Annotated in this window: 52 protein-coding genes, 1 tRNA gene and 1 pseudogene; 24 read left to right on the forward strand and 30 right to left on the reverse strand. The window is 46.5% G+C overall.

Features of this window, described 5'->3' with window-relative positions:
- Positions 1 to 200 precede the first annotated feature (200 nt).
- The 9 genes from QUA99_RS19770 (at position 201) to QUA99_RS19810 (ending at position 8,932) form a co-directional block, all read left to right on the forward strand.
- Entirely contained in the window at positions 201 to 1,439 is a 1,239-nt protein-coding gene (locus tag QUA99_RS19770; RefSeq protein ID WP_333240092.1) for a tyrosine-type recombinase/integrase, read from the forward strand.
- Between the two features lie 191 nt (positions 1,440 to 1,630).
- Positions 1,631 to 2,041, forward strand: a complete 411-nt coding sequence (locus QUA99_RS19775; RefSeq protein WP_333240090.1) for a hypothetical protein — start codon at positions 1,631 to 1,633, stop codon at positions 2,039 to 2,041.
- On the forward strand, positions 2,034 to 2,471 hold the full coding sequence (locus QUA99_RS19780; protein WP_333240088.1) for a hypothetical protein: 438 nt from the start codon (positions 2,034 to 2,036) through the stop codon (positions 2,469 to 2,471). The genes QUA99_RS19775 and QUA99_RS19780 overlap by 8 nt, the downstream gene beginning before the upstream one ends.
- A complete protein-coding gene (locus QUA99_RS19785; protein ID WP_333240086.1) occupies positions 2,468 to 2,977 on the forward strand; it encodes a hypothetical protein in 510 nt (169 codons plus the stop codon). Before QUA99_RS19780 ends, QUA99_RS19785 begins: the two co-directional genes overlap by 4 nt.
- Positions 2,978 to 3,241, forward strand: coding sequence for a hypothetical protein (locus tag QUA99_RS19790; protein ID WP_333240084.1), 264 nt, complete (start codon positions 2,978 to 2,980; stop codon positions 3,239 to 3,241).
- Positions 3,232 to 3,819 (forward strand): hypothetical protein, encoded by a 588-nt coding sequence (locus QUA99_RS19795; RefSeq protein WP_333240083.1) that lies wholly within the window; start codon positions 3,232 to 3,234, stop codon positions 3,817 to 3,819. The genes QUA99_RS19790 and QUA99_RS19795 overlap by 10 nt, the downstream gene beginning before the upstream one ends.
- Positions 3,812 to 4,096, forward strand: coding sequence for a hypothetical protein (locus tag QUA99_RS19800; protein ID WP_333240081.1), 285 nt, complete (start codon positions 3,812 to 3,814; stop codon positions 4,094 to 4,096). Before QUA99_RS19795 ends, QUA99_RS19800 begins: the two co-directional genes overlap by 8 nt.
- Before the next feature lie 792 nt (positions 4,097 to 4,888).
- The gene (locus tag QUA99_RS19805; RefSeq protein WP_333240079.1) at positions 4,889 to 7,807 is read left to right on the forward strand and encodes a DUF3987 domain-containing protein; all 2,919 of its coding nucleotides are present in this window, start codon (positions 4,889 to 4,891) and stop codon (positions 7,805 to 7,807) included.
- 144 nt (positions 7,808 to 7,951) lie between these two features.
- The gene (locus QUA99_RS19810) at positions 7,952 to 8,932 is read left to right on the forward strand and encodes a hypothetical protein (RefSeq protein ID WP_333460399.1); all 981 of its coding nucleotides are present in this window, start codon (positions 7,952 to 7,954) and stop codon (positions 8,930 to 8,932) included.
- 155 nt (positions 8,933 to 9,087) lie between these two features.
- Here the strand turns inward: QUA99_RS19810 and QUA99_RS19815 are convergent.
- The 14 genes from QUA99_RS19815 to QUA99_RS19880 all read right to left on the reverse strand — a co-directional run bounded on the left by QUA99_RS19815 (position 9,088) and on the right by QUA99_RS19880 (position 25,625).
- A tRNA-Gly gene (locus QUA99_RS19815) sits at positions 9,088 to 9,158 on the reverse strand.
- 151 nt (positions 9,159 to 9,309) lie between these two features.
- Positions 9,310 to 11,349 carry an excinuclease ABC subunit UvrC gene (gene uvrC, locus QUA99_RS19820; protein WP_333240074.1) on the reverse strand — a complete coding sequence of 680 codons (2,040 nt, stop codon included), beginning with the start codon at positions 11,347 to 11,349 and terminating at the stop codon, positions 9,310 to 9,312.
- 116 nt (positions 11,350 to 11,465) lie between these two features.
- Positions 11,466 to 12,218, reverse strand: a complete 753-nt coding sequence (locus tag QUA99_RS19825) for an amino acid ABC transporter ATP-binding protein (protein WP_333240072.1) — start codon at positions 12,216 to 12,218, stop codon at positions 11,466 to 11,468.
- A gap of 64 nt (positions 12,219 to 12,282) precedes the next feature.
- Entirely contained in the window at positions 12,283 to 13,482 is a 1,200-nt protein-coding gene (locus QUA99_RS19830) for an amino acid ABC transporter permease (protein ID WP_333240071.1), read from the reverse strand.
- Between the two features lie 10 nt (positions 13,483 to 13,492).
- Positions 13,493 to 14,101, reverse strand: a complete 609-nt coding sequence (locus QUA99_RS19835; protein ID WP_333240069.1) for a hypothetical protein — start codon at positions 14,099 to 14,101, stop codon at positions 13,493 to 13,495.
- 64 nt (positions 14,102 to 14,165) lie between these two features.
- Positions 14,166 to 15,380 carry an ABC transporter permease subunit gene (locus QUA99_RS19840; protein ID WP_333240067.1) on the reverse strand — a complete coding sequence of 405 codons (1,215 nt, stop codon included), beginning with the start codon at positions 15,378 to 15,380 and terminating at the stop codon, positions 14,166 to 14,168.
- A gap of 139 nt (positions 15,381 to 15,519) precedes the next feature.
- A complete protein-coding gene (locus QUA99_RS19845) occupies positions 15,520 to 16,605 on the reverse strand; it encodes an amino acid ABC transporter substrate-binding protein (protein WP_333240065.1) in 1,086 nt (361 codons plus the stop codon).
- 307 nt (positions 16,606 to 16,912) lie between these two features.
- Positions 16,913 to 17,140 (reverse strand): hypothetical protein, encoded by a 228-nt coding sequence (locus QUA99_RS19850; RefSeq protein ID WP_015178453.1) that lies wholly within the window; start codon positions 17,138 to 17,140, stop codon positions 16,913 to 16,915.
- Positions 17,141 to 17,451: 311 nt separating this feature from the next.
- Positions 17,452 to 22,554, reverse strand: coding sequence for a PAS domain S-box protein (locus tag QUA99_RS19855; RefSeq protein WP_333240063.1), 5,103 nt, complete (start codon positions 22,552 to 22,554; stop codon positions 17,452 to 17,454).
- Between the two features lie 340 nt (positions 22,555 to 22,894).
- On the reverse strand, positions 22,895 to 23,296 hold the full coding sequence (locus tag QUA99_RS19860) for a fasciclin domain-containing protein (RefSeq protein WP_006634220.1): 402 nt from the start codon (positions 23,294 to 23,296) through the stop codon (positions 22,895 to 22,897).
- Between the two features lie 306 nt (positions 23,297 to 23,602).
- Entirely contained in the window at positions 23,603 to 24,034 is a 432-nt protein-coding gene (locus QUA99_RS19865) for a hypothetical protein (RefSeq protein ID WP_333240061.1), read from the reverse strand.
- 1 nt (position 24,035) lies between these two features.
- A complete protein-coding gene (locus tag QUA99_RS19870) occupies positions 24,036 to 24,398 on the reverse strand; it encodes a hypothetical protein (protein WP_333240059.1) in 363 nt (120 codons plus the stop codon).
- A 246-nt stretch (positions 24,399 to 24,644) separates the two neighbouring features.
- Positions 24,645 to 25,085, reverse strand: a complete 441-nt coding sequence (locus QUA99_RS19875) for an Hsp20/alpha crystallin family protein (protein ID WP_333240057.1) — start codon at positions 25,083 to 25,085, stop codon at positions 24,645 to 24,647.
- Between the two features lie 252 nt (positions 25,086 to 25,337).
- Positions 25,338 to 25,625, reverse strand: coding sequence for a hypothetical protein (locus QUA99_RS19880; protein WP_333240055.1), 288 nt, complete (start codon positions 25,623 to 25,625; stop codon positions 25,338 to 25,340).
- A gap of 186 nt (positions 25,626 to 25,811) precedes the next feature.
- On the opposite strand from QUA99_RS19880, the gene QUA99_RS19885 reads away from it, so the two are divergent.
- From QUA99_RS19885 to plsY, 4 genes are all read left to right on the forward strand, one after another.
- A complete protein-coding gene (locus tag QUA99_RS19885; RefSeq protein ID WP_333240053.1) occupies positions 25,812 to 26,606 on the forward strand; it encodes an MlaE family lipid ABC transporter permease subunit in 795 nt (264 codons plus the stop codon).
- A 63-nt stretch (positions 26,607 to 26,669) separates the two neighbouring features.
- Positions 26,670 to 27,062, forward strand: a complete 393-nt coding sequence (locus tag QUA99_RS19890; RefSeq protein ID WP_333240051.1) for a DUF3119 family protein — start codon at positions 26,670 to 26,672, stop codon at positions 27,060 to 27,062.
- A gap of 59 nt (positions 27,063 to 27,121) precedes the next feature.
- Positions 27,122 to 28,453: a DUF3086 domain-containing protein gene (locus QUA99_RS19895; protein ID WP_333240049.1), complete on the forward strand. Its 1,332-nt coding sequence runs from the start codon at positions 27,122 to 27,124 to the stop codon at positions 28,451 to 28,453.
- Positions 28,454 to 28,619: 166 nt separating this feature from the next.
- Entirely contained in the window at positions 28,620 to 29,303 is a 684-nt protein-coding gene (plsY, locus tag QUA99_RS19900) for a glycerol-3-phosphate 1-O-acyltransferase PlsY (RefSeq protein WP_333240095.1), read from the forward strand.
- Between the two features lie 103 nt (positions 29,304 to 29,406).
- Here plsY and QUA99_RS19905 read toward each other — a convergent pair whose 3' ends face one another.
- A complete protein-coding gene (locus tag QUA99_RS19905; protein WP_333240047.1) occupies positions 29,407 to 30,210 on the reverse strand; it encodes a calcium-binding protein in 804 nt (267 codons plus the stop codon).
- Positions 30,211 to 30,376: 166 nt separating this feature from the next.
- Between QUA99_RS19905 and QUA99_RS19910 the strand changes: the two genes are divergently transcribed.
- Complete coding sequence (locus QUA99_RS19910) at positions 30,377 to 32,830, forward strand: bifunctional serine/threonine-protein kinase/ABC transporter substrate-binding protein (protein WP_333240045.1); 2,454 nt, start codon at positions 30,377 to 30,379, stop codon at positions 32,828 to 32,830.
- 36 nt (positions 32,831 to 32,866) lie between these two features.
- On the opposite strand, the gene proC is transcribed toward QUA99_RS19910, so the two are convergent.
- The 8 genes from proC to der form a co-directional block, all read right to left on the reverse strand.
- Complete coding sequence (proC, locus tag QUA99_RS19915) at positions 32,867 to 33,712, reverse strand: pyrroline-5-carboxylate reductase (RefSeq protein ID WP_333240043.1); 846 nt, start codon at positions 33,710 to 33,712, stop codon at positions 32,867 to 32,869.
- Positions 33,713 to 34,017: 305 nt separating this feature from the next.
- The gene (locus QUA99_RS19920; protein ID WP_333240041.1) at positions 34,018 to 34,638 is read right to left on the reverse strand and encodes a cell division protein SepF; all 621 of its coding nucleotides are present in this window, start codon (positions 34,636 to 34,638) and stop codon (positions 34,018 to 34,020) included.
- 67 nt (positions 34,639 to 34,705) lie between these two features.
- On the reverse strand, positions 34,706 to 35,392 hold the full coding sequence (locus tag QUA99_RS19925) for a YggS family pyridoxal phosphate-dependent enzyme (protein WP_333240039.1): 687 nt from the start codon (positions 35,390 to 35,392) through the stop codon (positions 34,706 to 34,708).
- A gap of 93 nt (positions 35,393 to 35,485) precedes the next feature.
- Complete coding sequence (pipX, locus tag QUA99_RS19930) at positions 35,486 to 35,755, reverse strand: transcriptional coactivator PipX (protein ID WP_333240037.1); 270 nt, start codon at positions 35,753 to 35,755, stop codon at positions 35,486 to 35,488.
- 42 nt (positions 35,756 to 35,797) lie between these two features.
- Positions 35,798 to 36,256 carry a holo-ACP synthase gene (gene acpS / locus QUA99_RS19935; RefSeq protein WP_333240035.1) on the reverse strand — a complete coding sequence of 153 codons (459 nt, stop codon included), beginning with the start codon at positions 36,254 to 36,256 and terminating at the stop codon, positions 35,798 to 35,800.
- A 165-nt stretch (positions 36,257 to 36,421) separates the two neighbouring features.
- Positions 36,422 to 37,417 carry an energy-coupling factor transporter transmembrane protein EcfT gene (locus tag QUA99_RS19940; protein WP_333240033.1) on the reverse strand — a complete coding sequence of 332 codons (996 nt, stop codon included), beginning with the start codon at positions 37,415 to 37,417 and terminating at the stop codon, positions 36,422 to 36,424.
- 390 nt (positions 37,418 to 37,807) lie between these two features.
- The gene (locus QUA99_RS19945) at positions 37,808 to 38,179 is read right to left on the reverse strand and encodes a four helix bundle protein (RefSeq protein WP_333211850.1); all 372 of its coding nucleotides are present in this window, start codon (positions 38,177 to 38,179) and stop codon (positions 37,808 to 37,810) included.
- A gap of 164 nt (positions 38,180 to 38,343) precedes the next feature.
- Positions 38,344 to 39,705 (reverse strand): ribosome biogenesis GTPase Der, encoded by a 1,362-nt coding sequence (gene der, locus QUA99_RS19950; RefSeq protein ID WP_333240032.1) that lies wholly within the window; start codon positions 39,703 to 39,705, stop codon positions 38,344 to 38,346.
- 168 nt (positions 39,706 to 39,873) lie between these two features.
- Between der and QUA99_RS19955 the strand changes: the two genes are divergently transcribed.
- Positions 39,874 to 39,987, forward strand: coding sequence for a Na+ dependent nucleoside transporter N-terminal domain-containing protein (locus QUA99_RS19955; protein WP_333240094.1), 114 nt, complete (start codon positions 39,874 to 39,876; stop codon positions 39,985 to 39,987).
- Between the two features lie 220 nt (positions 39,988 to 40,207).
- The gene (locus QUA99_RS19960) at positions 40,208 to 40,750 is read left to right on the forward strand and encodes an acireductone dioxygenase (protein WP_333240030.1); all 543 of its coding nucleotides are present in this window, start codon (positions 40,208 to 40,210) and stop codon (positions 40,748 to 40,750) included.
- Between the two features lie 112 nt (positions 40,751 to 40,862).
- Here QUA99_RS19960 and QUA99_RS19965 read toward each other — a convergent pair whose 3' ends face one another.
- From QUA99_RS19965 to QUA99_RS19980, 4 genes are all read right to left on the reverse strand, one after another.
- Complete coding sequence (locus QUA99_RS19965) at positions 40,863 to 41,669, reverse strand: hypothetical protein (protein WP_333240028.1); 807 nt, start codon at positions 41,667 to 41,669, stop codon at positions 40,863 to 40,865.
- A 409-nt stretch (positions 41,670 to 42,078) separates the two neighbouring features.
- Positions 42,079 to 42,552 carry a DUF732 domain-containing protein gene (locus QUA99_RS19970; RefSeq protein ID WP_333240026.1) on the reverse strand — a complete coding sequence of 158 codons (474 nt, stop codon included), beginning with the start codon at positions 42,550 to 42,552 and terminating at the stop codon, positions 42,079 to 42,081.
- A gap of 190 nt (positions 42,553 to 42,742) precedes the next feature.
- Complete coding sequence (locus tag QUA99_RS19975; RefSeq protein WP_333240024.1) at positions 42,743 to 43,357, reverse strand: cupin domain-containing protein; 615 nt, start codon at positions 43,355 to 43,357, stop codon at positions 42,743 to 42,745.
- A 150-nt stretch (positions 43,358 to 43,507) separates the two neighbouring features.
- Positions 43,508 to 44,077: a sigma-70 family RNA polymerase sigma factor gene (locus QUA99_RS19980; protein WP_333240022.1), complete on the reverse strand. Its 570-nt coding sequence runs from the start codon at positions 44,075 to 44,077 to the stop codon at positions 43,508 to 43,510.
- Positions 44,078 to 44,850: 773 nt separating this feature from the next.
- On the opposite strand from QUA99_RS19980, the gene QUA99_RS19985 reads away from it, so the two are divergent.
- The 3 genes from QUA99_RS19985 to QUA99_RS19995 all read left to right on the forward strand — a co-directional run bounded on the left by QUA99_RS19985 (position 44,851) and on the right by QUA99_RS19995 (position 49,217).
- Positions 44,851 to 46,065 carry a DUF4331 domain-containing protein gene (locus QUA99_RS19985; RefSeq protein WP_333240020.1) on the forward strand — a complete coding sequence of 405 codons (1,215 nt, stop codon included), beginning with the start codon at positions 44,851 to 44,853 and terminating at the stop codon, positions 46,063 to 46,065.
- Positions 46,066 to 46,211: 146 nt separating this feature from the next.
- Positions 46,212 to 47,618, forward strand: a complete 1,407-nt coding sequence (locus QUA99_RS19990; RefSeq protein ID WP_333240018.1) for a hypothetical protein — start codon at positions 46,212 to 46,214, stop codon at positions 47,616 to 47,618.
- 96 nt (positions 47,619 to 47,714) lie between these two features.
- Complete coding sequence (locus QUA99_RS19995) at positions 47,715 to 49,217, forward strand: HoxN/HupN/NixA family nickel/cobalt transporter (RefSeq protein WP_333240016.1); 1,503 nt, start codon at positions 47,715 to 47,717, stop codon at positions 49,215 to 49,217.
- A 120-nt stretch (positions 49,218 to 49,337) separates the two neighbouring features.
- Here the strand turns inward: QUA99_RS19995 and QUA99_RS20000 are convergent, their stop codons facing one another.
- Together QUA99_RS20000 and QUA99_RS20005 are read right to left on the reverse strand one after the other, a co-directional pair.
- The gene (locus QUA99_RS20000) at positions 49,338 to 49,775 is read right to left on the reverse strand and encodes a DUF6918 family protein (RefSeq protein ID WP_333240014.1); all 438 of its coding nucleotides are present in this window, start codon (positions 49,773 to 49,775) and stop codon (positions 49,338 to 49,340) included.
- A gap of 375 nt (positions 49,776 to 50,150) precedes the next feature.
- Complete coding sequence (locus tag QUA99_RS20005; protein ID WP_333240011.1) at positions 50,151 to 50,333, reverse strand: hypothetical protein; 183 nt, start codon at positions 50,331 to 50,333, stop codon at positions 50,151 to 50,153.
- 372 nt (positions 50,334 to 50,705) lie between these two features.
- Here QUA99_RS20005 and QUA99_RS20010 point away from each other — a divergent pair, with 372 nt between their 5' ends.
- From QUA99_RS20010 to QUA99_RS20020, 3 genes are all read left to right on the forward strand, one after another.
- The gene (locus QUA99_RS20010) at positions 50,706 to 52,301 is read left to right on the forward strand and encodes a Ycf66 family protein (RefSeq protein WP_333240009.1); all 1,596 of its coding nucleotides are present in this window, start codon (positions 50,706 to 50,708) and stop codon (positions 52,299 to 52,301) included.
- A gap of 114 nt (positions 52,302 to 52,415) precedes the next feature.
- On the forward strand, positions 52,416 to 53,882 hold the full coding sequence (cobQ, locus tag QUA99_RS20015) for a cobyric acid synthase CobQ (RefSeq protein ID WP_333240007.1): 1,467 nt from the start codon (positions 52,416 to 52,418) through the stop codon (positions 53,880 to 53,882).
- A gap of 68 nt (positions 53,883 to 53,950) precedes the next feature.
- Positions 53,951 to 54,187 carry a 2Fe-2S iron-sulfur cluster binding domain-containing protein gene (locus tag QUA99_RS20020; protein ID WP_333240005.1) on the forward strand — a complete coding sequence of 79 codons (237 nt, stop codon included), beginning with the start codon at positions 53,951 to 53,953 and terminating at the stop codon, positions 54,185 to 54,187.
- A gap of 81 nt (positions 54,188 to 54,268) precedes the next feature.
- Here the strand turns inward: QUA99_RS20020 and QUA99_RS20025 are convergent, their stop codons facing one another.
- On the reverse strand, positions 54,269 to 55,609 hold the full coding sequence (locus QUA99_RS20025) for a hypothetical protein (protein WP_333240003.1): 1,341 nt from the start codon (positions 55,607 to 55,609) through the stop codon (positions 54,269 to 54,271).
- Positions 55,610 to 55,704: 95 nt separating this feature from the next.
- Between QUA99_RS20025 and QUA99_RS20030 the strand changes: the two genes are divergently transcribed.
- On the forward strand, positions 55,705 to 56,493 hold the full coding sequence (locus QUA99_RS20030; RefSeq protein WP_333240001.1) for an SDR family oxidoreductase: 789 nt from the start codon (positions 55,705 to 55,707) through the stop codon (positions 56,491 to 56,493).
- 400 nt (positions 56,494 to 56,893) lie between these two features.
- Positions 56,894 to 57,367, forward strand: a pseudogene (locus QUA99_RS20035) (hypothetical protein); the annotation flags it as partial.

Here is a 57,367-nt window from a genome sequence, read left to right on the forward strand (position 1 = left end):
TTCGTGGGTTTGAGGTTTTTGTAGGCGCAAGCGGGCAGCGGGAATCGAACCCGCATAATTAGCTTGGAAGGCTAAAGGGCGATAATTCTGAACTGCTTGTCTGCAAACAGTTCTAGGGATTGCGCTATTGGGCTGTTAGAGAATTGTATTCATTCTGTATTCAAATGGGTATTATGGGGGTGTTGAGTTGACAGAAAATTATGGTCAATCTTCCACCTAGCAAAGCTAAAAAAGGTTCCGTAGTCGTTCAAACCAATCAGGGGCGACTACGCTTGCAGATGCCGAGACAGCTTTATGGGGGCAATCAAAAATTCCTGTACCTGAATCTGGCAGATACCCCGGAAAACTGGGAACTGGCAGAAGCTAAAGCACGGGTGATTGAATCTGATATCAAGTTTGAGCGGTTTGACCCCACGCTCAAGAAGTACAAGCCGCAGACTCACTTGACTGTTGTTGAAACTGTCAAGCCTAAGCCGGAACTGACGCTGACTAAGTTGTTTGCTAAATACTTGGAGTTTAAGAAGCCAGCACTCAAGGCCACAACTTTTAACTACTTGGTGACGGGAATTCAGAGCTATGTTGACCGCTGTCCTCACCAGCCCCTATCAGAGGACAGTGCTTTGCAGGTACGCGCTTGGTTGTTGGAGGATACGACTAACAGCATGACTAAGAGGATTTTGACTCACCTAAATGCAGCAGTAAAATGGGGGATTAAGTTCAAGATTGTGAAGGGGTTGACTGCTTCCCCGTTTGAAGGGATGGCGGCGGAATTGCCCAAGCACAATTGGGAAAGTGACCCTGAGCCTAATGCCTTTACGGCTCAAGAGAAAGAGTTGGTGTTAGAGGCTTTTAAGAACCACAGAGGGACGTGGAACGGGAGGGGAGAAACCGGGCAAAAGTTTTGTTTTTACTATCCTATGGTGCAATTCTGGCTGCTGACTGGATGCCGTCCCTCGGAAGCTGTGGGGTTGCGATGGAGCGACATCGCTCCTGACTTTTCTCACATTGTGTTCAACGGGAGTATACAGCACCCAAGCGGTAAGGAGACAAGGGTTGACGGCAGTAAAAACAATAAGCGGCGTAAATTTCCTTGCAATCAAGAACTGATTCAGTTGTTGAAAAGTATCAAGCCACAAAATCTGACTGATAAAGACAGACTGGTTTTTCCGTCACCTATTAAGGGCGGGGCGATTAACTACAACAATTTCACTAAGCAGGTATGGCATAAGTTGGTTGACCCGATTACTGAAAGCACCCGCCAACATCAACAGGATTGCAAGACAACTACGCCTTACTCTTGCCGGGATACTTTTATCAGCGAACAGGTTGGTAAGGGTGTACCGAGTGCGGTGGTTGCTAAATGGTGCGATACGTCGGAGAAAGTGATTAATGCTGTGTATTTAGACGGCAAGATTTTGGAGCATTTACGCCCGCTTTGATGCTGTTAATATGTTGATTCTACGGGCAACTTTTGGAACACAAAACTTTACAGCTACCTATTGACACGGTGGCTGTAAACCTGCACTCTAAAGGTAAGGAAGATTGATGCGCGACTGACAAGCGATTGGACCCGCTAGCCAAGTCACGACTTCCCCGACGATTAAAACACAACCGTTGGAGCTTAATAATTATGCCAATTTCGGCGCGGTTCCCTGATGGGCGATCGCAAGTCTTTACATTTCCCCGGCGCGAACTCTTGCAGAGCTTAGTATCGGTAGCTCTACCATTACTTGTTCCGCGCTCTCAACCAGTCGATTCTTTTTTCGGCGGTCGCCCCCTGCCACAATTCAAGATTGGCGATTTGGTCGCTGAGGATTGGATTAACGACAGTGACGACGAAGACGGCGAGGACGAACACCACACGGAATTTGGCGAAGTTTTGGGTGTCAGGTGGCTCCCTGAAGGACACTCATGTTATCCAGCTAATGTCTGGCTCTACTACATTTGCTGGACGCACAGCACCTGTCCGGGCTACAGCTATCCTTGTTACGGCGGCGAGCCGACTGAGGCTGAACGATTGAGGCTTGTTAGCCATGACTGAGCCTGCCATCAGCTACCGTCGCATTGACCGACTCAAGGCGATCGCCTTTGACCGTGGCTTCACCAACGAAGATGCCAAACAGTTCGGAAAACTCAGCAAAACTGCCACATGGGAAGCGCTGCTAGAACTCTACCTCGTTGACGGCGAAACGCTAGACAGCTTGCTAGACACACCGCTAGACAATGTAGACAGCATTAGTGTAGACACTGTAGACACCCTCGATTGGACTAACGACGGTTCGTACCCCGTGTGCTTTGCCCGCCAGACTTCCACCAGCTTTTTAGACTGGGTTGACCTCTCTCAACTCGTCGCACTCGTACTCGCGTCGGCGGGAGTGTTCGTGCTGGCTATGAGTTTGTGGCGACAAATCAACCCCCTGAATTTATTTCCCCCAGTCCGCGTAAACATTCAAATTGGGACAAAATTATGAGCTTACAACTGCGCCTGTTCGGTGGTAATTCCGATGCCGGAAAACTCACTGCCAGCAACGACGGCGGACACGCTATTGACAAATCAAAAGTTCTGGCAAGCACTGACGCAAGCGTTATCACACCGTTAAATCCCGGCAACTTTTCCAGCATCCGCAGCGTTCCAGTTGTGCCAGCACCGCGCTATTTCACTAAGGAAGAAGCGGACGCCGTGAAGGACTTGGCAAAGGAAAAAACAGACGGGGCAAAACAGTCTAAACGCGCATATGAAGCGCTGGCAAAAGTTGAAGAAGCCGATGCCAAAGTTCACCGCCACCACCGCAAATACGAAGGTGCTGTAGCCGATAACGAACTGAGTAAAAAGCGCTCAGACACTCGACTGGCTAAGCACTTGCACAGCTTGCGTCCCGGTTATGCGCGACTGGGTTTAGGGATTGATAAAGCTGAGAATGATGCTCGTACTCGCATTGACGAAATTAAAGCCAAGCTGACCGGAGGGACTAACTAAATGAAAGCGATGTATCTGGCAAACTACTTCGTTGCCGGATGCGTCGCTTTCTCCCTTTTGGGGTGGATAGCGAGCCTGCATCCGATGGCAACGAAAGCGGTTTTATTCTTGTTAGTAGCAATTGCAATTGCTTGGGGGCTGAGTTGGCTGCTTGACTACTCCCTGAGTAAATGGCTCAAGATTTCAGTCGCTGACTTGCAAGCACTTTTAATCGGCGGTTTAGCGATGCTGCTGATTGGTTTGGGGGTGTTTCTATGCAGCTAAAACTGTTTGTGTTGAGTGCGTCCTCTGTAGTGCTGTGGTTGACTCCACTAGCAGCGCTAGACAAAAAGCTAGACATTCACAAAGCACTGCAAGGGGTGAGTTTGTGCGCTGCGATTGCTTGTGCCGTTACCGCTGGCAACATCGCTCGTCAATTAGCTGACGAGGGAGAAATTGAGGCAATTAAAACCAGGGCAATCACTGCTGATGTGGTGGATGAAATCTCGACAAGCGTATACATTTCTCAGAAACAAAGACAGCAGGAAGCAGAACAAATTCTGGCAACAAACGAACGAACCGACGAACAAGAGGCAGAACTCGATTCGATAAGAGAATCATTAGAACTGCTACTGAATCAGACTTCTGGCGATTCGGGCGAACTGGCAGTAGTGAATTTATCCACCAAGCAGCGCGAACAAATCGAACTGATTCTCCAATGTCACGCCAAAGGCATCACCGGCAAAAATAAAATTCTCAAAGAAGTTTGGGGAGTCAGTGCAGGTAGTAGTCAAGCCTACCGGGACGCGAAGGCTGAATATGAATACTTGATGCCGTTTGTGAAGGGGGAAGGTGATGACTAGACAGCCAAACATCCCAACTACAGCAGCCTTGAGATTGACTGGTACTAAGTCAGAAATAGAGTTAGTATTGGCAGTTTTGCGAGGCAAGGATTTCTTCTGGAAAACTAACGGCAAGTTCTACCCGCAGCGGGGGGACGAGAATCAGTACGCTTACTACCTCAACGACTTGCAGTTACCTCAACTGGGTGCAGCAGTTCCGCCGTCAACACCGGGGGAGCCACAGCCTCGACCTTGGGATGCGGTTTTGGGAGGTCAGGGCGAAAATCATCAACGTTGAGGTTGAGTCCAAGCGCTTAGTAGGTGAGTAATGCGCGTCGGAGGAGCAAACTAGCTCCCCCCGACTGTATCACCTACTCATCAGGCGATCGTAAAACACCATTGACTCCCGCCAAACTCTACGAGCTTGCGTAGCTTGCCACACTCTATAATTTTTCTAAATTTTGATGACACAGCCATTAGGCGATCGTAAAACAGCACTGACACCTCGGAAACTTGTAAAGTTTCCGGTAGCAAACAACACGCTACCTTTTGCCAGTACAGTGACAAGACAGTTGCATAGCCGCTCAAACTCTACAAGTTTAAACTGTCATACCGAACGCTATCCATTTGCAAAGCTGGAATAAAGCGGTTGCATACCCCTCAAAACCCATAGAGTTTCTACTGCCCTAACGACCGCTATCCACGCGCTTATTCAAGAGTTTTAGCTCTTACCTGTCGCCATCCGTGCAAGCCTATATCGGCTGTAGGCTGCATACCAAGCAATCGCTATAATGAAACAACGCGAAGGCCTGAAATGGATACCACGTTCTATCTGCGGTTTGAGAAGGGGAGTAGGGTCGCGCTTATGGCAAGGATGGACAGAGATAACCGCTGATTGCTGACACGCTTCCTGCCTCCAATACTTTCACCTATTCTTAAGTAGTAATCGGGATAGGCGCCTAAAGCCAGTCGCCTACCTATCTCATCCAATGGCTTAAAATCTGTACACACAGCAAAAAACCGCTCTCTCTTTGTTTGGCGACGTAGTGAAGAACGGTTTTGCTGAATTCACCACAAGGTAAATACAATCATGTCTCACCATCATAACTCGACTAACGGGCAAACTTCAAGTACCCGCAATCTTATCCGTGTAACCAAAGATAATCCTTGCGCTCACTGCGGCAAACCTGACTGGTGCTACCTAATCGGCAACTTGTCAGTCTGCAATCGCGACCAGCCGCCCGCTGATGGGTGGGAGGCCACCTCGAAAGCAGACAAGGACGGCAAAATTTTCTATGCCCGCCCTCAAGAGAAAAAAGCAATCCGTCCCCGCCAGACTCGTTACTGGGAATACCCCGCCCGCGACGGTTCACCCTTGGTGCGTGTCGTGCGTTTTGATGACGGGAAAGGTGGCAAAAATGGTAAAGGTGAGGCTGACTGGCATCAAGAACATTGGGGCAAATGCAAAGCTTCCCGGCAGATTGGCTGGGTAGTAGGGACTAAAGATGTACCTCGCGAGAATATCCCTGTTTACCGCTACGCAGAGGTCAGAAAGGCGATCGCAAATAATGAACTTATTTTCATTGTTGAGGGGGAATCCTGCGCTGATACTTTGTGGAATTTAGGTTTGGCTGCTACCTGCAATATTGGCGGTTCTGAAAAGTGGCGAAGCTCTGACACAAGCGATTTAGAAGGTGCAAAGGTTGTTATCGTTCCCGATCGCGATGAACCGGGAATCAAACACGCTGAGGTATTGGCTCAGGAATTCCCTGATGCCCTCTGGCTTTATCCATACCCAAACTCTAAAGCTTGGGGAAACTTGCCCAAGAGTAAAGGGCTAGACATTGCCGACTGGATTGAGCAACACCAGATAACGGCAGAGGATATCCAAGCGGCGATCGGAGAGAAGAAAGTCTTTGAAGCTCCCCGGCAGGCGCAAAAAGCTGTAAGTCATCCAAAATTTGAAGCTCGCGAACTTTCAGAGCTAAAAACCGAAGTCCATCAACTGCTGGAGAAAAATCTCAAACGTTCCGACCTGACTATCGCGATCGGAACCCTGTCACAGAAATACGGGAGGCAGCCACAAGAAATTCGCTCGCTCTACCTTGAACTAGAGGAAGAGTTAGAGCAAGAGGCTCAGAAGGAAGACACCAGGATTGGAGTCGAACAGTTACTCGCTTCAAAAGCAGCGAGCGTTAAGCTTTCCGAGATTTTCCCAGAATCTTTGGCCGCTCCGATCGAGGTAGTGGCAAAGCGGATGAATCTTAAGCCTGAGTGCTATGCGCTAGCACTGATTTGTGGAAGCTCAAGATTCCTGAAAAATGGCAGCAGCACCATGCTGGTAGAGGAATGGAATCGATACCGCTGTCGCACTTTCGGCTACTTCGGGGCGCTGATTGCTGAGAGTTCTCAAATGAAAACCCCAGTATTGAACGCTATGATTTCAGACCCGCTAGCGGCTATGCGGGCAAAGTGTCAAGAGAGGTTTGATGCCGAGAAGAAAGCCCACGCAGAAGAACTCGACAGTTGGAAAAATAGCAACGACAAAGACAAGGGCCCCATGCCTGAGCCACCTGTAGAAAAAATTGTCTACATAACAAAGGCAACGTGGGAGGGGATAGCTGGCATGGTCGGTCGGAATCCCATTCAAGGAATACTTTGGCTCTGCGACGAACTTGCAGGATTTTTCAATTCTGCAGGTCAGTACAAAGGGGGCAGAGGAAGCGACAAAGAGGACTTGCTTGAAGCTTGGAGCGGGAACGGTGCAGTAATAGCTCGCGCTGCTGGCACTACGGTCAATGTGGGGGCGGTGTCGCTATCTATCTACGGAAATATCCAGCCCAAGGTTTTGGAGCCATTCCTTGGGGATGGTACTGACAGTAACGGAACCTTCGCTCGGTTCGACTTTGTGCAGCAGCCCCCGGCACTAACTCAGATAACCCTAGGCTTGCCTTCAATAGACATAAATCCCATGCTGCAAGCGCTCTACGAAAGGATGGATGCTAACCCGGTGATGACGTTCGACTTGGAAGAGGACGCTAAAAAGTTATTCGTTGACTATTACAACCACTGCCAGCGATTGAAGTACGAACATCCCAAACAAGGAATGCGGGCAATGCTTGGCAAGGCTGCTGAGAAGGTTGGCCGCGTCGCTACGATACTGCACTGCATCCATGCCGCTCACTTGGGTATTGAGGTGGCTCGCAAAATTCCTATTCAGCAAATAGCGGCTGCTATTAAGTGGGTGGAATATACAACGCAGCAAGCTTTGAGCATCAATCTAGAAGTTTGCAGTCCTAATGCTCTTGAAAGCAATTTAGCGAGAATCATTTCCTTGGCTGAACGTAAGGGTGGAACAGTTACGGGTCGTGACGTGTTACTCAGCTTCGATTCTAAGTACCGCCCCACGTCGCAAAAAATTCGAGAATGGTTTGGAGAGCTGGAGGCGATGAAGTATGGAGAGGTTACACAAAAAGGAAGCAGTATTCGATTTTCTTTGACTTCAACCTCCACATCCTCCACAGTAGCTCATAACCTATACACAGCAAGCGTCACAAGTGTGGATAACACACTCCACACTGTATCCACACCATCCACACTTATGGAGGAAAAACACGAAATTATAGGCAGAAGTGTGGAGGAATGTGGAGGTACTGTGGAGGTCAACCTCCACACCTTTGAAACTATATCAGGCAAGGATTCAAGCTTTAGTGTGGATGATGTGGAGGTTTTTACACCTTCTTCTGAAACCTCTCAACCCTCAATGATGAGCCGTACTACAGAAGCCCCTAAATCTACAGCAACCTCTGCCAAGAAACCTAGGACTTTTGAGATAGGCGATCGGGTCGTGGTCAAGGATGTTGGCGGCATCTATCAAGGTGCACGAGGTGAGGTTGTGGACAGTATCTACAGCAGCCGTGGTAGCACTAGCTACCTGGTCAGGTTCGATAAGCCCGTCAAAAACCTTCGGCAATCGGAGTTTGAAGCTTCTGACCTGATGAAGCTTTAAGCCTTCGGTTCGAGGGGTTTTGGGAGGATTGAAAATAGGTTTCTGCAACCCTTGACAGTTGCCTAAAAGTTGCTTAAAGTAGTTGCATAAGCAGGTAAGCAACTTTTATACAACCTTATGACAATCCCATCGGTAGTCCAGGGCTTGATAGAGACAGAGGACGGCAAGGTATTTGAGCTAGACTCCCCCAAGGGTTCCGCATGGTTGGAATCGATCGGCTCTTTCAGGTTTGAGCCAAGCGGGGACAGCAAACCCTACACAGTCCGCAAAGAATCAGGTATTTATTGGTACGGTTGCAGAAAAGTTGCCGGCAAAGTACGCAAAAAATACATCGGTAAAAGCTCAGAGGTAAGCATTGCAAAGCTTGAGGAGATTGCAGAAGCTTTAGAGACTCCCCCAGTACCACGGCTTGACAAGGTTGCAGAAGTTGCAGAAAAAGTTGTACAAGTTGCAGAAGTTGCAGAAAAAGTTGTACAAGTTGCAGAAGTTGCAGAAAAAGTTGTACAAGTTGCAGAAGTTGCAGAAACCTCTACCGATAGGCTAACAGCATTAGAATTGCAGGTAGCTAATTTACAGAAAGCGCTTGAAGCCTTACGGGAGACACTGCCGGGAAAGTTAGAGTCGGGTGATTCTTTAGAGTTGCCCAAGGTTGATAATGAGGTTGTAGAACGGTTGCAGAATGAGTTAGGCAACCTACAGGCAGAGAATCGACAATTAAAGCAAGATGTTGATGACTTGATGAAAAGCCACCAAGTGGCTAGAGAAGCCAGCGACAACTCGATCGCGATTCTCAAAGACAACTGCCGACACGCAGAAGAAAAACGAGATGAAGCCCGCGCCAACTATGCCACGCTACTAGAATCCAGCACCGCAGTTACCAATAAGCTAAGAGGGGAAGTGCAGGAATTGCGATCGCAACTTGAGACAGAGCGCGCCGATCGGGAAGAAATCGAGATACAACTCTCCGACCTGAGACAAAAATCAGTCACTGCCAGCGAGTTGCCAGAAGCGGCCGACTTGCTCAATCAGTTAAAAGGGCGGCGTAAAAAGTCGAGGACTGACTTGGCTGATATCGACGCTATTCTGTGGCTTCTAGCGGAAGAGTACGGCTCAAACCCAGTTTAGGTATGGATTGTATTCATTCTGTATTCAAACGAGGCAAATTGTCTCCAATTTGTATTCAATTTCTAGTCAACTTGAGCCATCACAAACCGAAAAAATCAGCAATAAAAAACCTCAAACCGTTGATTTTTCGTGGGTTTGAGGTTTTTGTAGGCGCAAGCGGGCAGCGGGAATCGAACCCGCATAATTAGCTTGGAAGGCTAAAGTTTTACCACTAAACTATGCCCGCGCACAGAAACTAAATATACCACAAGTCTCTGGGGATTGCAATAGGCCTGTGCAAAATTTTTGAATACCTCCCTCACACTGGCTGAATCGGGACTTGCAGCCCGATCGCCCCCTCGCCCCAAAAATCCCCGTCTCCCATGCTGCGTAAGACTTTACGGGTGGAAATAATCGTAAATTTGCTGTGCCAAACGCGGGCCAATCCCAGAAACTTCTGCCAACTGTTCGGGAGTCGCTAAACGCAGGTAGTCGATCGACCGAAAATGTGCCAACAATTGTTTTTGTCGGTGGTGTCCCAATCCGGGAATTTCATCAAGGCGCGATCGCTTCATTCTCTCGCTTCTTCGATCCCGGTGAAAACTCACAGCAAATCTGTGCGCCTCATCCCGCACCCGGCGCAATAATTGTACCCCAGGCTGCTCAGAATTAGTTTGCAGCGGCAAAGATTCCCCCGGCAAAAATATCTCCTCTCGCTGCTTTGCCAAACTGACAACGCGCAACTCTTCTAGCAAATTCATTTCCCGCAAAACAGCCACCACTGCTGACAGTTGACCTTTGCCGCCATCTATCATAATTAAGTCGGGTTTGTCGGAAATAGTATGAGAAACTGAGAATAAATTGCTGATTTCTGCCGGTTCTTCTAAATCGCTAAATCCATCTTCCATCTTGGCCGTTTCTTCTTCCTTCAATCCTCGGAATCGGCGACCGATAACTTCTGCTAAACTCGCAAAATCATCAGAATGACCCGATTTAATTTCAGGATTTTTAATTTTGTAATGGCGGTAGTGTTGATTGGCCGGCAAACCGTCAATAAATACGACTCGGGAAGCTACGGCGTCAGAACCTTGAATGTGAGAAATATCGTAACCTTCAATGCGGCGAGGAACTTCTGGTAAATCGAGAATTTCTGCTAAATCTTGCATTGCTTGAGAATTGCGATCGCTCAATCTTTGCATTCTCGCCAATTCATACTCAGCGTTGCGTTCCACCATCTCAATCAATTCTGCCTTAGTTTGCCGCTGCGGCGTCAAAATCGTAACTTTTCGCCCCTTACGGTTGCTCAACCAATCTGCTAATATTTCCCCTTCTGGCAATTCGTACTGCACTGAAATTTCGCTGGGAATTTCTACAGATTCGACATTTTGATAATGTTCTTCCAACACTCGCTGCAAAATCGCTCCGGCCTCTACCCCCCCTCGTTCCCCCCCTTGCCAAGGGGGAGAGGAAAGAGAAAGTTGAGATAACTCTTCCCCCCCCGATTGTAGGGGCGGTGCCCCCGTGCCCGCCCTGGGTTGGGAGGGTATTTCCGCCATAAATCCCAACCTTCCGACCAATTGACCGGCCCGAATTTGAAACAATTGAACGCAAGCGTGCTGGGTGTCGGCCGCAAGTGCGATCGCATCTCTAGAAACCGTATCGTCGGGCAAAGAAACTTTTTGACCCGCACTCAAAGACTGCAAACCCTTAATTTGATCGCGAATGCGCGCCGCCGTTTCAAAGTTTAAATCTTCGGCTGCCTCTTCCATTTGGGGTTCTAAAATATCGAGCAATTCCTGAGTCCTTCCCTGGAAAATCATCGCTACTTTTTGGATGATTTTTCGGTATTCCTCCGGCGAAGTTAACCCTTGACAAACGCCAACGCAGCGCCCGATGTCGTAGTTCAAACAAGGACGGTCTTTAAATAGCGGTTGAGGGCGCTGCCGCAGGGGGAAAATTCGCTTAATTAAATGTAGCGTACTCCGCAGCGCCCCTGTATCGACGTAGGGGCCGTAATAGCGGTCTTTTGCACTACCTGCGCGGCGTTTGCGGGTGATAAAAATGCGCGGGTATTCCTCCGACCAAGTTATGCACAAATAAGGATATTTTTTGTCATCTTTGAGGAGGACATTAAAGTAAGGTTGGTGCTGTTTTACGAGGTTTGCTTCTAAGGCTAAAGCTTCTGCTTCTGTGTCGGTGGCGATGAATTCAATTTCGCGCACTTGCTGCACCATCATCGCGATGCGGGGACTGAGATTTTGGCTTTCGCGGAAGTAGGAACGGACGCGGTTTCGGAGTTTTTTGGATTTGCCGATGTAAAGGATGCGATCGCTCTCGTCTCGCATTAAATATACACCAGGAACCGCCGGAATTTCTTTGAGGCGACTTTCTAGGCGTTCCGAGTCTTTAACTAACGGCAGAGTTTTTGTGGATGGCATTGCAAGCTATCTCAGCAAAATAGAGACTGATTGTACACTCTTTTATTTTACCTTAATTGTGCTGATTTTGACGGCTTCTACCGTGGTAAAACCCACCGATTAAACTGGAAAATCAGTTACAATATCTGAGATAAAAACTTGCGGGTGCGTTCTTCCTTCGGATTCTGAAAAAATTCTTCTGGCTTCGCTTCTTCAACTAAAACACCGCCATCCATCAACACAATGCGATCGGCAACTTCGCGCGCAAACCCGACTTCGTGAGTCACCACCACCATTGTAATTCCAGTTTGAGCCAAATTTCGCATTACATCTAAAACTTCCCGCACCATCTCCGGGTCTAATGCTGATGTCGGTTCATCAAACAGCATAATTTTAGGCTGCATGGCTAGAGAACGTGCAATAGCGACCCGCTGCTGCTGTCCTCCAGACAACTGTCCGGGATATTTTTTTGCTTGTTCCAAAATCCCCACTCTTTCTAACAGTTGCATTGCCACTTCTTCGGCTTTTTTCTTGGGCCATCGGCGCACCCATACTGGCGCTAGCATGACGTTTTGCAAGACTGATAAGTGGGGAAACAGGTTGAATTGCTGAAACACCATTCCTACTTCGCGGCGAATTGTCTCGATGTTGCGTAAGTCGTGGGAAAGTTCGATTCCGTCGATCGTAATTTTACCTTGTTGGTATTCTTCTAAGGCGTTGAATGTGCGAATAAACGTCGATTTCCCTGAACCGGATGGCCCCATCACGACAACGACTTCACCTCGGTTTACGGTCATGCTAACGCCGCGCAGTACGTGAAATTGTCCGTACCATTTGTGGACTTTTTCTGCTACGATTACTTGTTCTGGGGCTGTTAGTTGAGTTTCCATAATAATTTTTTATTTTTTAACCGCTGATGAACGCTGATGAACGCTGATGAAAGTAGATGAGTTTTTAGCGGTGGCCGACTCCTAAAGTTCGCTCTATTTTGCGGCTGGCTAATGACATTGAGTAGCAAAATATCCAATAAATGATGCCGACGAATATGTAAACTTCGGCGTACCTGCCAATATAGGATGGATTTGCTAAAACTGCGCGGGATATGCCTACTAATTCTAACATTCCGAATAGAGATAGCAGGGATGTATCCATGAATAATCCGATGAATTGACCGCCGATCGCCGGAATGACTGTTCGCAGTGCTTGAGGCAGTACAATGAGAATTGTCAGCAGGGGTGTATTGAGTCCGATCGACCTCGCTGCTTCTATTTGTCCCCTGGGTACGGCTTGCAAGCCACCGCGCACGTTTTCTGCCAAGTATGCCGCACTAAATAACGTTAAGCCAGCAATCGCTCTAATTACTCTATCCAATTTCGGATATTCGGGCGGCAAGAATAGTTGCAGCATCACTTGACCTAAAAATAAAATGCCAATTAATGGTAAACCGCGAATAATTTCAATATATAATGTTGATAACAGTCTTACAACTGGCAAAGAACTTTGTCTTCCGAGTGCTAGCAATACTCCTAAAGGAAAGGAAAGCACAATACTAATAACTGCTAAAAACAGCGTTAATACTAAACCGCCCCAATCATTTGTTGACACTTCTGTCAAACCTAACCCGCCTTTAATTAACCACAAAACTATTGGGAAGGAAAGAACCCAGATTGCAGGCATCCAACTCATTATTTTAGGGTTAATTTGTATCCCCGCCCAATAGCTAGCAGCCGCTACAATAATATTTGCTAGCAGGTAAAAACGAGATGTTAAGTCGATCGGCGAAATGACCGCACCCACAACCGCAGCACCGAGTATAATTAGTAAAGGCGGATTCCAAAGACGTTCTTGCCGCTGAATGTTTCCCCAAGTTAACCCTCCCAACAAGGCAATTATTGCCGTTACTATCCACAGTCGCCAGTAGGATTCCCGGGGAAATCTGCCGGCGAAAAAAAGTGGCAAGTTAGCTTCTAATACGCGCCATTGAGCTTTTGTTGTTGCCCAAACGATAATTCCTTTAATAGTTTGGAAAGCGATAATTAGGCAAACTACCGTCAAAATGCTGTTGTACCAGGTACTAAATAAATTTTTGCGCGCCCAATTCCAAGGGGTAGGCGATTCGGTGGCTGGGGGCGGTAATACAGGGATAGTTTCCATATTTTAGATTTTAGATTGCTTGCTGAATTGCACTTGCTAAAATTCCTAATATTTTATTGACATCTATTAGGTAATATTCGGTCAAGTCAATTTCAATGACTTGTTCTTTGAGTCTTAAAAATCTCCAGGTTTGACCGCTAGTAACAGCCCCATAAATTATTGTGGCATTTTTGTTGCCTTCGCATTCATTAAATATTCTAGCTGCCAACATTTCTGCGATGCATGGCCCCAAGCCTGCATTAATATCTTCGTTTTGTGCTTCTACGATCGCAACTACTGGTGCGGTAAGAATTAATAAGTGTGAAGAACGACTAATCAAAAAATCGCAATTTCCATTTAATCCTTTTTCGGCATCAACTGTAAAATCTATTCCACAAAAAAGACCAATTTGATGGTTGAACAGTTTTCTAAGTTCTATTAAAATCGGTGCGGTAATCATGGACGATCGAGATTTGTCCGTATTGCTGCTTAAGGCTATGGGTACGTTCTCTTTTAGAACTTCTACAAGTAAGGAACTTGGTTCTAATTCGGGCACAGTAGCGAACAGATCGATTCGATAGCCAATCGTCAAACAGAAATTTTTTGTTACTGTTTTTAAGTTAAAATTTTTGTAAGTCATTTCAACTTTAGTTCGAGATATTATAACTTAACTTCTGACCTCGCTATCAACAGTCAACTGTTGTTTACCTCTCCTTGATTTGTACGGTTTTATTGTACCAATTCATGAACAGAGAAACTATCAAACTAATTGTTAGGTATGTTACCATGATAATTAACATTGCTTCGATCGCGCGACCGGTCTGATTCAACGTCGGAGATCCCACCACAAAATAAACGTCGGGATAAGCAACCGCAACCGCTAAACTCGAATTCTTAGCTAAATTCAGATACTGACTGGTTAAAGGCGGCACAATCACCCGCAAAGCTTGCGGTAAAATTACCATCCGCATCATGGTTCCAGACTTTAGCCCTAAAGACTTTCCCGCTTCCCACTGGCCTCTAGAGACTGACTGAATTCCGGCGCGGACAATTTCTGCAATGTAACTGCCAGTATACAAGCTGAGTCCTGTCACCAGGGCTGCGAATTCAGGAGTTAATTTTAATCCTCCTGCGAGTTGCAATTCTGGTGTCAGGCGGGGGAAATCTAGCCGAAAAGGCAGATTTTTGGTAATAATCCAAGCTAAGATTGCACTTAGCCCGATCGCACCTACAGCCCAAAACAACTGTCTTCCCGGCTTAGCTTCTTCCAACATCACCCGCGCCCGCCACATCCACAGCCCCGCCGCCGCCAAAACTCCGACAGTTAGCAAAATCACCCAAATCTCAAAACCCGGCAAAGCCACTGGCCAAGGTACAGCAATGCCGCGATTTGTCAAGTAAATCGGCCCCCTCATCTGCTGATTGTCTTCCAGTTTTGGCAGGGAAATGAAAACTGCAAAATACCAGAAAAATAATTGCAGCAATAACGGCGTATTTCGCAAAATTTCCACATACAAACCAGCCAAACTCCGCAGCAGCAAATTGTCGGAAAGGCGCGCAATTCCTACGGTCAAACCCGCAACAGTTGCGAAAATAATGCCGATACCCATCACGCGCAGCGAGTTGATTAAACCGACAAAATAAGCTTGTCTGTAACTGTTTTCTGGACTGTAGGGAATCACGCTTTCGCCGATATCAAAGGATGCTTGAGAATTGAGAAAATCAAATCCAAATGCAATCCCCAGTTGCGAGTAATTGGCACTGAGATTGTCCCAAAGAATGGCGATAACAACTATTACTAAAATTAGGGCGATCGCCTGTCCGGCAATTTTCCAGAAGCGATCGTCCCGCAGCAGTTTTGATATATCTTTAAAATTGGGCAATTTCTGCGATTTGCCCGGTTGAGGTTCGGGATTCATAACTATTTAATGTAGATCGAACTATACCGGGACTTAGGCACTAATACCAAAGAAACCGGGTTTTTTAATCGGTAAAGGGCTAAACGTGTATTTGCGTAAAAAACCCGGTTTCTCAGATTGCGTGTAAGTCCTGATGAAATTAGCGGAACGGCGGCGAATAAAGCAAACCGCCATCTTTCCAGAGTCGGTTTTGACCCCGTTCTAACTTGAGTGTACTTTTGGGGCCGAGGTTGCGATCGTACATTTCCCCGTAATTCCCCACTTTCTTAACAACGCGGACTGCGTAGTCGTTCGGGAGTCCCAAACCTTTACCTAAATCTCCTTCTGTTCCTAGCAAACGTTTCACATTCGGGTCTGTAGTGCTTGCCACTATTTTGTCTACATTTCCCGAATTAATTCCCAAATCCTCAGCTTCAATCGCCGCGAAAATAATCCATTTCACCGCGTCCGACCATTTAGGATCGCCGCTTTTCACCGCTGGGGCTAACGGTTCTTTTGACATCACGATCGGCAAAACAACATTATTCTCGGAATTCGGCAGAGTTGTGCGCTTCGAGACTAGCTGCGATCGATCGGCAGTAATACCTTGACAGCGACCTTCTTGATAGGTAGCAAAGGTAGTATTCACATCTTCAAACACCACAGGAGTGTATTTAATTCCTAATTTTCGCATCTGGTCGGACAAATTTTGTTCGGTGCTCGTACCTGTCTGCACGCAGATAGATTTGCCCGCAAAATCTTTTAAACTTTTGATGCCGCTGTCTTTTTTGACCATGATGCTTTGAGAGTCATAAAAGATCACCGGGGCAAATTCCAGTCCGGTAGTGCTGTCGCGACTCGCGGTGTAGGTGGTATTTCGGCTGAGAATGTCGATTTCTCCGGCCTGCAAAACTGTAAATCTATCTTTAGCGTTGAGCTTTCGGTACTCGACTTTTTCGGGATCGTCAAATATTGCCGCCGCGACAGCCCTGCACACATCCACATCCAATCCCGAATATTTGCCTTTTTCGTCTACAAAGCTAAAACCCGGCAGTTCGCCGCTGACGCCGCAAATCAGTTTGCCGCGGCTGACAATTGTATCTATCCGGCTGGAACCTTGTTGCGAGTTGCCACCTGCGGCAGTTGTTGCTGTTGTTTGTCCGGTTTGTGCCGATCGATCCCTACAAGACGCCAAAGGTGCCAAAAATAACACACTTGCTAGTAGCAGAAATCCCCATTTACGCATAGATTTTAATAGAACGCTTTCCTGACAATCCTACCTTGTAGCTGTCAGAACTGTGGCGATCGGCAGCGCACAAAAGCTGGCGGCTTCAAATTAGCCATTCTGCATGGTGGCAACGGCCCCGACTACCCGCTTGTTTTTTTTTGAGCAAGCTGGGCGCGGAGAGCTAGAAATCCGGTTTCTGGCTGGAGGCCTCGTCGTCAAACCCAAGATTTATCTTTGAAACCGGGTTTCTTTTCTGTTATTTTTGCCCACCGCGAGCGATCTTCGCCCTTCCCTGGAATATTTATCCGATTTTGATTGAATGCGTTCACAGTAGCTCTGGTGCTAGCCGCTGCTCAGCTAAATCGCGGATTAGGGAAAGCCGAGACTGGATGTATTCGTCCAACAAATCTGCTTCTTTGCCATTCAGCGCAGAGTTGGTCTTTAACTGTTTCAGCAGCCACTGTACCAGGGTGGCATCGTCCAAATTAACTAACAGAGTGGCTTGGGTGGTCTCAATTAAAGACCAGAGTTGGCGTAACATGACTGGAGTCATAAAACCTCGTTGAGCGTAAATACGCACTAATGGGCGGGCCTAGCGAAAAGCTAGTCTTGGTGTTTTAAGCCGATCGACGAAAAGCACACTCATCTCGATCGGCTTAATGATTATTTTATATTTGACCACAATAACTTAATGTAGTAGTGTCATAAGCTACAACACACAAGATGTTATAAGAGTTCCCAATTCCGTCACATTGAGATAAATATCTTGATAAAAGATTAAAAATCTTTACACGCGAGCGATCGCGGGGACTGCCAAGAGCCGTCCGCGATCGGGCCCGATAGCCCGGTTCAAAAGATAATTGATTACTCAGTAGCCACCAACTTTTCAACCCCCGCCAGAATTATTTCTAATTCAGCGATGATTTTTGTAGCCCCATCCAAATCATTTGATTCGGCCAGACTTTGAAGCCGATCTGCCATCTCGGGCATTAACCGCACCGCCGCCGTAGCGCTGACACCTTTAATTTGATGAGCGTGGCGGGCCAGTGTCTCCATATCTCCCGAGGCGATCGCCTCCTTAGCAGCTTCTAAATAACTAGCACTATCCACCACAAAAGCTAGCAGTATTTCCCGCTCAAACTCTAAATCAGCGCCCGAAATTTCGTGCAAACGTGCCATATCGACTACCGATTCGATATCTGGCTCAGAATTTTGAAGTTCCTCGCCATTAAACTTGGGAGTTCCAATTTTTAGCTTGGCAGACCAATTTGCTAGTACCGATTTTAACTTTTCAATCGAAATAGGTTTGCTAATATAATCGTCCATGCCCGCCGCCAGACACTTTTCCCGATCGCCCTTCAAAGCATTCGCCGTCATCGCAATCACCACCGTCTTTTGATGCGGCTTCATCTTGCCAGCAGCATCTGCCGCTTCCCGGCGGCGCAATTCCAGCGTTGCTTCGTAACCGTCCAAAACCGGCATCTGACAGTCCATCAACACAATGTCATACTTTTTCTGAGCAAGCATAGATAGCGCCTCTGCGCCGTTATTCGCAACATCCGCCGCGCATCCCAAAACTCTGAGTTGATTCAGACCAACTTTTTGATTGATTGGAGTATCTTCAACTAACAAAATCTTTAAACTTGCTAACTCCTGGTTGTCAATAGCTGAGGCTCGATTGGAAGTTGAATTTGCCAGAGGCTCATCAATCAGCGTCCTCGGGGCGATCGCATTCGCCAAGCAATCAAATAGCCGGTGAGCTTTAACAGGTTTAGTTAAATAGCCGCTAAAACCGCTATCTACCAAGCGTTTTGCCTCTGCAACCTGAGTTATTGAAGTCAGCACCACCCACTTTGTCTGCTGCATTGCCGGTTCAGAAACCCTCAAGCGTTCGAGACTTCCCGCCACCATTTCCGGCAACTGAATATCAACCAAAACGATATCGTAAGGGGAATTAACGCTAACAGCTTTGTACAGAGATGCGATCGCCATCCAACCGTTCTCAACCTCCTCAACCTCCATTCCCCACAAAACAGCCATTCTCACTAGCACTTTTCGCACTGTCGGCTTGTCGCTGGCAACTAACATTTTTCGCCCCGCCAGCACCGTTTCAAAATTCACTTCGCACGCTGTCCCGACAGCAGTTAAATTTTCCGTAGCTGTCGGCACAGTAAACCAAAAAGTCGAGCCTTTGCCCGGGGTACTTTCCACACCGATTTGCCCCCCCATTAACTCCACCAACTCCTTAGAAATAGCCAGCCCCAAACCTGTGCCACCATATTTTCTTGTCGTAGAGGCATCAACTTGAGTAAAAGACTGAAACAGCTTTTTTTTGTCTTCGGGAGCAATCCCAATTCCTGTATCTGTAACTTTAAACAGCAGGAGCATCGAGTCATTGTTTTCTATTTTCAACGGTTCGATATTCTCTAAAATTTTCTGATTCTCGCTGGCTGCCAACAACCCAGGATTACTAGCATTAGCAACCTCAATTACCACTTCTCCTGCTTCTGTAAACTTAATAGCATTGTTGATCAAATTAGTGAGTATTTGCCGCAACCGCGCTGCATCACCTTTAATTTGCACCGGCACGTCGCTGTCAATCAGTGCCACCACTTCTATACCTTTTTCTTGTGCGGGAGTTGCCAACAAATCCAGCACTTCATTCACACAGATACTGAGATTAAATTCTAGTATTTCTAAGCGCATTTCTCCGGCTTCCAGTTTGGAGAGATCCAGAATATCGTTAATGATGGAGAGTAAATTTTGACCGCTGAGTTTCAGCGTCTGTACAAAGTCAAGCTGTTCGGGAGTAAGATTCGTTTTCAGCAGCAAATCAGTCATCCCCATCACTCCATTCATCGGAGTGCGGATTTCGTGACTCATATTTGCTAAAAATAGCGACTTCATTCGAGACGCTTCTAGGGCTGCTTCTCGGGCCTGCTGCGCTTGTTCAAAAAGAGTAGATTGCTGAATGGCGATCGCCAACTGCACGCTCAACCTTCCCAGCAAATCCATCTCAGAATCAGTCCAAACACGCGGAGCGCTACACTGATGGGCAATCAGCAATCCCCACAACCGATTTTGACTCGTTTCCAAACTCCTTCCCGGCGGGTTCATTTGAGTTTCCGGCGAATATTCTGCGGCCAACCCCTGACTTTCCTCGCCTATAAAAATTGGTACAACTAAATTAGCCCTTACCTGCAAACTAGCGAGTAAATGTCGGTGTTCCTCGCTCAAATTTGCCGTATAAATATCTGCCATTGCTTGAATTGTTTCTGCACTGTACAGCCATACATAACTTTCCCCAAAGGATGTTCTTTGAACTTTTCTACCCAGCAGTGGCATCCAATCATCCCCTACAGATTCCACAACAACAAGCGCTGTTTCCTCGGACTCAAAACGATAAATTACCGTGCGATCAGTTGCCAACAACTGCCGCACTTCTTGTACAGCAGTGCTCAGAGTTTGAGTCAGGTTGAGAGACTGCCGGACTCGCTGGGCGATCGCCGAAACCAGCCGTTCCCGTTCTGCTTGTTCCCGCAGCATTCTCTCAGCTTGCTTGCGTTCGGTGACATCGCGAATTACCGCAGCAAAGCACAGCGGTTCCGTGGTTTGAGGGTGCTTGACCAGAAAAGCATTCATCACAACATCAATGGGTTGTCCGGTTCCCAAGTGCTGCATTTGACCTTCGCCTTGCCACTGGCCATGACTGATGATTGTTGGTAAAATCTCTTGACTGAATTTCTGTTGAAAAGTTGGGCCGATATACTCCCAGATCTCGGCATAAAGCACTGCTGAAAGATTCTCTACACCCACCAGTTTTCGTCCGGCTTCGTTGACAAACAGCGTTTTGCCTTTTAGGGTAGCCATACCGATAAAATCGCTGCTGTTTTCAATCAGCGACACAAATTTTTGCCGTTCTTCTTCTCCTTTTTTGCGTTCGGTAATGTCGCGCTTGACGCAGACATGACAAATTATATCGCCGGCGTTGTTAATCATAGAATATGCGGCAACGTCGATCGCCAGCGTGCGACCTTGTTTAGTGCAGTTAGTAATTTCGCCCCGAAAACTTCCTGTTGTCGCTAAACTTTTGGCAATTGTCGAAAACCGCTCCCCCGCAACCAGCGGCGAAGCTTCTGCTTCTAATTCCGCGTCTGTGTATTCTAGAAGCGTTTGGTGAGCAAGATTTTGTTCGAGGAAGAACCCGTCAGCATCGATAATGACGATCGCATCGTTGGAGTTTAAAAATATTTCTCGGTAAAGTTTGAGTTTTTCCTCAGCTCGCTTGCGTTCGGTGATGTCTCTTTTGACGCTTACGTAACAAACTACATCCCCAGCATCATTGAGAACTGCAAAAGCCGAAAGCTCCACCTCAACTGTTCCCTCTTGCAAAGCCTTAAGACAGGTCATTTCGCCTCGGTAACTCCCAGTTTCTGCCAAGCTTTGCAGTACCGACGCAAATTCCTGTTCTCCCATCCCAGTCGCAGGGGTTTTTCCCCACAATTTCGACGAACTGTAGCCCAGCAAAGCTGTGTGAGCTTGATTTGTTTCTAAGTAATAGCCTTGGGGGTCTAAGATCGCGATCGCATCGTTGGATTTCAAAAATATTTGTTGATAAAGTTGCAGCTTCAATTCAGCTTGTTTCCGGGCGCTAATATCCGTGAACAAGCCGTAGTAAACTATCTTCCCCGATGCTTGCAATTCTGGCTGGGAAGCTCCTTGCACCCATTTAAGTTTTCCCGACGGAGTGACAATTCTTCCTTCCCACCGCCAAGGCTGCAAACTTTCAGCAGAAATCCTCACCGAGTTGAGAAAATCATCTCGATCTTCGGGATGAATCATGTCAACAATTACATTAACATCCTGCTGAGCAGCCTCTGGTTCTATTTCATACAATTCTCGGCAGCCGGCGCTCACAAACGAGAAGGCCATCGAGCCGTCTGGATGCAAGTCAATTTGATATACCGTACCCGGTACGCTAGCAGTAATTTTTTGCAGTTTGGCTTGGCTTTGATTTCTGGCTTCATCTGTGACCTGCAAAGGAGAAATCTCCCGAGAAAAACCCAAAACCGCAAATATATTGCCCTCGGCATCGCGCAGCGGCCGTTTTTGCGTGTCAAATACGTGCTGTTTGCCACCTTCAAAGGCGATCGCCTGGTAGGGATTGCGAACCATCTCCCCCGCCAGCACAGCTCGATCTTCCTCGCGGATGCCCCCAACCCCGCCGTTGCGATCGCCAAATACTAATTCGGCTGAAAACCCTAATTCAATATCATCTTTGCCGATAATTTCTTCAATATTTTTTCCCAAATATTCCGCAAAACTTTGATTTACAAAAATGTATCTAAAATTTCTATCTTTCGCAAAAACTCTGTCCGGTGCACCTTCCATTAAAGCCCGAAACAATAGTTCTTGAATCGCCGCATTACCAGCAAAATTATTTGGCGTTTTCCCTTTGACTGTGGTCGTTTTAGTTGCTAAGTTAATTAACGATTTGGCACAAATTTGAGCTACAGTATGAAGCAAACAAAGGTGTTCCAAATTAAAAGCATTTGTCTGCTCTGCACCAATGAAAAATACTCCCAACAATTCTTCGCTTTCCTCCGGGTTGGCTGGTGCCATCAAGACCGACTGAAATTGAGCAATTGGTGGCGGAGCGATGTTGTGCGCCCAGTCCCGATTACCGGCGAGCCATTCCGCGCGAGCAGCTTGCAAGCGCCTTTCAATTTCGGCTCTGACGCGAGCAGTTAAAGGCTGTAAGTGTTGCAGGTATATTCGATCGTCCCGTGGCGTCAAAATTGCGATCGCCGCGCCAGGAATCAGGCGATCGAGATGTGCCAAACACGCTGACCAAATTTCATCAGCGCCAGCGGCGAGTTGTACTTTCGCAGTAAGTTCGTTGAGAACTTGCAGTTCCAAGGTACGCTGGCGGACTTTTGCTTTGAGGCTGGCGGCTAGGATTTGCATAGTGCTCACCACACTGGTTTGCTTATATTATAATTATTGATTTTCAAACTTTTGTAAACAATGATTTGAAAATATCTGCGGCATATGCGGCCAAAAGACAACTTTTTGATATTGATATTACCTTCAACCGCTAAAAAAAAGGGCGCGATCGGGAGCAAAGAGACACTGCTCTATGCAAGCTTTCGCTCCCATTGCCCGACTTAACCTTACACCCAAAGACAGATGCAAGCTCCAGACTTTCGCGGTTAAATTCAAAAAAGTTTAGACCAAAGTTCAAACCCTCAAATTCATCTGTAGAGTCAATCGAAAATTGAAAATCAAAAATCGAGGGATGGTGAAACTACCCCATTAAAATCACGTTATCGATTACATGGATGACGCCGTTATCAGCTTCGATATCCGCAGCGACAACTGTAGCATTTTTCACCTCAAAACCGTCAGAACAATCAATTTTAATCGGCGAACCTTCCAAGGAAGTAACAAAACCGAGTTTTGCCAAATCAGCTTTCATAAACTTGCCGGAGACGACGTGAAACATCAAAATCCTAGTGAGTTGGGGAACGTTCTGCACTAGGGTTGTGATAGTTCCTGGCGGCAATTTCGCAAAAGCATCGTCAGTGGGTGCAAAGACAGTAAAAGGGCCCGGACTTTTGAGCGCGTCTACTAAATTAGCTACTTGCACGGCAGTTACGAGGGTTTGGAACGAACCCGCACCTACGGCAATATCAACAATATCAGGCATTGTGTTTTACCTCATCTGGGAAAAAAGTTCTATTAAGTATCGTAAACTGAGACGGGCAACAATACCTACTGTCTTTTTTGAAAAATTGGTAATTCTTTTGTAGTGAGGACTTCAATCCTCAGATTTTTGATGAGGACTGAAGTCCTCACTACAAACCTAATAATATAGGACTTACATATGGGGGCCCAGAAACCGGGTTGTTTACGAAAATACTTCGTTAAAACCCGCAGATTAGGTAAAAAACCCAGTTTCGAGGAGTCGGAGTGCGTAAGTCCTGTAATAGTTATTTTACCAGATATAATATTACTAACGCCTTGGCAATTTAACGGCGCGGGGGTTTACAATTGGTACATTACTGCTGGCGATTGTGATACCCCAATCCTCTGTTTCTAAATCTTCTACTTCAGCATTTAGGTTTTCTCCCTTGTGAATGCTAAAACTGCCGTACAAAATAGAAATTTCAAAAATGTCTGTATGAATCAAAGCTGCTTTCCGGTGAGCGTTTTCACCCAAATGAAGGCCAATCAAATCAGCTTCAGGATCTGTGACATCTTCAGGATGGAACACCTCCCAATTGATGTCTCGGCAGTCATGAAATACTATGCTATAAGGCAATCGATCGCCTGTCGGATCGTAAATACATTCAAATAAAATTTCATTCCCCCACAAAGACACATTGACATTTGTGATGAGGGATGTAAGTCCACCTAAATTAAGCAAGTTGTAGTCATCGGGCATATTAATTACTCACTTTTTCTCCAGTATTGTGCGTCCCAGGAATCTTATTGCCAAATTCATCGCGTGTTTTGACCAAGCTGCCATCTTTGTCAAGACGCAAACCTTTGTTTATTTTTCGGCCATCTGAACCGTATCTGGGAGCTGGGGTGCGTACAACTTCACCATCAGGACGGATATTGACTCGCGAACGATCGGCAAATTCGTATTCAAGATAACCCCCTTCAGTAGTTCTGATTTCTGCACCCAGCCCGCGCAAAAAGTCATCGACTTCTTGGCGAGTCATCCCGGTTAAGTCTCCAAACTCAGAAGCAATTCCATTTCCTCCCACTCCCTGACTCGGCACGCAAGTCTCCTCACCAACCATTGCTTATTGGAGTTTAGCACGGTTGAAGAATCGGAACAAGGAAGTTCGGCAACGGATTCGCTTTCTGAGGATGTAACGGATGGATGGAAGAATGAAGAAGGAAAAAGGAAGAATCATTCCTCAAACTCGCAATGGCTAATACCAATGCCCAATGCTTTTTTGCCCAATTACCAATTACCAATTCCCAAAACAAATAGGGCGCGCACCGCACGCCCTATTTATCAGCAATTAGCCAACAATTATTTATTAGCCGAGTTGAACTTTAACCACGCGGTTCTTTTCCGCTTCCGCTTTGGGCAAATTCAGGTGCAAAACTCCATTTTTGTACTCAGCTTCTACGCTGTCATTTTGAATCCGCGCAGGTAGGGGAATCACCCGGCGGAACGAACCGTAGCGGAACTCAGAGCGAGTCATGCCTTTATCTTCACTCTTAGTTTCCAGACGGCGTTCGCCGCTAATAGCAACAGCTTCTGCGGTTACTTGTACGTCCAAATCCTTAGCTTCCATGCCCGGAACTTCTAATTTAAGGTGGATGGCTTCGGGAGTTTCATCGAGTTCGGCGGGGGGTACAAAAGCAACACCGTTAGATGCGCGATCGGTTGCCGGAGTCAAGCTATCAAACAACCGATTCATTTCTCGCTGCAAGGAGTCCATTTCCCGCAAAGGTTCCCAACGAATAAGTGCCATAACTAATACCTCGACTATCTGAATTTTTTAGGGTTGAGAAACACTTGACTCAACCTGTATTTAATATATTCCAGCTCGCGAAACTGGGGGATTCGGTTTTCCGCAAAAGCGCCGATCGCATTTCCGAACATTCGCGATCGGTATTGTAAAATCCTCCCAGGTGCGGGTATCCGATCAAACCCGAACCCAGCAATTTTAGATTTTAGATTCGAGCGAGGAATTCCCATCTAAAATCCAAAATCGAAGGTTCGATTAACTCCACCGCGAATGCTGATAAGAAGCGTAGGTATCAAACAAAGCACCCACCAAACCAAAAGTTAGACCGATAACTAAAAATCCCTGGAGGGGACATCCGCTGCCGAAAGTAGCTAAGAACTGCAAAATCAGGTCTTCTCCAGAACGACCGACCCCTTGGAGAGCAGGCACAAGACGGATCAAGGAAAAGCTAGTCAATCCCGCGCCGATTAACAATATGGGGGCGACAAAGCTCAACAGGCTGGTTAGCAGTACAGAGCGAAGAAAATTGGGAAAAATGCTCATAAGAGTCAGTAAATTCAGCTAAACTGCCGAAAGGTACAAGCAAACAAAACTTGTCCTTTTCTACGATAGGCAGCGATCGCCGTCAGTGGCCGATTCTGTCAGAAATCTTAAATGTTATAGAAAAAACTTGTTTAAGATTTGTACATAGATTTCATTTTTGGCAGTTGTTCTATACTCGAAATCCTCTTGAGCACCACTACATCTTCGAGCCTCAGTTTGTGGAGTCAGCGGTTGCTGGCAGCAATTTTATTGGGCGGCCAAGTCATGCTGCACTTGCTGAAGGGCAAAATTCACCGGCGCAACACCCTCGACCAAATGGCAGCAGTCGGCCCGGAATCTCTGCTGATTGCTTTGCTGACTGCGGGTTTTGTCGGCATGGTATTTACTATTCAGGTAGCCAGGGAGTTTATTAACCTCGGTGCCGGCAATGTCGTCGGCGGCGTTTTGGCTTTGTCTTTGGCTCGCGAACTAGGCCCCGTCTTAACAGCCGTGATCGTGACGGGACGGGTAGGTTCGGCTTTTGCGGCGGAAATCGGCACGATGCAGGTAACAGAACAGATAGATGCCCTGCTGATGCTCAGAACAGACCCGATCGACTATTTAGTCATTCCCCGCGTCCTGGCTTGCTGTTTGATGCTGCCAATTTTAACCATCATGTGTCTCGTCACCGGCATCGTCGGCGGACTGCTGATTGCTACGACGATGTACGGCATCTCTCAAAGCGTGTTTTTAGAATCAGTCCGCAATTTCCTGAGTCTGTGGGATATTTGCAGCGCAGCTATTAAAGCTTTTGTGTTCGGTGGTTTGATTGCTGTAATTGGCACTAGCTGGGGTTTGACCACCACCGGCGGGGCAAAAGGCGTCGGTCAATCGACTACTACGGCGGTGGTGACGGCTTTACTGGCTATTTTTATTTTTAACTTTTTCCTGACTTGGCTGATGTTTCAGGGGACGGGATCTAGCGTACTCAAAGGCTTGTAAGCTAAGAAACAGATAAAATATGAATAATTGGCAACATTCGCTTACTACCCTTGATTTAAACCCGTGACTACAACTGCCTCTTCGACTGCGCCGGCAAATACGATCGAACTCGCTCCGAGTTATGCGCTTCCCCTAGCTTTGGTACTGGCCGCGGTACCGCTGCTGTTCGTGCAGAAGTGGGCGAGTTTGTCGGTTTCGCTGTTCGGCTTGTTTCTGATGTACCAAGCCGCCACTCTCCGGCTGCAATTTACCCCAACCGATTTGGACATTTATCGAATGTCCAAATTAATCCGCCGCTTTCCTTACCGAGAATGGCAAAATTGGCGGATATTGTGGCCCGCTGTGCCGATTTGGTTTTACTTCAAAGAAATTAACAGCATTCACTCTTTCCCGATTCTATTCGATCGTAAAATGCTACAGACCTGCTTAGAACAGCGCTGTCCCCGTCAAGACTAAAAAAGTTGTTAATTTTAAATTTTTAACTTTTCCGTGCCCTACGCCGAACCAAATTTCCCATGAATTCAGACGAATCTCCAACTCAAGAACCGCAAGCACAACCAGACGCGCCCACCGCTGACGGCGAAGTCAATTTACCCGTGAATCAGAGGGAGTACCAACTTCCATCTCAAACACGGGATTTGTCGATCGAGCTTCAGGAGTCCGCCGCCCAACTCCCGGGCGAAACAGACGCGCCGCTGGGCGAGGCAGATGCCGAAATCGCCGAATTCGTGAACGAAGCAGGCGCACTCGCCCAAATCGGGTCCAATACCGAGGATCGCGAATCAGAAAGTCCCATCGCTCAAATCGATCCTCCAAGCGACTCCCCGCCACCAGCAACCGCAGACACGGTAACGCGCATCTCGGAAAATGTTACCGAACAGTTGGCAGAGAGAGTCAAACAATTGCAGCACCAAGAACAAAATTTGACTGAAAGAATTGCCGCCTTGGAAGCCGACAAAGCCAAGGCCTTAGAAGCGTTGGGCGAGGCTCAAGCATCGATCGGGCGTTTGGTACAAGACGGCTTGATTCAATTAGATCAGCGCAAACAAGCGCTGCAAATCGAAGTAGAAAAACTCGAAAGGCGGCGCGATCGAATTCAAAAGGAAATGCGAACCACTTTTGCCGGGGTTTCCCAAGATTTGGCAATTCGAGTCCAGGGTTTCAAAGACTATCTTGTCGGCAGTTTGCAGGATTTGGCCGCTACCGCCGAATTCTTAGATTTGACGCCACCGGTGCAAGAAACCCCCAAGCAAATTCCTGCTGAGGAGTCTCAATCCTCAGCACCGGTAACTCCCAGATTTGCCGAACAAGGATTTCAAGAACAAGCCAAACAAATTCGCCGCACCCTCGACCAATATCGCACTGTCCCCGACTACTACGGCCCGCCTTGGCAACTCCGCCGCACTTTTGAACCCATCCACGCGGAACGAGTTTCTAACTGGTTTTTCACTCAAGGAGGAAGAGGTGCTTTGCGCACTATGGGTTCGCGCTTGCAAAATATCTTGATTACTTCGACAATTATTTCTGTGCTCAGAAGCGTCTACGGTGCACGGGTGCGGACTTTGGTGCTCGCCAACAGTCCCGAACGTTTGGGAGAGTGGCGCCGGGGTTTGCAGGACTGTTTGGGCATTACTCGCAGCGATTTTGGCCCGGAACGCGGAATTATTATGTTTGAGTCTGCGGAAGCTTTGGCTCAAAAAGCCGATCGACTGGTGAAAGATGGCAAATTGCCACTAATTGTCATTGATGAAACTGAGGATTTAATTAGTTTGTCAATGCTGCAATTTCCGATGTGGCTAGCTTTTGCTTCTGACCCGCAAAGTTTGACGACGGCTAAAGAATTTTGAGCAATTCCGGGCGAATAAAATTCCCTGCTATACAAACAAAGTCCGCCGGCGGGGACTGAATAAACTCCAGGTGAAATTAACCGGAATTGCTTCTTCCTTATTCCATCCATCGAGCGAATCCGTTGCCGAACTTCCTTCTCCTGTACAACAAATTTCAAATAAAAAAATGGCTAGCTGGATAATTTTAAATGGCGCATTGCTAATAGCAGCTTATCTGCTGGGATCGATTCCGACTGGGTACGCCTTGGGGAAATGGATGCTGGGAATTGATATTCGAGAGGTTGGTTCGGGTTCGACTGGTGCGACTAACGTACTGAGGACTTTGGGGAAGTGGCCGGGGTTGGGGGTGTTGCTGGTTGACGTGTTGAAGGGGGTAAGTGCGATCGTCCTGATCCGCTACATTTACTCGCTCAATTTTACCCAGCAGCTAGCAACCGCCGCAGGTTTAGAAAATACTGCAACTGTCATCCCTTGGATGGCAACTTTGGCGGGTTTCTCTGCTGTTTTGGGCCACAGCAAATCAATCTGGCTGGGGTTTACCGGCGGTAAATCTGTGGCTACGAGTTTGGGAGTTTTGCTCGGTTTGTACTGGCCTGTTGGTTTGGGAACTTTCGGAATTTTTGGTATAGTATTTGCAGTGTCGCGAATTGTCTCTTTGAGTTCGATTATCGGGGCAATTAGCGTTGCTGGATTGATGTTTGCTTTACATCAACCGCTAGCTTATGTATTGTTTGGAATTGCGGGCGGTGTGTTTGTAATTGTGCGGCATCGCAGCAACATTCAGCGGCTGCTGAACGGTACTGAACCGAGGATTGGGCAGAAATTGGAAACAGCAGCTAGCGATAATTAATCCCATTTTATCCCCCAGATTCCATAAATAAACCCGCAATTTTATGTAACTTAGCTGTCTCAAATCCGGCTTTTGTAGAATGTGTTGCAACGCATCCTACAGGTCAGAATCCCTGAACAGAGATAATGCTGTTTTGGAGTTGACTGGGCGTTACACTATCAACAAAACCTATTAAGTCTCCTGAACTCCTGAGTTTGATGAGAGTACCTGAACTCACAAAAGTTAAAGGATTTAAAAGATCCGCTGGGTAGACAATGCGTTTCGTAGCTTCTGAAAAATCAAAATCTTGTAACAGTCGCACATTTGTCAAGTTATCCAAAACTATATCGTTAACAGTCAAACCGTCTGCTAATCCAATCCTATCTAAACCGACTCGGAAACGTCTAATGAAATCGGTGTTATTGATATCAGTAACTCCTGACTCTATTTGGAGGACGTATAAGTTACTTCCACTGGTTTTCAGCGAAGTATCATAATCCAGGCTTGAGAACCAGTCTCGACCCAAACCTCCAATCAAAGTGTCATTCCCGTTACCGCTGTATAAAATATCATTGCCTCTACCGCCCAATAAAATATCATCTCCTGCTTCACCGATAATCCAATCTGCATCTTGACCGCCGCTGAGACAGTCATTTCCCTCGCCTCCCGATAGGTCATCTTTCCCTTTTCCCCCCAATAAAGAATCGTTGCCAAAGTATCCTTCTAGCGCATCTTCCCCGTCATTGCCAAATATCAAATCGCCGATTGTTGAGCCGAATACTGTATCGTCACCTCCAAGCATCCAGACTCCTGAAGGGAAATTAGTTACACCTCCGAATCTAGAATTATCCACGAATAAATCAGCGTATTCGGATGTATTGTCGCCAATTAATCGAGGCACTCCTGATGGATCTGTTTGTAAAGCCATAAAATATTTTATCCCTAAAATCTCAGATGCCAAGATTATTAAATAAGCCATTCTCAAAGTCAATTCATATATTCATAACTTTGAGTTCATAAAAGTCATAACTTTGAGTTCATAAAAGTCATATTTGTGGTACGCTCGACACCAACGAGTGCAGCGAGTTAAGGGGATGGAACAATTTATGTGTCTGAATCCAGGGGATATTCTGCGCGATCGCTACCGAATTATCGCTAAATTAGGTGAGGGAGGGTTTGCTAAAACCTATACCGCTAACGACGCTTTGGGCAGCCCCGAAAATCCCCTGTGCGTCGTCAAGGAAATTCCGCCTCCTGAATCTAACGATGAAGGGCTGTTGGAGGAAGCACAACAGCAATTTGAAAAAGAAGCTAAAACCCTGAAGTATCTCGATAAGTGTCCGCAGATTCCCAAGTTGATCGAGCACTTTCTGGAACAGGGAAAATTTTACTTAATTCAAGAATACATCGAAGGCAATCCGCTCAACAAAGAACTCGCATCTCTCAGGCAGTTTCAGGAGTCAGCAGTTATTGATTTATTGCTGGACATTTTGTCAGTTTTAGAGTGCGTACACTCTCAAGGTATTATTCACCGAGATATTAAACCGTCAAACTTAATCAGACGCAAGCTTGACGGCAAAATTGTGTTAATTGATTTTGGGGCAGTCAAAGGTATTAGTAATTTGGCGATCGAGGGCGGTCAAATAACTCAAACTCGCGCCGTTGGTACAGAGGGTTATATGCCAGCCGAACAGTGGACAAATCAGCCCAGATTTAACAGCGATATCTATGCTGCGGGAATCATCGGCATTCAAGCGATCGCAGGATTAGATATTGAAGACTTTTTTAATGATAAAAAAACTGGGGAACTCGTCTGGCACTATTCAAGTGACGATCGCCCGATGGTACAAATTAGCGACAAGCTGAAAAAAGTTTTAAATAAGATGGTGCGCTACCACTTTAACGATCGCTATCAATCTGTTGCTGAAGTGTTGCAGGATTTGCGTGAAGCGAAGCTATCCCGTAGGGAATCGCTAACAGCGTTGCACTCACCTGCGCCCCCTTCACAACAACCTCTGCTGCCGAAGCCTCAACGCCAATGGCAAGACACGTTGAGAGTCTGCTTGCCGATCGCGATCACAGGATTCCTCGGGCTAGCAGCATTTTTAATACACAAAATTTTCACACCTCAAACTTGTCCTTTAATCCAGGGAGATGCTGTGAGTTGCGGCGAGGAAATCCTCATCAAAACATCTGCTTCTAGATTAAAACAAAGGGGAGTTAATGACTTTTTTGCTTCAAATTATCAATCAGCTTTTACTTTATTAAAACACTCGTGGAACGAAGAAGAACGCAAAGACCCAGAAACTTTAATTTACATGAATAATGCCCTTTTGAAGGCAAAAAAAGCTGATTACTACACCCTGGCAGTTGCCGTTCCCATTAGCAACAGCGAAGGAGGTACTGTCAATTCGGATTTGGCTAGAGAAATGTTGCGCGGCATTGCCCAGGCTCAAACAGAAGTCAACCTAGGACTCTTTAATTCCGATCGCCATAACGACTTTCCAGGTCAAGATTTTTTAGCAGGTAAAGACATTAAGGGCAAGGGTATTAGAGTCATTATCGCTGACGATGCCAATCTGAAAGCAGAGGCAAAAGCTAGGGCCTCTTCACTCGTCAAGCAAACCGAGATTTTGGGTGTCGTCGGTCACTATACTAGCGAGATGACTGTGAATGCAGTCGATACTTATGACGAAAATCACTTAGTCTTAATTTCGCCGGGGAGTACAACGGAACAATTAACAGAACAACGTCGGAAGTTTTTCTTTCGCACTGTCCCTAGACATCAAATTACTGCTGAAAACTTCAAGAACTATCTGATTGAAAACGCAGGTTCCAAAAACGCGGCGGGTTTCTACTGTCCTGAGATTCAAGCTACTTCTTCATTGTGGGAAGAATTCAGAAAACAGTTTAGACAAGCAGGAGGAAATATTTTAAGCATCACTGAATTCAATTTGTGTAAGAAAAATTTTAACGTTGAACTAGCATTACAAGAAATCGAGCGAACCGAGAAAACAGCGATCGTCTTAAGTACGAGTCATGTCCCGGATGCAGTCAAAAATGCGATGGCACTTATTAAAGCCAATGGCGATCGCAATTGGGTAGTGGGAACCGGGGGAATCTACAGCCAGAAAACCTTAGAAACTGCCTCCCAGTTACCGTCTTTTGAGAAACTGGTGACATCATCCTCTTGGCATCCCTTAGCTGCTCCCAACCCCAACCCCACATTTGCCGAAAATGCTCGAAAGCTTTGGGGAGGAAACGTCAACCACCGCAGTGCTTTAACCTACGATGCAACTCTGACGCTAATTACAGCAATAGAAATGCAACAGCAACCCAGTCGCGAAGGGATGCAGAAAACTATTGCGAGTCAGGGTTTTAGCGCCACAGGAGCAACCGGAACTATTGAGTTTGATGCGAAGGGCGATCGCCAAAATTTTCGACCGGAGTTAGTGCATATTGTCAAGTGTGAGAAAGAAAAGTTTGGCGTTACATTTGTTCCCGTCAAGTATCCGACGGCAAAAGCGGCAGGTTTAAAGTGCGATTGAACTCGTTTCTGATTGTTTCTGTGCGTTATTCCTGACTTATTTGCCCAATTCTTGAGAACGCAAACAAGCTGCTTTCACGGCTTCGATCAGCGCAGAACGAAAGCCGTTACTCTCTAATTTAGCAATTCCGGCAATAGTTGTGCCGCCGGGACTCGTAACTCGATCTTTCAATTCTGCCGGGTGCATTCCCGTTTCTTGCAATAGTTTCGCCGTACCGAATACAGTTTGCACTGCTAATTGAGAGGCGATCGCCCGCGGCAAACCAGCACAAACTCCGCCATCTGTCAAGGCCTCAATCAAAATTGCTACATAACCGGGCCCGGAACCCGAAAGCCCCGTCACCGCATCCAGCATACTCTCAGGCACTTCTACCACTTCTCCCACGGCCTGAAAGATGCGCTTTACCAATTCTAAATCAGCCGGTTGAACGAGTTTTCCCGGAGCGATCGCGCTCATTCCCGCTCCTACCGTTGCCGGAGTATTCGGCATCACCCGCAGCACTCCCCGCCCCGGGAACGCGGGTTCGAGCTTGCTGAGCGGCACTCCAGCCAAAATCGACACTACCACCGCTTCTGGCTGCGAATTAGCCGTTTCTCCATTATTTCCCTGTTTGCGATCGGCCGCCACGGCCAACTCCAAAGCTACCGTATCAAAAACTTGCGGTTTAATTGCCAAAAACAGCACTTCTGTAGCGGCAGCAACTTCTAGATTGCTGGCTGTTGTTCCAATTCCGTATTTCTCAGTTAAAAACTCGCGGCGCTTTACCCCAGGCTCGCTCACCAATATTTCTGAAGGCAAATAAACTTTTTCTTCTATTAAACGGGATAAGAGAGCTTCTCCCATTACCCCGCCGCCGATCGTACCAAATTTTATGTTAGTCATTAGTCATTAGTCAGTTGTCATTAGTCATCAGTCATCAGTCAACAGTGCTAATTTATAGGGTGCGTCGCCCGAAACAATCTGCAAGTTCCATCGAACATCTCAGAGCGACGCACCTTACTATTTTATGTTAGTCATTAGTCATTAATTATTAGTTGCCATTAGTTATCAGTCAACTGTCTTAGCTAAGAGTTAAGCGCCCAAAACTAAGGAATACAAAATTCAGGAGCTGGCTAGTTAAAAGCTGACTTGCTAATAACTAAAGACTAAAGACAGATGACTAATGACTAATAACTGCTGACTGCTGACTACTGAGCGATTTGAGCTTGTTCTGCCGGCCAGACTGTCGGCGCAGGAGCAGCAGCGCGGGGCCGTCCTTGAGCCGGAGGCACTTCGTGAACCACACCAGACTGAGTTCTCACCTGCACGCAGCTAGGCGTAAACAAGAAAATACTTTCGCCAATTCGCTCTTGATGGCCGTCAAGGGCGTAAGTACCGCCCGCCACAAAGTCCACAGCTCTTTGCGCTTGGTCTGGGTCCATCACCGTTAGGTTCAAAACCACAGACTTCCGTTCTTTAAGAGCTCGAATTGCTGCCGGCATCTCTTCAAAAGTGCGCGGCTCCATGACTACTACTTCCGAAATCCCGTTCATAGCTCCAGGCATTCCAATCACGTTATTCATTACTGACCCTACTCCCCCGGTTGGTGCAACAACATCCGTACCTGTCGATCCTACTACTGACCGCTCTCGCATTCTGCGATTTTGGCGACGTTCTTCTTCTGCGGCTGCGGCAGAGGCTGCGTTCGGTTCAGGCGGTTGGTAGACGTTCTGAAAGCGATCGCCTTCGGTTTCGTCGTACTCGTAATCGTACTCAGGCTCATTGGGGAAGCCTACAAAATCTCGTAGCTTAGAAAAAATGTTCACCATTTAAGCTCCTTCACGACTGTGCTGCCCCGACTATAACTCGCGTTGCGGGTTAGTCGCGGGTGGCTAACTACTCTATTTTTAACCCAAGTTGTCCTCTTCTAGAGCCAAACAAGCTTGTTCCTAGCCGTACCATAGTAGCACCTGCTTGAATTGCCAAATGATAATCTCCCGACATCCCCATTGAGAGCTGCTGCATTTGAATGCGGGGCAAATTTTGCCGATCGATTTTGTCAGCAAGTTCGCGGGTGCTGTTAAACAATTCTAAGATTTGCGAGTCATCTAATCCCAGCGGAGGTATTGTCATCAAACCTTGAATTTTGATATGCTGACATTTGTTGAGTTCTGGGAGGTCGGCAAGCAGTTCTGGGACGCTCCAGCCGTATTTGTCCGGGTCGGGCAACATTTTGACTTGCAGGCAGACTTCGGGACAGCAGGACTGTTCGCCCGCCAAGCGCGAGAGCCGAGTCGCGAGTTTTAAGTTGTCGAGAGAGTGAATCCACTGGAAATGCTCTAGGGCCTTGGCTGCTTTGTTGGCTTGCAAGTGACCGATCAAATGCCAGTTGATATCCGGCAAATCTTGCAGTTGGCTTTGTTTTTCGGCAGTCTCTTGAACCTTACTCTCGCCAAAATCCCGGATGCCGGCTTCGTATGCTTCGCGGATAGCATCAGTCGGTACCTGTTTGGTAACGGCAATTAACCGCACGGATTCCGGCAACTGTTGGCGAATGCTGTTAATTCGAGAGGCAATGGTCATGGGTGCTCAACGCTGGGAACTAGAGGTTAGGAAAATTAAGACAGTTACTAATTACCAAATTACCAATTACCGATTGCTAATTACTGATTTTCGCTATTGAAATGTGCGCTTGTGAATCGCCTGCAATTGGTCGTACTCCTGATATTGACCGCTGCGACGCAGGGTTCGCAGGCGAATTTCGACCATGAGGCGAGCGTCGGAGCGACTGATGGGTTCAAATCTCAGACCGCCAGGGCCGTTTGTTACCAAAAAAAACAGGCGCTGGGCGTATAGGGTGGTAAATAATTCTTGGCTGTCTTCAACCTGGGATACCCTGAAGAGGAGGCCAAAGTTTGGATGATTCAGGTAAGTTTCAGTAGTCATTCAGGTTTACAGTCGGTCAATTTTAGATTAAAGATTTCGATTTTAGATTTTAGTTTCGGTGTTTGTGGGGACGGGGTTGTTTGAGAGGGGGGTACAAAGGGCGATCGCCGTAGCCGTACAATAGTCTCCGTCATGGCTGAGGCTCAATTGCCACTGGCAATTTCCCCAAACAGAGGCTCGTGCTGCGGCAGTTCCGTGCAGTTGCACGTTTGGAGCACCGTTTTCGGAGCGCCGAATTTCGACATCTGCATACCGTATTCCCCGCCATCCCGTCCCTAGAGCTTTGACAACGGCTTCTTTTGCCGCCCACCGCCCCGCTAGTTGGTTGCAGGAAACTCGATTCATTTTACCTTTAATGCTGCTGTCTTGAGAATTTAGTTGCCCGCAGTCTCTTTGTTCGGTGGGGGTGTAAACTTTTTCTAGGAAGCGATTGCCAAAGCGGTCTAATGCCGATTGAATGCGCGGAACATATACGATATCTGTCCCGAGATAGATGTTCAAGGTCTTGGTTCTCTAAATCTTTGTCTCCATTACTTTAGCAGGACACTCGGGTACAACACAAAACTTACTCAAATGTAGGCTCGTGCTCCAAAACCATATCAAATCAGTCATTTCCAATTCTTCAAGATTATTCAATCTAAAATCTAAAATCTAAAATCTAAAATCTTAACTGTCCCAACCCCAAACCAAGCGGGCGCTCCAGAGGAGGAGCAAGCAGCCGAGGGCGATCCAGTCTCGGATTTTCAATTGCAACTGATGCCATTCTACACGGTGTCGATCGGGACTGGTGAAGCCGCGAACTTTCATGGCGCTGGCTATTTGTTCGGCTCGCAGGAGCAAGTTTTCTAACAGCCGCTCGGCTATCATCAACCAAACTTGAGCGGCGCGGCGAAATCCGAGTTTTTTCCAGTTTATCGCTCGGGTTCTGACCGATCGCACTAAATTTTGTATTTCTTCCAATACTAGGGGAATGAAGCGCAAAGATAACGTTAATGTTAGTGCTATTTCGGTAACAGGCCAGTTCAAGCGGCGCAGAGGTTGCATTAAGTTTTCGATCGCGCTGGTGATTTCTTCACTGGCTGTGGTAAGGAGGTAGAGGTTGGTGCTGTAAATTACTGTGAAAAATAGGGTGCTGACGTTGATAGCTAAATCTAGGGATTTGCGGGTGATTTTAATCGGGCCTTGTTTGAATAAAACGTAACTGTAGTTTGTGGGTTGGGGGAGGGAATTTTGGATTTTGGATTTTGGATTTTGGATTGGGGATTTCCCGCCTAAATTAAAGGGATTGTACCAGGGTTTTTTGGGGGATGGCGGTGGGAGGGTTGTCGGCTGTTGAGAAAAGGTTAATTCGTCGGCTGGGAGGCGGGGCTGGTGTTCTGATGGGAGTGCGTCGGGGGCGATCGCGCTGATGCAAAATACTAATAGGCAGAATAGCAGCAGCATTCCCATTTGCTGTTTCCACACGCGCAAGGGAATTGCTGCTGTTAGTGTCAGTACGATTAACATTCCTACTAGCATCAACCGCCAGATGGGATTGGCGAGTATTGGCGCAATCAGAAATGTCATCAACCAGGCTAATTTTACGCGGGAGTCTAGCCGGTGAAGCCAGGTTACGGGTTGTTCTAGGTAGAGTCCGATAGGAAGCGAGCGAAGTAAGTCCATCTTTTAGATTTTAGATTTTAGATTTTAGATTTTAGATTGAGGGATTGATTGATTGAGGGATTGATTGATTGAGGGATTGATTGATTGATTGAGGGATTGTTTGATTGAGGGATTGATTGATTGAGGGATTGATTGATTGAGGGATTGATTGACGAATTGATTGACGAATTGATTGACGAATTGTTTGATTGACGAATTGATTGACGAATTGATTGACGAATTGATTGAGGAATTTATTGAGGGATTGAGGGATTGATTGATTCAGGGATTGATTGATTCAGGGATTGATTTTTGAAGAAAATTATTTGACTGAGTAATTGATTTATTGAGGGAGGATTATTTGATAGTTTGATTTTTGATTGAAATTTCGGTTGGGGATTTGACATTGTTTTATTTTCGATTGGCTGTTGGGTTTTTAGCAATTAAAGTTTTAATGGATGCAACTGTCATCGCTAAAATTTCATTCGTTTCTGACATGATACTTTTCAATTTAGTGGCATCAACCAATTCAGCTTCAACTATTAGCTCCATCCAGTAAAGACTTTCATCCGCTTCTTCTTCCACTATCCTGAGTTTAGAAATTAAGTCGGCTGTTGACTTAGCACGACAAGCCGCTCGATAATTGGCTCCTACAGAAGTTGCTGAACGTATTAACTGCTTGCCAATTACCTGAGAAGCTGAGCCTTTTGGCAGCGCATCTACTAGCTTAATAACTCTCAATGCTAGCTGCTTTGTTCTTCTTTTAAACTCTTGTTCGTCCACCTTGCGATTTTAGATTTTAGATTGTTTGATTTGGAATTGTTTCAAATACCAAGTAATTGAATTGCCAAGAGGCGAAGGAAGACAAAAGAAAAAAATCGCAACTTAATTATACCATTAAACTGCGTTTTCTCTTCAATCTAAAATCCAAAATCTAAAATCTAAAATCACTTCACGCGCAGTGCTCTGTTGGTTGTGCTCATTTCGGTGGCACGAACTTTTTTGCCTCTCCAAAGCAGCCGCATTGGTGTACCGGTAAAGCCGAGGTGTTTGCGGAATTGGCTTTCCATGTAGCGGCGGTAATTTTCGGTGAAGCGTTTGGGATCGTTGACAAATAGGGCGATTGTCGGTGGCTGCGATCGCACTTGAGTACCGTAATAGATTTTGCCTTGTTTTCCTTGGCGGGTAACTGGGGCTGAGTGCCAGGTTGTGGCTTCTTCTATGACTTCGTTAATGACGGCGGTAGTGACGCGGCGCTTGTGTTCGTCGGAGGCTTTGTCTACTAATTCAATGATTTTTTCAACTCGCTGTCCGCTCATAGCGCTAACAAAAATCATTTCTGCCCAGTCGAGGAAATAAAGTCGGGTTCTTACTTCTCTTTCGTACTCGTAGATGGTGTCGGAGTCTTTTTCTACTGCGTCCCATTTGTTGACGACTATGATACAGGCTCGACCTTCTTGGCTGATGCGATCGGCTAATTTTTGGTCTTGATCGGTAACGCCGTCTATTGCGTCAATTACTAACAGTATGACGTTGGCGCGGCGGATGGCTTTGAAAGCGCGGTTGATCCCGAAAAATTCTGCGCCGTATTCGACGTTTTTCTTTTTGCGGATTCCTGCGGTGTCGATCAAGCGGTAGGTTTGACCGTTGCGTTCTACTAAGGTGTCGATCGCGTCGCGGGTAGTGCCGGAAATCGGGCTGACTATGGCGCGGTTTTCTCCGAGAAATGCGTTTAACAAACTCGATTTTCCGACGTTGGGACGACCGATAATTGCTACTTTAATTTCCTCAACTTCTGGTAATGCTTCCGTGGGAAGGTAAGTAATTAATTTGTCTAGCAATTCGCCGGTGCCGTTGCCGTGAATGCCGGAAATTGGGTAAGGTTCTCCCAGTCCCAATTGCCAAAAGTCGGCTGCTTGGGTGAGCCCTGTATTTTCGGATTCGCATTTGTTGACGGCGAGAATGACTGGGACTTTTTGCAGTCTCAGCCAAGATGCGATCGCTTCGTCGCCGCCGGTGAGCCCGGTTTGTCCGTCTACTACGAAAATTGCTGCGCTGGCTTCTGCGAGGGCCGCCATTGCTTGTTCGCGAATTAAAGGCAGAAATTCTGTTTCGTCGTCGAATACTAACCCGCCGGTGTCTACGACTTGATATTCCCGATCGCCCCAGTATGCTGGTCTGTAAGTGCGATCGCGCGTGATTCCCGGTTCGTCGTGGACGATCGCGTCTTGGGTGTTGGCTAAACGGTTGACGATCGTCGATTTGCCTACATTGGGGCGTCCAATAATAGCAACTATAGGTAGAGACATAAAAGTAGCAGCAATTAGGCTGCGCTGTAATTTTGAGCTTTAATCTTTAATTATAAGGGAATGTCACTCAAATGGAAAGGCTTATTTCTGTATTCGGGTTAGCTGTTTTTGTCGGTTTGTCCTGCGCATTTTCTTGTCGTTCGGCGCGCTGTTAAGCGGCCACCCGTAGTGTGGGGAATTGCTTTGCAGCTAATTTTTGCAATTTACATTCTCAAAACTGCTCCTGGTTTGGCAGTCTTTAATTTTTTTAGAAATTTATTCCCCCTGTTTTTCAACCACTAAGGTGCAGCGTGCATCGAACCCTACTCTCAATGTTATTAAATAAAAGTTAAAATCTAAAATTTTAGAGTGAAACTGTGATAAATGTTTAATAAATTGTTAGACCAACTATCTATTTTTAGCGATCGGCTATTATTGAAAACAAGCAGGAGTTTAGTCTGTAACACTAGATGGAAGCAGTAAACTAAATTATCCTCAAAGCCAAATAAATAGGTGGTTTACAATGGCTGTTATGCAACTAGAAGACGGTAGGACATATAGGGATATTGAGGCGATCGCGAGCCAACTGGCTGTTTTAAATGTTCAGATCGATCGTCTGCCAACGAAGGAAAGTCCTGCGGTTCGAGAACTGCTAGTCCAAGACATCCTCAATGTAACAGAAAAACAGCAGATCCTCGCCGCATTTAATAGCGAGTTTGAACAGTTCAAACGTGCAGACGGATGTCAGTGGTGCGACTTGAAAGTGCTGCAACCGGGTTCGCCGCAGATTTATGCGCTGATGACTCAAAGCAATCGCACTCACACCCACACAGATCCAGAAGTTCTTCACATTTTAGCTGGGGAATGTGTTTTTGGGTTTGTGTATTCTAACGGCTCTCAGGTACAATTAATGTTGCAAGCTGAAGAATACATTAAAGTGCCGGCTAATACCGAACATTGGTTTTATCTCAGTCCGTCGCTGTACTTGAAAGCCGTGCAGTATTACACCACTGCTCAAGGGTGGGTTCCTCAGTATACTAACAGGAAACTAAAAATTACCAACTAAATATAAGGTGCGCAATGCGCACCTTTATCGATAAAAACAGGCGATTTAAATGGCGATTTTACAAACAAATTTCCTATCTAATAAACTCACCAATAAAGGATTAAATGCTATCCTATTCATTGGGTTCGGCAATTTCAATTTCTTCGCAGCGCTGCAAAAGCGCTTCTATTTCCTGAGCTAAAAAAATTACTTCCGGCCAAGAAGAACCGTTAATTAAATCTTGAGCGTGAGCTAATTTGTTTCTCAATGCTTCTGCTGACTTTAAAAAACGCTCTCCATAGCGTTTGGATTTGAGTCCCAGCCGATCGACTATTTCAGCAGAAGTCAGGATTAAATCTCGCTTGTCGCAGAATTGCAGGTAATCGATTAAGTCAATTGCTTCATTTCGCGATCGCCCCAATTCCCACAGGTGTTTTGCTGCTAAGATGCGATCGCCCTTAAGGAATTTTTGCCAAGAATCTTGGGGAAAGTAGATCCGCACGATCCGCAATAAATTCATTTCGAGAAGCGTCACCAATCCAAACAGCAGCATCCGCACCGGTGCTTTTTGTAAATCGCCGCAGGTAACAATCCCGTCGATCCTGTTGCTTTCCAATACAAATAATCTCGGTTTTTCTCGCAGCAGCGGCAGCAATTCCATCAAAGGAGTCGAAGCAGCAATTAATTGTGAGGGGTGAAAAATTTGCTGGTAGTCGCTGCACTTGCCTTTACCTAAGTGCGATCGTTCTACATAGCCGCAAACCGTGCCGTTTTCTTCGATACCCAGTACGTCAAAATCGCGGGCTTCCATCCACGATCGCAATTTGGCTGCATCTTCGCAAGCTGGGACAGATTTCAGCGGTTCCGCGAGGTATTTAACTGTAATGCTGTCTTTGAATAAATCCCGCAAGTCGGCGGAACTTGATTTTAAATGCTTCATCTCATGTCTGGTAATTTCATCGATCGTTGCGCGACAAGAGGACAATTAATATTGTAACTGCAAGTAGAGACGCAGCGTTACCGTGGGAGAATCTCAGTTTTGTAAAAAGCGTTTTTTAGGAGTGCGAACGTCCCCCAAGCACTCCTGTAAAATCAAAACTGAGATACTGCCTTACCCAAGGCGAACTTAACGTTCAACCCTGAGTCCGCCTCTCGTTTCAACAAGAGCCTCAAAGCGAAATTCCTCGCTATGAGGACTAATGAGTTCTTCAGTCCTCTTTGAGAGGACTTTTGCTCTGAGACAGGGAATTCATTCCCTGGCGGACTGTCGGGTGAGCGGGAGGACTGGCGGACTAAAAGCTTAAGTTGACACTAATATGCCTTACCGTGTCCCTACAGATTTCATGATATTACTTACTGGCTAATTCCGGGCAATAATGGTTGGCTGCAAGGGTGGTAATAATATCGGCATCGGCGAGAAAACTTTCTTTGACAGTTGGATTGTCGATACTCGCAGCTTGCCCGATCGCTCTTAATTTAACTTCCGGCAGAGAAACTCCCGATTTTGCTTCCGCACACATTCTTTTAGCGGCCGCAATTTTTTGACCGGGGGCCCTTTGAATTGCTTGCAGTAAATTGTCCGTGGCTTCGGGAGAGTAGCTTTTTGCTAAGCGTTTGTAGTCTTCCAGAAATTTCCCATCGTTGCCTGTCAGCTTAATGTCTGATTCTTGAGGCGAACACAACAAATTTAAGTTAATTACTTCTCCCGCTGAATTGACAAGAAAACATCCTTCGCGTTCTTGGGCGATCGCGCTTTTTTCGCTCGGTACAAATTGTATAATAATGGCGGACAAAACAGCAGTTAAACGCGAGTATTTTAGCATTGGAATTACGTGATATAGCTGGAATTTTTAACCGCAGAATGCGGATAAAAGCCGTGTTATTGAGTCAGAGCGTGTCCGGTAAATTAACCGAAATAATTGTAGGGGCGGGTTTCACCAACAATCTATCATTCTAACTAAAAATCTACATAAACCCGCCCTCCAAGCTGTCGGCCATTCAACCCACATAATATCAGACGAGCATTTCGTTGTCTATGGAAGTTTTCATTAACAGCACACATCCCCGTTGTGTCAGGGAAGAATGTATGGAACCGGGAAGAGAGCGAATGTAGTCGCCTTGATGGCAACTTTCCCCTTCTACAATTAAGTCTCCTTCTAAAACAAACACTTCCTCCGAGGCAGCGTGTCGGTGCAGGGGAAATGTTGCTCCCGGTTCTAGTCGCATCAAGCAGGTAATTTCGCGCTTTTTTTTGTCAATATAAAGCTTGCCAAACGAGACTCCCGGAACTCCATAAGATTTCCATTTGACATCGTGCGATCGCACGATTAAAGATGGAGCATTGTTCTCCGTTGAGGAGGTAACAATGGGCTTTAAATTGACTGATTCTGCCGGAGTTGGCGGCACTTCGGCTATGCGCTGGAACAGGCGGTTTTTGAGGTCGGGGGCGACGGGAACTGGGGGGGCTGTGTAGGCGATCGCGGCAATTGTTGATTCAAAAGCCGCTAATTCACTTGTAAGTTCTGCGGATTCTTTCAATTTCTCTGCAAATGCGCCGCGTTCTGACTCGTCGAGGATATCGAGAGCTTGAAGGGCTGCAAGGATGTTATATTCCTCGTCTGGCATCATTTCCATCTGTTTTCCGCGATTAATTTTAATTCAGCCTAGGTTGATTTTAAATTTCAGATTTGTCTGCTGCCCTCGCACTCAAGATGGATGATTGGAGATGCCATAATTTTAGATTGATGTTAAACAACTTAAATTTTGTTTTTTGACAATCTAAAAAAATTGTTCGCTCAAAGCTTGACGCAATTTGGAAATACCCAACCGAATTCTGGTTTTGATTGTACCTGTCGGGATACCAGTTTTAGCTGATATTGCCGCGCAAGTCAGCCCTTGGTAGTAGGCGAGTTCGATCGCCTCTTGCTGTTCCTTTGGCAGTTTTTCTAACGCTGCTTTGACTTGTTCGCTGCGTTCTTTAAAAATTGCATCTTCCATCGGTTCTGCAACGCTAGAAATGGGTACTTTAGCATCTTCCAGACAAGCTTCAGCAGCCCGGACTGTTCGCTGCATCGCTCGGAGCCGATCGAGGGAACGACTGCGGGTCAGCATGAACAACCAGGTATCTGCTCGACTGCGAGAAGGATCGTAAGTTGCTGCTTTTTGCCAAATTTGGGAAAAAACATCGAGTACAACTTCTTCAGCTTCTTCTACCGAACCCAGGATTTTGTAAGCGAGAGCGTAACTTGGGCGACCGTAGCGATCGTAAAGTTTAGCTAATGCCGTTTGGTCTTTCCGGGCAATCTGCACTAAAAGCAGCGATTCATCGCCTGACTTCTGGCCTGTCATTTCAGTGTACCGAAAATTTTTGTTTTGACGGCACAGATCCAAAATTAACAATTCGGCGTATATCACTACAGAACATAATTGTAAGTTTGAAGTTGGGGGTACAAGCGGGAGTATGCCTTTTCCGGCTAATTTTATCGTGCTTTGAATTTTTCAAATCCCAAGTTATCTTGAATTTTACCACCTGATTAGTAATTTTTTTGAGACTTAGCAATCCGCTTTATGCAGAACGAAGAAATGCCCGGATACTGAACAGTCAATCGATTTTAGATTTTAGATTTTAGATTTTAGATTTTAGAGTTGAAGCATTGACCCCACAGATAAATTCGGGGCGCAAGTTTCATCGGATACACGTTTTTTATTTCTCCACGGATTCATCCGTGGGCTTGTATCCTGGATGCTTTCGGTCAAAACAGCGCCCTTCACTCGTTCCCAATCTCTGTCTGCTCGCTCCCAACAAGAGCCTGGGAACCCATATAAGCGATGATCTGGCTCCATTGGATTGAGGGAAGCCGTGTCTCCGAGCAGTCATTCCCAAGCATAGTCCGGGAACGAGTAAATCCTTAATTACCCTCTTTTTTACATAAATTAGTCTGGCAGCACAGATCCAAAATTGCCAAACCTTCGTATACCACCAATAGGAGAAGGCTCAGCAACAGCGCAAAAGCGCGACAGGTTGACAGATTTCAACCTGTTGCTACAAAAGTAAAACCCGCGAATGCGGGTTATTTACCATGGATTTGTGCAAAAATTTCATTGAAATAAAGGTGCTAACTGTGAAGCTCACAAAAAAAATTCGCCGAACCATACTAGCTATTGAAGTAGCTCTAATTGCTCTATTAACTCCAGGGATAATTGTCGCTTCTGACCACGACGACGGCGAAGTAGATATCAAAGGTCGCGCTGTAAATTTAACTGACCTGTACGTATATCGCGAAAAAGACCAAAACTCCGGTGCTGCGGACGGGGATTTAGTATTTACCATGAATTCAAATCCCAGGTCTGTCGCCCGCTATCAATATTATTTCAGCACTACAGCCCTCTACCAATTTCACATCACGCAGGTAGGTGACGTGAATTCTACACCTACTGGACGCTCTGATATTATCTTGCGGTTTGCCTTCAGTCCGCCTAACAATCAAGGTATGCAAGCGGTAGCTGTAACTGTTGTTCGCGGCGGCTCGGAGACTGTTGCTAAGACTACAGTTAACGGCGGGCTAATTGCCACAACTCCGCTGAATTCCAATGCTGTTTTAAATACAGTACCTGTGGGCGGTTCTAACTTGACTGTATTTGCCGGGTTGCGGGAAGACCCGTTTTTCTTCGATGTGGAACAATTTTTCCGAGTTCGCGCCGCCGCTTTGGGAACTGGGCCCCGCACTGCTTTTAAACAACCGAATCAAGCGGTGGACTTTACTAAAGGTTACAACGTCAATACAATTGCTGTCCGCGTTCCGAAAGCATTTTTGCAAGCTGGAACTGGGGCGAATACTTTTGATGTTTGGTCAACAGTTTCGATTCGCGATGGAGCTGGCGGTTTCAAACAATTCGAGCGTTTGGCAAGACCTGCAATTAATGAGGGTTTGATAGTTACTCCCGACTTCCTGGAAGCATTTAATAGTATTCCTCCGAGATTGGATTTGAGCGCTGCGGCTGCTCCGGTGCGGCAGGAAGCTGTTGCTACTCTGAATGCTGTGGATCTTTTGGACGGTCGGGATAATGTCGATCCAAATGCGATCGCCGGAGCTTTCTTGCCCGATGTCATGCGGATCGATACCACAAAAACCAGCGGCTACGCTAGCGCTACAAATGCTCAAGGAAGCTTGATCGGAGGTCGTATGCTGATGGACGACGTTATTGATATCACTCTGGGAGCTTTGGTGGGTTCTCCGGTTGGCGATAACGTTTCATATAACGGAACTCCGGGAAATCCGGCTCAGGGACACAAACCTTTAGAACCGACTTTTCCTTATTTGGCTTTGCCTAATTAGTCATTAGTCCTGGAGGCAGAAACCGGGTTTTTTAACGAAATATTGCATTGCCACCTTTAAAATTGGTAAAAAACCCGGTTTCTTTGATATTTATGTGTAAAAATTGGATTTTTTTACCGCAGATAAACGCTGATTAACGCGGATGTATGAAAACTAAAATTAAACAGGAAATAAAATCGGATATTTTCTCGTGGTGGCTGCTGATAGCGGTTCCTTTAGTTGGGATGGTAGTAGTAAATTTACCTCCTAACTTGCGTTTTATTTCAGATAATGTTTCTAACAAAAGTCCCGAAAATTTAGATGCTAATTACCGCTATCAGTTTTCAGAAAGTTTGAGAAATAATCCGAATCAAAAGGAAGCAATTCAGCAAGAGATTGCTTTTTACCAGCAGCGGTTGGCAGTTGATTCCCGCAGCGGTTTGAACCGGGCTGCGCTGGCGGGATCTTATTTGAAAATGGCTCGCGCTACAGGGGAGGGAGGTTGGTTTTTATTGGCAGAACAAGCGGCTCAAAGGTCGATCGCCGATTTGCCTTTTGACAACAAAGGTGCGCTGTTAGTTTTAGCTCGAATTGCCGAGGCCAGACACGATTTTGCTACTGCTTTGCGCTTTGCTAAACAGGCGGGTTCTGACAATGAAGATGCGATCGCCCTTTCAGTTACATCTCACTTAGCGATGGGTAAAGTGAGCGAGGCAAATGCAGCCGCAGAAGCCTTAGTTAACCGGATTCCCAACTTGGGTTCTCTCACTTTAAGAGCTTTAGTGAGAGAGTCTCAGGGCCGAGATGCTGAGGTTTTGCAGGATTACCGCCAAGCAATGGCGGCGGAGGAACCGGGAGAGGTTGCGGGTTCGGCGCGGGCCCGATCGCTCTTGGGTCGATTTTACGCGCGTCGCGGGCAGTTTGTGCAGGCGAAAGCGCTGTTTTTGGAGGCGCTGCGGTTGGTGCCGCGATACCCGCTGGCGCTGATTTATTTGGCGGATTTGGAGACGCGGCAGGGCAATTATCGGGAGGCGGAAGGCTACTACAGCAAGGTTTCGGCGTATTCTGGCGGAGTTGCGACTGTGTTCGATCGCATTGTCGATCGCGGTATGGCGAGGGTGAAGGATTTGCAGGGAGATGCGATCGAATCCCGGCGACTTCGGGACAAAGCAGAAGCTGGGCTGCGACAGGAACAGGTTTCTGGATCTACCGGTTTTGGCCACCGCAGGGATTTGGCAACTTTGCTGCTGGAAAAAGGTCGATCGCAGGATGTAACGGAAGCGCTGGCGTTAATGCAGGAGGAGGTGAAAATTCGGCGGGATGCGGTGACGCTGGATACTTTAGCTTGGGCGCTTTCCGCCGCTGGGGAATGGCAAAAGGCCGATCGAGTGATGGCCGAAATAATGCGATCGGGGATTCGGGATGCGGGTATGTTTTACCGGGCTGGTGCGATCGCCCGGACTTTAGGTAAGGATACCGAATCTCGCGCTTATTTTCAAAAGTCCAAGGAAATTGACCCGAGTTTTGACGATCGATCTCGCCAAGCATTGGGTTTGGGAAGTTATGAATTTTGAGCCGTAGGGGCGGGTTCACCAATAATTTTATGGGATATAGACAATTTAAATAAACCCGCCCCCACCCAACGATAAAACTCTTAAAAGGATATACTTATGCAATACAAATTAAACCGACAGCTAAATTTTTTCATCCTATTCTTCCTGACACTTTCATTATTACTAACAACCTCAACCAGACCAGTTTACTCGCACTGGTCAGACTTATCCGTAGCAGAAATAGTAGTCAACGATTTGCAAACCGAAATAACATTAACTTTCCCAACTGGCTTGACAAACTTCGCCGACGACAATCGAGACAGCCAGCTACAACCTGCTGAAGTTCGCAGCCACCAAACACAGCTAGAAAAGTTTTTCAGCCAACAAATCCGCCTCACCAACAGCAGCAGCATTCAAGGCTCCGTAGCAGTAAAACCGCTAGAAATAGCAGCTAAAAGCGCCAGTGTAATCCAGCAGCCGAATACCCACAGCACCTTAATCTTAAACTACACCTGGCCCGCACCTTCTCAAGATAAAAGTCCGGGTTTACCTAACTCAATTTCCATCTCCAAACCAGAGAAATTTCGGATTAATTACAATCTGTTTTTGCCCGGAGTTCCTACAGCTAGCTGCCAAGCTACGATCGTGCAAGCGGGTGCTGTAAAAAGCTTTGTGTTTACGCCGCAAAACCGCGACTTTTTGTTAGCAGGAAAGGAATCAATCTGGGATTCAGGTTGGAGTTTGCTGCTAGCAATAGCGGGAGCATTTGCTTGGGGATGCGTGCACGCGATGTCGCCGGGACACGGAAAAACCATAGTCGGCGCTTATTTAGTGGGTGCGCGGGCTACTCCGATACACGCTTTATTTCTAGCAGCGACCACTACAATTACTCACACTGCGGGCGTGTTTGCGGTGGGTGGAATTACTTTGTTTGCTTCTAACTTAATCGATCCAGAAAAATTAGATCCTTGGCTGAGTTTAATCTCAGGTTTATTAGTAGCCTTCATCGGGCTTAACTTACTCTTAGAAAAAATCAAAACAAGGTTGGTAGTGAGGACTGAAGTTCTCAAAAAAATCAAAAGTAAAGTTTTTAATAAAAACTGGTTTCTCAGGACTAAAGTCTTTACTGCGGAATGTCAAGAACCAGTAAATCTTTTGAGTAGAGGAAGTTGGGAGCGAGAATTTAAGCCTGTAAAACCCGATATATCTCACCACTACCACCATCACGGAGACGGCCGGATTCACTCGCACTTGCCGCCCGGTGCTGACGGTTCTCCGATTACTTGGAAAAGCTTATTGGCGTTGGGAATTTCCGGCGGTTTGTTGCCTTGTCCTTCTGCTTTGGTGATGCTGTTGAGCGCGTCGGCTTTGGGCAATGTTGGTTTGGGAATGACGCTAGTGGTAGCGTTTAGTTTGGGATTGGCTTTGGTGCTGAGTGCGATCGGATTAATTTTGGTTTATGCCAAACGTAGTTTTAATAAACTGCCAAAACAGATAACAGCAGTCAAATTTTTGCCTGCGATTAGTGCGATGTTTGTAATGTTTTTGGGGTTGGGAATTACCGGACAGGCGATGTTGAAAATATTGGCTGCAAATCAATGGGTAATTGGCAAGGGATAAGCCTAAAATTAGGACTTTCCCTCCTAACTGCAAACTTAAGAATCAGCCTGCTTTTAGATACCCGATTTCTTGAAGAAGCCGGGTATCTGGCTATTCTGTTTTTTAGCCGTTGCTCACTTATCAGGCCGCACTATGTTTATTAATAATTTCGGCTAACTCCGGTACTCCGTTTTCCACGTAAGTCTTAGCTGAGGGGCGGAGTTTGGCATAGGCGCCTTTAACCATCGCTCTTGTGCTTTTCTCGACCCTTTTGTCGCTGATTTGGAGCAATTCGTCTGCTACTTCAGCTTTTCTTTGAGTCAGATATTCTACTGGGTTGCCATTGTTTTTCGCTTCAGTCCACATCGGATCGAGTGCGATCGAGATTTCTGGCAGAAGTTGATCTACGACTTGGGCGCAATAGTCAGCCCGTATCCCCTTGACCGTAGAATAGGCAGCTTTAAGAGCAAGACCACCCAATCCCGGCGCTGCTGCAACTTGTTGGTCTATCAACTTTACACAGTCATCAACAAAAGTTTCTCTGTTGTTTTCATTCAAGAGAATATCGCTAAGTCCCATTTTCACTTTCCTTGATTTAATAGTCAATGTGCTTATTAATTTTAAGCTCAATCTGACATCATATATCTATTTTGAGCCTTTACTCAAGGTTTGCCAAGTTTTTTAAGGTTTGAATGTCTCTATGAGACAATCTAATGTTGAGATTTGTCTAGTATGTTATGGGAATTAATGTTTTATCTGCTACTAATTATTGGCCTGCGGTTTGTAGTAAGGGCTTTAGTCCTTATTAGGTGATATTAATGAGGACTAAAGCCCTGACTACAAACTGATGAGTTGTGAACGGTCACATAAAAAAGAGAACAGCTCGAAAAAAATATTATAGAGAGGGTCTGCCTAAGTCCGATCGCGCTTGCACGTATTATATGGCACGTATCATTAGGATTGGACGTTCGACTTGATGTCTGCAGGTGCTGCAATGACGGGAACTTTTAGGGTTTGAGCGGGGCGATCGCTCGATTGCAATACCAAATTTTTCGGTAATGGCGCGGAAGTGCTTAGTCCGGGAAATATGTGAAGCGATAAGGTTAAGCCGGCAGCTAATAATAGTTTTTCTAACATGGCACTGTCTCCAATACATACGCCCTAGGGCATAATTCCTCTTACACCTACAACATATAAACATCCTCAGTCGCTTGGTGCGATCGCACGGGCATAGTTTAAGTGACATCTATCACCACTGAGCAGGGGGTGATGGGGATAGGGGGTGTGGGGATAGGGGGTGATGGGCCCTAGGGAAGTGGGGGAGAGTGGGAAATCTTTCCTCGCACTTCTACTGTCAACATCGGTTGAACGTGTTAAATTCCTTACACTGGTTCCTTGCCAAACTTCCCTACAAATCAAGAATTGTCCCAGAGAAAGAAGCCGTTGAGTCTCTCTCAAAGGTAGAATTAGCGCGTAGAAGTTATTTGACACAGCGGAGGTACCGACAATATGCTTGCATACTTTCTAGCGTTGGCAGTCGGTCTGGGCAGCTTCAGTATTTACATGGCGGCATTCTTTTTTCCAGAAGTTCACCGCAAAAGTGATTTTACCTGGAGCGGTGTAGGACTTTTTTATGCGTTAATTTTATGGGTTTGTGCGGGCCGAATTACCGGTGCTCTGCTGCTTGGTCAAATGGCGGGCGTGGCTATGTTGGGCTGGTTTGCTTGGGAAACTCTGACTTTGCGCAGACAGGTGACGCCCGTTGCTGAGCAAACGCCGATTCCTCAGTCGGTGAATTTGCCGGGGGCTGCGGGCGGGCCGTTAGCGGGCTTGTTTGGCAAGAAAAAAGAGCCCGCAGCGAAAAAACCTAAGTTTGTTCGATCGCCCAAACCGAAAACTGATGCGGTTCCAGCACCCGCTGCGGATAAGGGCGAGGTCAAGCTAGAGGAAAAGCCGGCGACTTCCCCAATAGCTGAAATTTCCGAAAGTTCAACGATCGATCCGACGGCCGAAAGTGCGCTCGCCCCTGACTTGAAAATTCCCGACAGAAGCGCACCTGCAATTGCAGAAATACCCGTCTTTTCGGTCGAAACTCCTGCTGCTGAGACTTCACCAACCCCAGCAGAATTAGCCAGCAGCTTCACTCCTTTACCCCTACCTCTAGAATTTTCAGAAATTCCAGCAGCAGCAACTGTGGAGCCAACAGAGGCTCAGCCAGAAGCAAAACAGCAGCCAGAAGACGATGATTTTGACGAGATGTGGAGGGCGATGGCTAAAGAGTCCCAGTCTGCAGCGAGTTCGGCAGCCCCAACGACGACACCAACGCCAGCCTCTGAGGCAAACTCAACTCCTGCCAAAACAGCTAAAAAATCCGGCGGTTTCGGAAGTCTGTTCGGCAATATCAAAAATAGTCTCGGCGGTATGTTGGGACGGGGTGCGGGTAAAAACAAGTCTGATGCAACTCCCCAGACGGCACCAACACCTTCAGCCACTCCAGAATCGATCGCACCTGAATCTAAAATAACGGCAACTCCTGCACCGGCGATCGACCAGATTCTCGAATCCGAATTAGCCGAGGCGGCTGCGGAAGTTGCAGCCGAAAGCAGCAACACTGCTGTTGAAACCAGCCAAGGAGTGGCGTTTCCGACCGATGTTGAAGCAATGGCCGAGTTGATGGCCGCAGAAACCGCGAGTTCTGACACAATAGGGGAAACTCCAATTTTAGACGGAGCGTCCGCTGAAACTCAGACAGCGCCGTTGGCTCAAGAAACGCCGGAGGCCTGGGTGGGTGAACCGGAAGCAGCAGCAGCAGGCGCAACGGAAGCAGAAGCCCCTGCTGTATATCTAGAAATGACTGTGGTGGAAGTGGCAGAGCCTGTAGAGATACAAGTACCGGGAGAACCTGGGTTGAGCGTGCAGGTGGAAACGGTTTCAGTATCAGCGATCTCGATCGTCGAATCCACAGATACAAAACCATCTTCTGAGGCAGAACAACCGGAATTGATTCGCCCGAATCCCCCCACTTCGGAGGTAGCAGACACTGCTAAACCGGCCGCTGAATCCAAGTCTGAGAAGGTATCGGAAGAAGATAAGCCGTTATCTTGAGGAAGAAAGCAAAAGGTAGAAACCAGAATTTTTTGATTCTGCTTTCTGCCTTCTTACTTCTGCCTTCTGCCTTCTGCCTTCTGTCTTATTCCTTTTTCCTTCTCCCTTAATATTATGAAAGCAATTATGGTCGTGGGAACAACATCTCACGCAGGGAAATCTTTACTTGTTGCAGCATTGTGTCGAATTTTTTCTCGGCGCGGCTGGCGGGTAACTCCGTTTAAAGGTCAGAATATGGCACTGAATTCCTATGTCACAGCCGCCGGCGGAGAGATTGGCTACGCTCAAGCAGTGCAAGCTTGGGCCGCAGGCGTCGCACCTTGGGTAGAAATGAATCCGATTTTGCTCAAGCCGCAAGGAGACATGACTTCTCAATTGATTGTCAAGGGCAGGGCGATCGCCAATGTGCGAGCATCTCAATATTACGAGCAGTATTTCGATATCGGCTGGCAAGCTATTCGGGAATCTTTAGAATTTCTCAAGCAAGAATTTGACATGATTGTGTGTGAGGGAGCCGGCAGCCCTGCTGAGATCAATCTCAAACACCGCGATTTAACAAATATGCGGGTAGCTAAATATTTAAAAGCTCGAACTTTGCTAGTAGTTGATATCGATCGCGGCGGTGCTTTCGCTCACATTATCGGTACTTTGGAATTGCTCGATCCAGACGAACGGGCTTTAATTAAAGGATTCATTATTAATAAGTTCCGAGGACAAAAATCGATCTTAGATCCGGGCTTGACTTGGCTAGAAGAAAGAACGGGAATCCCGGTTGTTGGGGTGATTCCTTGGATCGACGAAGTGTTTCCCTCCGAAGATTCTCTCGATTTGCTCGATCGGCGTTCTCCCAATTCTCAAACCGACATCAATATTTCGGTCATCCGTCTGCCCCGAATTTCTAATTTTACCGACTTTGATCCCCTGGAGTCGGAAACTACCGTCACAGTCAAATATGTCAGCCCAAAAGACCATTTAGGCCATCCAGACGCCGTGATTTTACCAGGGTCTAAAACTACAATTTCTGATTTGCACGTGCTGCGCCAAACAGGTATGGCAAAAGCTATTCAAAATTACTTAGTAGCTGGCGGTACAGTCATGGGAATTTGCGGCGGCTTTCAGATGCTGGGAGAAAGTATCAGCGATAAAGAAGGCCTTGAGGGAGAAAAAGGAGAATTTTCAGGATTAGGATTGCTGCCTTTGAAAACTGCGATCGCACCGAACAAAATAGCCCGCCAACGAATCGTAACATCTAACTATCCTCAACCGGGTTTGCCTGTTTCCGGTTACGAAATTCATCAAGGAAAAACGCAAATCCTAGAGTCAGATTTGACTGAACCGTTATTTGACGATGCTAGTTTAGGCATTGTCAATACTTCTCAATCAATTTGGGGTACATACCTGCACGGCATCTTTGACAACGGAGCTTGGCGGCGAGCTTGGTTAAATCACTTGCGGCAGCAGCGAGGACTCCGCGCATTGCCTACAGGTATTTCTAATTACCGAGAACACCGAGAAGCTTTGTTAGACTCTCTAGCAGATACAGTGGAAAAGCATTTAGATATAAAGCAGATTTTAGGTTAATTAGTTAACAGTTGACTGTTGACTGTTAACTGTTAACTATTGTTTGTTATAGTTGAGGTTAAAAGTCAATGACAAAAGTTTGTTTTTTACCTGATAACGTGACAGTTGAAGCTGAAGCAGGAGAGCTTTTGCTTGATGTAGCCAAACGTGCAGGGGTTTCTATTCCTACTGGCTGTCTCATGGGTTCTTGTCACGCTTGCGAAGTAGAAATTGACGGCGGAGATACGATTTGTGCTTGTATTTCCGGCGTCCCTTCCGGGAAAAAGCAAGTGACAATTAATCTGTATGTTGACCCGACTTGGTAATTTGTCAGTTGTCAGTTGGCAGTTGGCAGTTAGTTGTTGGCATTAGTCATTAGTTAACAGTCAACAGTCAACAGTCAACAGCTAATTCTTTTGCCATTCTTGCTGTTTCTTGCGAGCAGATTGCAGCCATTTTTGGGATTCGGGATAAACAGTTGTCCCGGGTTTTACGGATTCTAATTGATTGATAATTTGTTGCAACTGGCCCAGAGAGTTACCGGAATTTTGATTCGGAGAATTCACATCATTTTGCAAGTTGGCAAACAAGCTTTTAGCTGCTTGCAAAGCTGTTGCCGAATCTTTTTCTGCTTCCAGTCTCATCTGGGCAATTCCTAAGTTTTTCTGATATTCAGCGAGTTTGGTTTGAGCGTCGAGATAGCCGGGGTTATCGACTGAAATTAATTTCAGTCGGTTAATTCCTTCTTGCCACAATTGTGCTATTTGTTCCCACTGTGCGGCGGGATGCGGCGGTTTTTGGGAGGCGACGGCGGCGGAGAGAGCAAATTCTTTGGCAGCTTCAATTAAGTTGTCAGCCTGCACAGAACCGGTGGCGACGCCGCCCATTGCTTGAAAGTCTCTTTCTGCTGCTTTGAGTGTTTTCTTAGCCGTTTCTCCCGCGAGGGTTTCGGCGGGAATTTGATTGAGTTGGTCGATCGCACTTTGCCAATTTACCGTCGCTTTTTGTCTATCCGCAGCAGTTTTGGCTTGCTGATACTCCTGTTTCGCGGCCTTTAGCGTTTGTTCGACTTGATTTAACTGAGTAAAAGCATTTTTTTGCTGGAAAATCTGAGCCTCCATCCGCCCGACATTTTTGCGGGCGGCTTGAAATTCATCGAGTGTAAACTGCCAACTGCAGCTAAAAAAAGAGCAGTACCTCTTTGGGTAATAGCCGAGGAACCACACCGGTAAGGCGTCGAGATGTTTTTGCGCCTCTTTTGCTTTAATTTCGCCCAAGTCAAAATCAGCGACAGCAGTGGCTTTATTCACCAGTTGATCGGATTGTTCCACAAGGGCGATCGCCTGCCGGTAATTGTGATCCATACTCATAAAACTCGGCAGCAACAATATCGGCATTGTTTTGGCTACGGGCCAGCGAATCATCGGAAAAGGTAGATTTAGCAGCCAAATTATCCCTGCTGCACTTCCCAGCAAACTCCCAGCAAAGATGATTTTACCGAACAATCCGGGCGGGCGGTTGGCTTTGACGGCTGCTTTGAGAGCTTGTTCGCTGAAGTTGGGAAATTCGTCTTTGAAGGTATCGCGGATTTCTTCTTTTGAGGCGAAAGTGCCGTTTTGCAAGCGTAATTTCTCCAACCGCTTGATTACCATCCGTCGGTAGACATCACCGGCTAGACTATCAGCCGCCGCGCACTTGTCAACTTCGGCCCGCAAAATTTCAAAAGCTCGATCGGTAAGACGCGCCATAAAACTCACCTATTCCCTTTTAATTATTTTACAGGTTCCCGTGTAAATAATTGTTAAAATATATAAAGCCCACATCAAATATCCGAATTAATTTCATGCCGACTGCTTTAATCACCGGTGCTTCTGGCGGAATTGGTGCAGCCTTTGCCGCCGAATTAGCGAAACGCCAGCACAATCTAATCTTGGTAGCTCGATCCGAAGACAAATTGCAACAGCTAGCTGCTACACTGCAAGAGGAATTCAATATTTTAGTCGAAATTATCGTTCAAGATTTGACCGCACCGACCGCTGGAACTGCTGTATTTGACGCGGTTGTTAAAAAAGGTTGGACGGTTGATTTGTTGGTAAATAATGCGGGTTTTGGCGATTACGGTGCTTTTGCCGATCGCCCGCTTGACAAACAAGTAACCATGGTGCAACTAAATATTGTAGCATTAGTGGAACTATCGCACTTATTTTTGCAGGGAATGCGGCAGCGAAAAGCAGGAAGTATCATCAATGTTAGTTCGATCGCAGCTTTTCAACCGATGCCGTACTTGTCGATGTATGCAGCTACTAAAGCCTTTGTTTTGAGTTTCAGCGAGGCACTTTGGGCGGAAAACAAAGATTTAGGAATTCGCGTTTTGTGCCTTTGTCCAGGGCCGACAGAATCGGACTTTTTCGCAGTAGCTGAATTTCCTAAATCAATGGCATCCAGTAGCGGGCAAAAACTCGTTCCCGCAGCGGAAGTAGTGCGAGATGCTCTCAAAGCTTTAGACAAAAATGAGTCTAATGTTGTCACAGGGGGAATTCCCAATCAAATCATCGCCAATCTGCCTCGATTGATGCCGCGAGAACTTTTGGTGAAGTCGGTAGAAAAGGTGTTTCGGGCGAAAGAGGAATAGTTCGATCGGGGTTTCTATCCCGGTCTCATAGCGAAAGTCCTCTCAAGAAGACTGAAAAGCAAATTAAATAAACAATCAAATATTTGTCACCATTCTTCAGTCGGTTTCAACCGACTTTAGCTATGAGACAGGGGTTTCAACCCCTGGCGGAATCGCGGACAAACAAACGAACCCTGGGGATTCGCCGCACCCAAAACCAAAGAAACCGGGTTTTTTGCAGTTTTTAGGCGCTGTATCGATATTCTCGGAAAAAACCCGGTTTCTCGCCACCGCGCGATATTCTCGCAAAAAATCCGGTTTCTCGCCACACCTACAACAATCTTGCCATCACCCGCTTCAAACAGATGAGTTTCACCTATAATAAATAAATGGATCGAACCATCCTAAATCCCAAATCGCCATGAACTCAGAACGCCAACAAGCCTATCTCAACCTGATAAATCAAATCCTAGATTTTCCCCCCGGTGAAGAAGCGGAGATATTGAAAAATCATCGGAAATTGCTGGATGATGGCTTAGTTGTGGCAATGCGAGAAGTGGCAGAGAATCTCAGAGAACAAGGTAAATTAAATAGTGCTAATCGGTTGAAAGCTTTTGCATTGGAACTCGGCGAATTCCTAGCGAGAATTGCGCTAAAAGCAGAAGCAGACAGACTGTTTGAACAAGGAATTGAGCAGCATAAAATTAGTCAATTTCGAGAAGCTTTGCAGTCTGGCGAACAGGCATTAAGTATCTATAGGAAAATCGGATATCGCCAAGGAGAATCTGATTCCCTCGGCAGTGTGGGTATAGCTTACAATGGGAGCATCCCGATTTTGCAAGTATACAAAAGTATGATAAAATGCGCTGCTTTTGGGAAAAGCCAACACTTAGCT

The organism is Microcoleus sp. F10-B2, assembly GCF_036704965.1.
GTDB lineage: Bacteria > Cyanobacteriota > Cyanobacteriia > Cyanobacteriales > Microcoleaceae > Microcoleus.

Bases quoted from the DNA above. Each gene is read 5' to 3' on its own strand.
- QUA99_RS19975 (WP_333240024.1), bottom strand. From the start codon at position 43,357: ATGATGCCAGACGAGGAATATAACATCCTTGCAGCCCTTCAAGCTCTC.
- der (WP_333240032.1), bottom strand. From the start codon at position 39,705: ATGTCTCTACCTATAGTTGCTATTATTGGACGCCCCAATGTAGGCAAA.
- QUA99_RS19965 (WP_333240028.1), bottom strand. From the start codon at position 41,669: ATGAAGCATTTAAAATCAAGTTCCGCCGACTTGCGGGATTTATTCAAA.
- QUA99_RS19875 (WP_333240057.1), bottom strand. From the start codon at position 25,085: ATGGCACTTATTCGTTGGGAACCTTTGCGGGAAATGGACTCCTTGCAG.
- QUA99_RS19780 (WP_333240088.1), top strand. From the start codon at position 2,034: ATGACTGAGCCTGCCATCAGCTACCGTCGCATTGACCGACTCAAGGCG.
- cobQ (WP_333240007.1), top strand. From the start codon at position 52,416: ATGAAAGCAATTATGGTCGTGGGAACAACATCTCACGCAGGGAAATCT.
- QUA99_RS19855 (WP_333240063.1), bottom strand. From the start codon at position 22,554: ATGCAAATCCTAGCCGCCAGCCTCAAAGCAAAAGTCCGCCAGCGTACC.
- plsY (WP_333240095.1), top strand. From the start codon at position 28,620: ATGGCTAGCTGGATAATTTTAAATGGCGCATTGCTAATAGCAGCTTAT.
- pipX (WP_333240037.1), bottom strand. From the start codon at position 35,755: ATGACTACTGAAACTTACCTGAATCATCCAAACTTTGGCCTCCTCTTC.
- QUA99_RS19830 (WP_333240071.1), bottom strand. From the start codon at position 13,482: ATGGAAACTATCCCTGTATTACCGCCCCCAGCCACCGAATCGCCTACC.
- QUA99_RS19785 (WP_333240086.1), top strand. From the start codon at position 2,468: ATGAGCTTACAACTGCGCCTGTTCGGTGGTAATTCCGATGCCGGAAAA.
- uvrC (WP_333240074.1), bottom strand. From the start codon at position 11,349: ATGCCATCCACAAAAACTCTGCCGTTAGTTAAAGACTCGGAACGCCTA.
- QUA99_RS20025 (WP_333240003.1), bottom strand. From the start codon at position 55,609: ATGGCGCGTCTTACCGATCGAGCTTTTGAAATTTTGCGGGCCGAAGTT.
- QUA99_RS19910 (WP_333240045.1), top strand. From the start codon at position 30,377: ATGGAACAATTTATGTGTCTGAATCCAGGGGATATTCTGCGCGATCGC.
- QUA99_RS19790 (WP_333240084.1), top strand. From the start codon at position 2,978: ATGAAAGCGATGTATCTGGCAAACTACTTCGTTGCCGGATGCGTCGCT.
- proC (WP_333240043.1), bottom strand. From the start codon at position 33,712: ATGACTAACATAAAATTTGGTACGATCGGCGGCGGGGTAATGGGAGAA.
- QUA99_RS19995 (WP_333240016.1), top strand. From the start codon at position 47,715: ATGCAATACAAATTAAACCGACAGCTAAATTTTTTCATCCTATTCTTC.
- QUA99_RS19850 (WP_015178453.1), bottom strand. From the start codon at position 17,140: ATGACTCCAGTCATGTTACGCCAACTCTGGTCTTTAATTGAGACCACC.
- QUA99_RS19960 (WP_333240030.1), top strand. From the start codon at position 40,208: ATGGCTGTTATGCAACTAGAAGACGGTAGGACATATAGGGATATTGAG.
- QUA99_RS19905 (WP_333240047.1), bottom strand. From the start codon at position 30,210: ATGGCTTTACAAACAGATCCATCAGGAGTGCCTCGATTAATTGGCGAC.
- QUA99_RS19825 (WP_333240072.1), bottom strand. From the start codon at position 12,218: ATGGAAACTCAACTAACAGCCCCAGAACAAGTAATCGTAGCAGAAAAA.
- QUA99_RS19980 (WP_333240022.1), bottom strand. From the start codon at position 44,077: ATGACAGGCCAGAAGTCAGGCGATGAATCGCTGCTTTTAGTGCAGATT.
- QUA99_RS20020 (WP_333240005.1), top strand. From the start codon at position 53,951: ATGACAAAAGTTTGTTTTTTACCTGATAACGTGACAGTTGAAGCTGAA.
- QUA99_RS19775 (WP_333240090.1), top strand. From the start codon at position 1,631: ATGCCAATTTCGGCGCGGTTCCCTGATGGGCGATCGCAAGTCTTTACA.
- QUA99_RS19800 (WP_333240081.1), top strand. From the start codon at position 3,812: ATGACTAGACAGCCAAACATCCCAACTACAGCAGCCTTGAGATTGACT.
- QUA99_RS19845 (WP_333240065.1), bottom strand. From the start codon at position 16,605: ATGCGTAAATGGGGATTTCTGCTACTAGCAAGTGTGTTATTTTTGGCA.
- QUA99_RS20000 (WP_333240014.1), bottom strand. From the start codon at position 49,775: ATGGGACTTAGCGATATTCTCTTGAATGAAAACAACAGAGAAACTTTT.
- QUA99_RS19770 (WP_333240092.1), top strand. From the start codon at position 201: ATGGTCAATCTTCCACCTAGCAAAGCTAAAAAAGGTTCCGTAGTCGTT.
- QUA99_RS19860 (WP_006634220.1), bottom strand. From the start codon at position 23,296: ATGCCTGATATTGTTGATATTGCCGTAGGTGCGGGTTCGTTCCAAACC.
- QUA99_RS19835 (WP_333240069.1), bottom strand. From the start codon at position 14,101: ATGACTTACAAAAATTTTAACTTAAAAACAGTAACAAAAAATTTCTGT.
- QUA99_RS19970 (WP_333240026.1), bottom strand. From the start codon at position 42,552: ATGCTAAAATACTCGCGTTTAACTGCTGTTTTGTCCGCCATTATTATA.
- QUA99_RS20010 (WP_333240009.1), top strand. From the start codon at position 50,706: ATGCTTGCATACTTTCTAGCGTTGGCAGTCGGTCTGGGCAGCTTCAGT.
- QUA99_RS19895 (WP_333240049.1), top strand. From the start codon at position 27,122: ATGAATTCAGACGAATCTCCAACTCAAGAACCGCAAGCACAACCAGAC.
- QUA99_RS19925 (WP_333240039.1), bottom strand. From the start codon at position 35,392: ATGACCATTGCCTCTCGAATTAACAGCATTCGCCAACAGTTGCCGGAA.
- QUA99_RS19840 (WP_333240067.1), bottom strand. From the start codon at position 15,380: ATGAATCCCGAACCTCAACCGGGCAAATCGCAGAAATTGCCCAATTTT.
- QUA99_RS20005 (WP_333240011.1), bottom strand. From the start codon at position 50,333: ATGTTAGAAAAACTATTATTAGCTGCCGGCTTAACCTTATCGCTTCAC.
- QUA99_RS19990 (WP_333240018.1), top strand. From the start codon at position 46,212: ATGAAAACTAAAATTAAACAGGAAATAAAATCGGATATTTTCTCGTGG.
- QUA99_RS19865 (WP_333240061.1), bottom strand. From the start codon at position 24,034: ATGCCCGATGACTACAACTTGCTTAATTTAGGTGGACTTACATCCCTC.
- QUA99_RS19795 (WP_333240083.1), top strand. From the start codon at position 3,232: ATGCAGCTAAAACTGTTTGTGTTGAGTGCGTCCTCTGTAGTGCTGTGG.
- QUA99_RS19880 (WP_333240055.1), bottom strand. From the start codon at position 25,625: ATGAGCATTTTTCCCAATTTTCTTCGCTCTGTACTGCTAACCAGCCTG.
- QUA99_RS19870 (WP_333240059.1), bottom strand. From the start codon at position 24,398: ATGGTTGGTGAGGAGACTTGCGTGCCGAGTCAGGGAGTGGGAGGAAAT.
- QUA99_RS19805 (WP_333240079.1), top strand. From the start codon at position 4,889: ATGTCTCACCATCATAACTCGACTAACGGGCAAACTTCAAGTACCCGC.
- QUA99_RS19920 (WP_333240041.1), bottom strand. From the start codon at position 34,638: ATGGTGAACATTTTTTCTAAGCTACGAGATTTTGTAGGCTTCCCCAAT.
- QUA99_RS19940 (WP_333240033.1), bottom strand. From the start codon at position 37,417: ATGGACTTACTTCGCTCGCTTCCTATCGGACTCTACCTAGAACAACCC.
- QUA99_RS20030 (WP_333240001.1), top strand. From the start codon at position 55,705: ATGCCGACTGCTTTAATCACCGGTGCTTCTGGCGGAATTGGTGCAGCC.